A 57,671-nucleotide genomic window follows, 5' to 3' on the forward strand; every position below is an offset into this window, starting at 1 on the left:
GCGCTGACTTTTACACCTTTAAATAGATCTTTTTCGTAAAGCCTTTCTATAGCAGTTAACGCATAGTCTTCACCTTCGGTTACTGATTCGTAAGCCACTGTAAATGGGTTACTCCACGTTTCGCCTTGGTGGCGCATTAAAAACGTGGGCAATGGCTTTTTGTTGTATGGCGCAGACGCGCCATAAGCTTTTGGCGCGTTTACAGTTGTAAGCTCAATATCAAGCCCTGCAGGAATTAATGCACGCATGGCGATTGATTTATCGCCCAATTTAGATGCCGTAAACGTTGCCTCGAATTGCTGTGATGAAACTGACGCCGTTTTAACATCTTCAAAATAGTGCCAGCCTGGGTGCTGATAATCTTTATGTTTAACCCACGGGGTTTTAGCTGCCGCTTGGTAGCGCTGCGTATCTGCTTTTAATTTTACTTTTTTTGAGTTTGTCGTTATATCAACTTTGTCACCTATGTTGTGGTAAACATAATCGTGAAACTCTTGCTCATAATCACTTTTAGCTCTAAAGATATCTAGGTAGTAGCCTTTAGTATCAGAGAGTTTGATCAATGCTAATGTACGCTGATGATTAGCTGGGGTAACTTTATTAAATTCATCATAAAAAGATGAAATATTAAACGAGTATTTATCTGAGACACCAGTTTCACCGGCTGCAGGCTCCATAGCGATAGACTGCACGCGATTAATACCTAAGTTTATCCAATCACCGCTAGAGGCAGATGCTCCATTACTTATCACTGAGTTATGTGCGGCAAATAAACGATAATAATTTTCATGAATCGGTGTTCTGTAAGTGCCCTTACCTCCGTCAATGCCAAGAACATGGCCTTGACCATATAGTTCCATGTCCATACCAGAAGCATGACCATGAATATAAGAGCCCCCTGCCACAAATGCCATTAAACTGTTTTTAACGGGATCTTGTTTACTAACATTACGTTGAATATTCATTCCAGCATATTCTAAACGTTTGGTTCTAGGACGAGGTGGCGCTACGTCGACTTCTTGGCTGCTTTGTATTTCTTTTACAGACCATAGCAGTTGTAGAGGCGTATAATATGGGCTTGCGCCGTAAGAACGGTTATGAAGGTGTCCTCGATCATATACGCCAGCATTAATGCTTGAGGCTAAATAATTACTAAAGTCATTTATTTGTTTTTCGTTACTATTTAATTTAGCTAATAACAATGACATTTCTAAAGCCGAATACTCTGGCTTATAAGTACGATGGCCATCACCAATGTAAGGATATTCGTTGTTTGGGTATTGTAGGTCGTAGTACGAGGTAAATGCCGCAGGAATATTAGTATATTTTTTACCTAGTTTAAGCGTTGGATCGTAACGGTCGAGCAACGTCATTAGATAAACCGAAAAAGCGGCTACGTGCTTAGAGTACTGGAAAGACTCTGGCCAAATATCGCCTTCGTTTTCAAACTTTTCCGCTACCGTTTTTAATGAAGCCTGATGCTTAGTATCTAAGTGTGTATAATACGGTAAATACTTAGCGATTTCCTCTGGGTCATTTAGTGCTAAAATATTGTGTACAAGGCTTGATGACTCTAATACGGGCCAGTTTGAATCTAGTAAACCTTTATTAAGCGCTAACCAAATATAGGTTTTAAAAACCTGTTGCGCCTGGTCAAAATCAAACGCGACTAAGCTGTTTGATTGTAAGTCGTAAACCTTGCCGCCAGACTTTAAATATGGATAAACCAAATCATAGATAATCGGTAATTGAGCACCAATCACGCGAGCTTCATACAGGTGATCGCCTGGAAACATCCAGCTTGAATTCATGGCGCCTTCTTTATGCACCTTCATTTGTATTAATGCATTTGAATAGGTGTTAAGTATATCTGCACCACAAGCAGCGTATTTATCTTCTTGCGTTAAGAAGTACATTACACCGCAATCAACGCCGTCCTGCAGTGCTTTAACAACGCTTATTAACTGCTCTTTGCTTCCGCCACCTTTTACACGGAAATGCGGTAAAATAGGTGCTTGTGACTTATCTTCATTCCAAACTAATGGCAGCTCTTCAAGCAATTTTAAACGCTTTTCTTTATTAAGTGCAGCGATTGGTTCAACACGGTGTTTAAGCTCTTCAAATAATGACTTTGCCCAAGGCTCTGTTTTAATTTTATTTAAAATCTCTGGACGTTCAGATTTTTTTACCCAAATCGAAGGGCGCTCTACCTCTGTTGCTGAAGCTTTAAATGCGATGAGTGTTATTATAAAACCAAAACAAGTAGCGACTACGCTGGAGCGCAAGAATTTGTGTAGTGGTATTTCCCGTTTTATTTTACTGGTTATTACAGACATTGTCGGGTGTTCCTAAATTATTGTGTGTTGATTGTTGCAAATGTATTCATAGCTATATTGTGTTTTTACAGCGATTAAGCGCTTCTAAATAATAATAATCGCCATAATTAAGCGCCGCATTTAGCTCTTTACCTGCAGGATAGTTGCCCGTTGCTTGTTTAAGTAAAAAGTGACCATTTTCGCCTTTTTCAGCGAGGTATTCTGGTGAGCTTAAGCTTCTTAGCATCGTCATAGCAGCTTTGCGATAACGTGCAGCCTCTTCTTTTTCAACATAATCCGCGAGCTCTAATAACCCGCTTGCAAGTAAAGATGCAGCTGATGAATCTTTATAATCTTCAATCTGCGGATCATCTGGCGCGTTATAATCAAAATACGGAATTAGATCTTCAGGCATGTTTTTATGAGTTAGGATATAATTCACAATATTACGAGCATGGTTTAAAAACTTTTCATCTTTTGTGTATCGATAAACCATTGTATAGCCATAAGCCCCCCATGCTTGGCCTCGAGACCAAGATGAGTCATCAGTAATACCTTGAAAGGTTTGTTTTGATAGTGGCAGCCCGGTATCTCGACTGTAATTTACTAAGTGGTATGAGCTAAAATCATCCCTAAAGTGATGCTTCATCGTAACAGTGGCATGACTTACAGCAGCGTCATAATAAGTTTTGTCTCCGGTGGCAAGGTAAGCATTGAATAACAACTCTAAATTCATCATGTTATCGATAATGACCGGAAACTCCCATACACCCCAACTCCATGAAAATGTGGCACCAATTTTGGGATTGTAGCGCTCCATTAATGTTTGAGCCGTGCTAACTAAAATTGGGGTATAACTTTTATCGCCGGTAAGTCTTAGACCATTACCAAAGGAGTTATTCATAATAAAACCCACATCATGAGTTTTACGATTAAAACGCATGTCCTCTAATGCACTTGTCCACTCTACGGCGGTATTTAACCAGCTTTTATCTTGATTGTGCTCATACATATACCAAAAGCTGCCAGCGACAAAACCACTCGTCCACCCCATTGGGGTAATGAAATTGGTTTTACCGTCACTAAAAGAAGTCGGTATTTTATTTGGATTTGTATAAGCCTTTCTGAAATCGTCCAATTGTAATTGGGCTTTATCAAGTGTGGCACTACAAAACATAGCATCTTCATTTAAAAGAGTACCTTGCTTACTATTCGTTTCAACCGCATCACATGCCGGTAACACCAGTAATACAGCAACAGCCAAAGCACTTTTAGTTATTATTTTTCTCATTAAACCCTCTTTTAAAAATCAGCTAAGACATAATGATGAAAAGACACGTCTTATAACAACGCCTGTACACCAGTTAATTATCGACTAAACACAATATTTAATTTGACTGATATTGACTCATTGTGATTGGTAATGTCAAATAATAAATAGCTTAGCTACATTTTACTTACACGAATAAGAAAAGAGCTTTATTGAGTATCAGGAGTTGCTGGGTGGTTGAAGCTCTGTTTTAAGAATACCTAGCGCCATTAATAATGGCGCTAGGTGGTACTCATTAATTAAAGTTGCCTTTGATTTCATAGTTACCTGGTGGTAATAAGTCAGTACTTTGAACCTCAACAGAATTATTACGGATAATACTGATGCTTTTTATATTAGGCAGTACCAATGACGCCTCAGTGTTTTTTGGCACAGTTAAAGTCATACTAAGTTGCTGATTTTTTATTGACCAGCTAACAGCAATCTCACCTTGAGGTGTTGGGTGACTACCACTAACCTCTGACAGTTTAGTAGTAAATTGGGGTTCAATTTTAAAATGTTTGAAACCCGGTTGTGTTTGCTCAATTCCTAACATACCTCGATAGAACCAACTGGCAATAGCGCCGTAAGCATAGTGGTTTAGCGAGTTCATTTTCTCGCCGTTAAATCCCGTCTGTAATGAGTAAGAATCCCAGCGTTCCCACGTAGTAGTGGCACCATGTTTAATGGAGTAAAACCATGATGGGTAGCTTTCTTTAAATAAAATTTCATACATAAGGTCACTATGACCGAATTTTTGTAAAACTGGTGCCAATAAAGGTGTGCCTAAAAACCCAGTTCGTAAATGACGATCACTTTTTTCAATTAAGGTAACTAACTGATTAACTGCTTTATTTTGTTCTTTATCTTCAAATAGGTTAAAAGCTAAAGGCAACAAATAACTGGTTTGCGTCATTTTAGGTGAGATTGTTTTTAATGGTCCTGTTTTTTCACTGCCATTTTTGTATATCGGCGGTTTTATAATACTGGTGCGAAGTAATAAGTTGTCGTCAAAAAAGTAATCACGGAATTTACTTTTTATATTATTGAACAAAGCGTCATATTGATCTGCCTCGTTGTCATACCCTAAAATACGAGCGGTTTTAGCTACAATATTTGCTGAATGAGCATAATAGGCCGTTGCAATTAAATCCTTGTGCGTATCGCCACCATTCTTACCGTCATCAGTGAAAGGTTGTAGCCAATCTCCATGACTACTCATAGTAGAAATATGCTGATAGCTATTAAATATATGATAGCTCAGCCAACGTTTCATCATAATGTAGTTTTCTGCGAGAACCTTTTTGTCGCCAGTAAATTGATAAAGCTCCCAAGGCACAATCGTTGCGGCATCTCCCCATGCAGAACCTGTTAAGCTGGTTAAAAAATTACGAAAAGGTACAAAGTTTGGCACCATACCATCAATACTTTGCTCTTCACGAACGCTTTCAAGCCATGCTGCCCAAAACCCATAAACGTCTGCTTTATACATAGAAGTTTGAACAAATACTTGAGCATCCCCCGTCCAACCTAAACGCTCATCACGTTGTGGACAATCGGTTGGTATATCTAAGAAGTTACCACGTAGGCCCCAAGATACGTTATCTGAAAGCTGATTTAGGGTGGTATTAGCGCTGGTGAAATTATCGTACACTTCAAAATCAGAATGTAATACTTTGCCTTTAATCCAATCAAGAGATGGGGATTTAGTTTGGTCGTAACCAGATAGCTCGACAAATTGGTAACCATGAAAGGTAAAGGTTGGCTGATAACGTATCATCCCTGTTTTACTAGGCGTGTAGAGATCTGTTGCTTTCGCTGAGCGTAAATTAGTAACAGAGAATTCACCCTTATCAATTGCTTCTGCAAAACGTAATTTGACTTGCTGGTTTTTAATAACAGGAATGTTGACTTCTGGCACTCCCACCATATTTTGTCCCATGTCAAAAACAGTCACTCCATTTTTTTGGCTAACAATTTTTATTGCTGGAATGGTTAAAGTTTCACGTACAGCGGTGTGTCTCTTTGGCTTTAATAACACTTGCTCTTCAAGTGGTTCTGTTACGACTGGTTTCCATTTATCTGAATTTAGGTTTTTATTAAAATTAGCGCTGTGCCAGTTTGTTAATTCAAAATTGGCATCATAAATTTCACCATCATAATTACTAGCTTCGCGAATTGGACCTTGATTAGTTGATTGCCAATCTTTATTAGAAGTGATGATTTTTTGAGTGCCATCAGTGAATGTAATTTCTAATTGCGCCAATAAACGCATTGGCAACATATGTTGTTGTTTTGTAGGGTGAAAGATTCTTCCGCTGTACCAGCCTTCAGCAACAATCGCAGCTAATGCATTTTCTCCTTTATTTAAATGTGATGTAACGTCGTAGGTCAGTGTTTCTATACGTTTATGATATGGTGTCCATCCTGGCGTCATCACATCATTACTCACGGCTTTTCCATTTATAAAAGATTTAAATATGCCTTTTGCAGTGATGTATAGCCGTGCTTGCGAAATATCTTTATTTAAATTAAAACCTGTCCGTAAATATTGTGGGCGGATATACTTATTATTTGGAACAGGAAAACGGCCACCTTTCACTGAGCGATTAAAAACACTATCAATATCGAATTCATTGGTATCAGGATGACCAATCCATTGTGCTTTCCAATCATCGTTTTCTATTAAACCTAATTCCAGGTGGTTGACCTCACTCCACTTAGAAACTTCATCATTCTCATCCCATATTTTTACACGCCAAAAGACTTTTTGGCGTGACTGTAATTTTGCACCTTTTAAATCAATCCAAGCGTTAGCGGAAGACACCACTTTTTTACTGTCCCAAATAATTTCCTCTGTATAAAACGTTGGTGTACTTGCAACTTGTACTCGGTAGGCTGATTGCAACTGAGCACTACCTTCTTTGGGTAACTTCCAACTAAACCGAGGGCGTTGTTCGTAATATCCCAATGGATTTACAAAGCCCTCGCCTACTTTTAATTGGACTGGAGCCGCAAGCTGCCCAGATACATTTGCAAAACTTTGCTCATTGTCTGCTGAGCAAGCATTTAATATAAATACCGCCATAAAAATGCAAAAGTTGCTAATAAAGTGACTCTTGACACATTTTATCTTGTTCATAATCACGTCCCTCTGGAGCTAATATAATTAAATAGGCTTTGCCAAATAGTCTTATATCTATAACCGGGTCTTATTAATAACCAACATAAATTAACTGTTTAATCTCAACCTAAAACAGTAGCTACAAGCTTTTAATTTCAAAGGAGTAGGTACCTGCTCTGTAGAGCTTTTTGGGTTCATTTGGAATAGTTACATAAGCGCTACTGTTATTAGGTATCTCTATATTCCATTTAACAACACCACTTTTTTGTACCCAGCTACTTTTAATTTTTCCATAACCAGTTTGATAGCTAACATCTACCCACTCTAAACCTTTAGGAAAAACAGGCCTTAACTCAAAGGTTTGATATCCAGGTTCGTTATCTAAAGGACGAATACCGCCTAGTCCTTCATAAAACCACCCATCGTAGCCACTATGAAAAGGGTGATTTAATGAGCGTCCAGGGGCATTTCTGCGTTCAGGATCAAGATCTGGATCTAACACGCCCTTTCTCTCCCAAAGAGTTGTGGCATTAAGTTTTTCAAATTGAAAGGAATAACCCGGATAACCATCTGCAGTAAAAATATTAAATGCCGTATCGCCGTATCCATAATCGCTGAGCGCTAAATACAAGTAAGTTTGGCCAAGAGCACCTACAGAGCCATGCCCTTTCCAGTTCTCTAAAACATCTTTATTTAATGCATCGGCAATTGATTGGTGTAAATGCGCCGGAGCAATATTAAAGCGAAGCGCCATAGCATCAGCTGTTTGGCTACCATAATGGTTTGTTTTTAGGTTATAAAATTCTTTATTGAACTGCGCAGCGATCGATTTAAATAAAGCTGAATAGTATTGTGCTTTTTGAGGTTTATTAAGTAACTCTGCAATTTTGCTCATTAGATCTGAGCCATGAGCAAGCAATGCTGAGCTAGTAATAGTTGGTGAAGTATGTTGAGGATTACAGCGTTTCCTACCCATTCCTGGTTTTAATACGGGGTCGCACCAGTCACCATAACCAATACGTAATAAACCTTTGTCTATTTTACTTTCGGCAAGCTCCATGTACTCAACTAAGCTATTAAACTGCCTTTGTAAAACGCCTATATCACCATGATGGCGATAGTGCTCCCATGCAATGATTATTTCGGCTACTGCCCAGTCAAAGTTCCCCCCATGCGTGCGTTTACCCGGCACAACTGCCGGCGCTTCAAACGTTGCAGTTTTAAAATCACCTAAGTATTTTTGCCAAAAATTGTCCATATTGTAATTATAATTACCGGTGATCAATGCAGCATGGGCGTCACCCGTCCACCCTGCACGCTCACGAATAGGACAATCCATAGGAACGGCCATTAGGTTGCTCTCGTAGCTCCATAACGCCATATCGTGGATACGATTAATTAGCTCATTCGAGCTTTTAAACGTGCCTGCTATTTCTACATCGCTTCTGACTAAGTGAGCAGTGATTGCGTCAATACTCGGCGCTTGATCAAGGCCTGTTATTTCTAAATACCTAAAGCCATGCCAAGTAAATTCAGGTGTCCATGTTGATTCATTGTTATCAGCAGCGATATAACCATCTGCCTGTTTTAATAAAGGTGCTCCGCCACCTGTTTTTTGGCTTATGTTGCCATCAATGTCTGCCCATTCAGCATACCTAAAATACACTGCCTGCCCTTTACGTAACCCTAACTTATCCAGGTCAAATGTTGGCACCCCCGTAAAGTTCTGCCCGAAATCGAGTACCCATACGTTTGGTTTAGGCTGAAATATTTTTTCCACTGTCATTTTTTTAATAGGACGTATAGGCGGTAAAAGTTGCGGTTCAAGCTTTTCGGTAGGCCATTGTTTAAGTACGTGTACCGGCTTCCAGCCTGAAAGGTTTGCAGTATTTACATTCCAATCCTTAACGACTTTATTTGCATCATATAACTCACCTGAAAAAATCCCTTCTTTTATTACTGCTGAAGGATGACTAACCCAGTTTTCATTTGATGTTACTAGCTGTGTGGAGCCATCATCGTAGGAGAGTTCTAATTGCGCAATAAATTTAGGTTGGCCATATGACAGTGTTTTTGAGGGGCGACTTTTTGAAGCATCAGGATTTTTCCAGCGGCTAAAAGCAATACTTTCATCATACCAGCCACTGCCTAAGTGAACGGCAATCGTGTTATTACCCGGTAATAGGAAATTAGATACTTCATCGGTATTGTATAGAATACGCTTATCAAAATCTGTCTGCCCTGGGTCCATAATACGATCCGAAACTCTCTGACCATTAAGGTAAACCTCATAATAGCCAGCGGCGGTGCTGTGAAGCTTGGCTTTAACTACTTTTTTACTGCCTTGGGCTTTAAAAGTATGACGAAATAAACTCGCTGTTGGCTGTGCCTTAACTTGCTCAATAACCAACTCTTGCGTTTTCTTTTTGTGCTTGGTTAAGGTTGATGAATCTTCTGGGTGTAGACCTGTGGCGTAAAGTGCCCATTGGTTAACATGCTCAGTAACAGGAGTGATAGCTTGTTGTTTTACTTGCAGCCATTCAGCTTGCCAATCACTTTCATTAAGCAGCCCCATTTCCCAAACGCTCGGCTCACTCCATTGACCAGCTTGGTTATTGCCTGACTGCCAAACTCTCACACGCCAATAAACAGTATCATTAGTTCCTAATGCAGCCCCTAGATATTTAATGTTTAAAGAATGTTTAGCTTCAACCTTACCGCTATCCCATAATAATGAACGAGAGATAAATTTATCAGTTAAGCTGGCTTGAATTTGATAATGAGATTGGCTTTGTATATTTGAATGCCATGATAACTTTGGCCGCATATTGTGCACATTTAGAGAGCGCAGCTTAGATTCGACCAATAAGTTGGTTGGTTTGCCGATCGGATTATCGGAAACTTTTTGGGTATGACATGCTGACAAAAGCATTAATACTAAAAGAAAGGCAAATTTTTTCATAATGCTGCTCACTAGTTGGAGTCATATTATATGGTTAAAAAAAAATTCCTATTAATAGTTCTATTAATAGGAATTTAGTGCACTATTTTGCTGGGGAAAATAGTGCAATTTAAATTTTAACCGAACGTTAGTTTTCCCACTTAACCATTTCTGATGCGGCTAAAAGCACAGCGCCAACACCATATAGTTGTGAATCGGTCTTTTTAACCGGATCAGGAGATTTACCAACATGCTGAACCCAATTAACACGACCACTTGGGTCTACAGCATCTTCAATAGCATGCCAGCCTTTTTCTACTATTTCTTTTGATTTTTCATCAGTCAAAATACCATTATTAACGCCCCATGCTAGACCAAAAGTAATAAATCCCGTTGCACTTACCTCTGGTGTTTTAACTATATCAGGGTCCATGAGCGATGCTGGCCAATAACCGTTTTCACGTTGCAATTTCATTAAGCCTGCAGCATTCTTTTTATATAACTCAATATAGCGGTCTCTTGAAGGGTGCCCTTCAGGTAAATCATCTATAATCAATGGGATTGCAGCAAATACCCAGCCGTTTCCTCGACCCCAAAAGACTGGATTGCCATTTTTATTTTTCATATCAAAATAGCGGCTGTCTCGGAAAAACAATCCATATTTGTCAGAGAATAAGTAATCTGCACTTGCCCAGAACTCCTTATCTGCGTATTCAAAATACTTTGGATCACCCGTTACATTACTTAATTTTAGCCATGTTCTTGGTGCCATATATAGAGCATCAGCCCAGCACCAGCGATCTTGACAGTTGCCTTCAAAATGCGCGCCGTTTTGAGTAGTACTGGTTTCATCTAACATTTCTAAGCCAACTTTAGGTGGGTTAGCTAAGATTTTGTCGAATAATTCTTGGGTAGGCTTATAAGCGTCTTTATTACCTGTTTGCTCTGTTAACCATAAATAAGTTTGACCAATAGTATGGTCGTCTGCATGATATGGACGGTCTAGTAGCAATTCATAATTTTGCTCTTCTGCCATTTCTTGAATAAAGTTTAAATAGTCTTTGTTATTTGTCGTTTCAGCCCAACGAGTTAAACCAATATAAAAAGAAGCCTGAATCCAAAACTTAGGGTTTTCTGATTTAGCACGGTGAGACTCTGGAATGTAAGATAAGTCGTCAAGGTGAGATAGCTGCCAATCAGCAGCGCTATTAGCGATACTAGTTACAGAGTTTACCTCAAGGCTATTCTCAGCACCTGCAGATGATTGAACTTCAGCTTCTACTTTATCCATCGTCTTAGCCGTTGTATTTGATTCTGAGCACCCTGTAAGTAAAAGACTTACAGCAAAAGGTACCAGTGCTAGTTTAAATTTTTTGTTCATCAAAAAAATCCTAATTATTGTGTGTATTCTGAAGACTGTTAAACTTTTAGTTCACTTATATGTAGACAATATAAGTAAATTTGAAACAGAGAGTTATTATTAACTATCAGCTGCCGTATTAACCTTTTAAATAATATTTAATAAAAATTTTACTAATTTGAAATACAATAAATCAGCATGATAACAATTGCAATAATATGATTAAAAAAGATTGAATATGACTTTAATAGGTAAGATAGGCTAGTTGGAACTGAGTTTTCAAAAAAGATAAGTGATGGCATATCCATCACTTATCTAGATATGATTAATCTTTGTATTTCTCGAAAAGCTCAAAGAACTCTTTTGTCATCGTTTTATAATTTGATGCCAAGTTATTCTTCTCTCCTGGGTCTTTAATTATATTGTACAGCTCAACGTCTGAGTCTACCCCATAACGTACTGCTTTGAAGTCTCCTTTACGTGCAGCTTGAAAAGTATCTCCAATAACACCTGAGTTTGGATCACCTACTTGCTTAGCAAATTCCCAATATAGAACTCTTTCTGGTTGTGGTTCTGGTGAATCTTGCAATAACCCCTTTATAGAAACACCATTGGTTTTAACTCGCGGGACTAAGTTAAGGTCAACACCAGTAATGTCAGCTAAAGTTGGTAATACATCGGCAAATAGCCAAGGAGTATCATCTACACGTGGCTTTTTGATTTTATCAGGCCACTGTATAAGCATAGGAACGTGAATCCCTCCATCATAAAGATCTCGCTTTTGCCCTTTATAAGGTGTCGCAGCTTTAAGGTATTTAGGGTCTGCTCCACCTTCGTCGTGCGGACCATTGTCAGATGTGAATACAATAATTGTATTATCTAAAATACCTTTTTCATCTAGTGCTTTTGTAATCTGGCCAACATAATCGTCAAGCGCGCTTACCATACCAGCTAATGTAGCGTTAGGCTTTTTAACTGGCTCTGGATAATAAGCTGCGTATTTATCGCTTGGCGTACCAGTGGACATTCCTGAATAAGGTTTTTCATCAAAAGAATATTGCTTGCTGTATTTCTCCGGTACCGCTAGCTCAGCGTGTGGGGATGAGAATGTTAGCATTACAAAAAACGGGTTTTCTCGATCTTGCTGTATGTAGTCTATTGCTTCATTTGCAAATAGCTCCTGTGCGTAAGCTCCCTTTTTACCGCCTTCGTTTTCAGTAATACGTATTTTTTTTCCATCACGCCACAATATTTGAGGGTACTGTCTATGGCCCTCCAAAATAGAATACATACCGTACCAAGTGTCAAAACCCATCGCTAAAGGATCCGTTACTCCCATTTGAGAGCCAATCGAGTATTTCCCAAACAATGCAGTGTCATAACCTGCGTACTTTAGAACATGAGCAACGGTTATATCACTTTCAACTAATTGTACTGTATTGGAATTATTCGTCATGTAGCGACCATCGCGGCCTGTAAAAAGCGAAACTCGAGAAGGTGAACATACTGTATTGCCAGCATAAGCTTGATTAAATCTTATACCTTTATTAGCAATTTCATCTAAATTAGGCGTTTTAATTGGTGTGTTTCCATATGCACCTACCTGATTGAATCCAAGGTCATCAGTCAATATAAATATGACATTCGGCTTTTCTGATGCAATAACCGGTTTCGTTAAACTTAAGAGTAGAAAACCAAGGGCGCCGGCTAATTTGTGTGTGTGTTTTATCATTTTTCCCTCTACCTGCATTTGCAAAATAAGAATGTAAATAAAAGAAGATTTTTTTGCCTTCTTATTACATTTAAATATGTGCTTAAGAGCTATTAATTAAGTTAGCTTAACTCATTCTAAGCACCTCAACAGCTCTCTAATCACGAATTATTTATCCCTCGCTTTACAACCCCAGTTAGATAAAAGCAAAGCATTTGCATATCTCAAAGCTGCAACTGCGCTAGGATAGCGAAAGATTAATATTGAGCGATTCTGACGATTTTCACACAATAAACACAATAATGACAAGTAATATTAACTAAATAAGCACATTTAAATTAATGAAAACCCTAAACTCATATCTAAACTAAATAGCTAATATTGCCTAATCTCCCTAAAAGAACTACGCATAAAATACTTTTTCACATTTTACATCACTATAGAGGAGTTAAAGGATTTTTGAATTAAAAACACAAGCTATTGATATTTATTACAAAATAAAATCTTATTAAAAATTGATTTATATGTTATTTAACTTAAACACGATATTGAGTTAACCCATCGCTCACTATAGAGCTGTTGACTTAACAAACCATCAAATCTAATCTAATTAACTCATAATAAATCACATGACTATTTAAACATGAAACACAGACTACACAAACATACACTAATGGCTTTAAGCCTCTCTATTATTGCAGCCTTAACTGGTTGTAATGCTCAAATAAACGCTGGAGAAACTCCGTCAGATGAAAAGTTTTCAAAACCAGCCCAGACAGGAAGCTTTGGCGATCAGGGTGATGGTACATATATAAACCCTATTTTAAACGCTGATTATCCTGACTCTGATATAGAGCAAGTCGGTGACACTTATTACATGATTACTTCTAAGCAGCATATGTCACCGGGTATGCCAATTTTAAGCTCTAAAGATATGGTAAACTGGACCAACGTGGGTCATGCATTCCCTAAATTATCTTGGGCTCCAGAGTACAACTGGGACCGTATGAACGGTTATTCATTTGGTACTTGGGCTGGAGACATCGCATACCATGAGGGTAAGTGGTATGTGTATCAAATTGATTACCAACATGGATTAATGGTAACAATGGCTGATGATATAACTGGCCCGTGGAGTGAGCCAATTATGATGTTACCCAAAGCTGATGTGCTTGATGACCCTGCTGTTTTTTGGGATCAAGAAACTAAAAAAGCGTATGTAATCATTAATACGGGCTCAAAACAAAAGTCTTCTGATAATAAAATTGAGGGAAATGAAAATCGTATTTATGAAATGAGTTGGGATGGGACAAAAATACTTGATAAAGGAAAACTTGTTTATACTGGCATGGGGGCTGAAGCAGCCAAGATCTACAAAATAGATGGAACGTGGTACATATTTATGGCCCAGTGGACTATGGGTGATAAGTCTACAAAACCTGGGGTTAAAAACCCTAAAAATGATAGAAAGCAGCTTGTCCTTCGCTCAAAAGAAAGCATTTATGGGCCTTATGAAGTAAAAACGGTTTTAGAAAAAGGATCTGAGTTTAACCATCGCAGTGCGAGTCAAGGTGGCTTAATGCAAGCGCCTGATGGATCATGGTGGTACATGCATCAACTTATCCAAAATGACGATATTCCTTTCCAAGGCAGACCACAAGTACTAGAACCAGTTACATGGATTGACGGTTGGCCAATTATAGGTGTTGATGAAGATAATGACGGTATCGGCGAACCTGTTAAAAGATACAAAAAACCTATAAATGGTTATCCAATCACAGCGCCGAAAAGCGATGATGACTTTTCATCAGCAAAATTAGGCCCGCAATGGGAGTGGAACCATAACCCTAGAGATAGTCACTGGTCGTTGACTGAACGCCCGGGATGGTTACGCCTAAAAGCGAGCAAGGTGCTACCAAATAAAGAAGGACATGGTCCCAAAATTAATGAGTGGACCAACAACGATGGTTCAGATGGTGATTTTTGGAGAGCCAGCAATACCTTGAGTCAGAGAATGATGGGGGTAACCACCGGTACAGCAGTTGCAAAATTTGATGTATCGGGTATGAAACCAAACCAACTAGCAGGCTTTGTACGTTATGGGGGAGTGTTTAATCTTCTAGGGGTTGAAATGGATGAAAAGGGTAAAAAGCATTTATTTTATATGAATGGAATGAGCGAAAAGACCCTTGGTCCAGAGTTAAATGGTGACACACTATTTGTAAGAACTTCAAATGCTCGAAATAAAGCGACCTACGAATATAGCTTTGATGGGAAAAGCTTTAAAGCATTTGGCCCAACATTCACCATCGCTTTTGGTAAATGGACAGGCGATCGTTTAGGGTTTTTCTCGTGGAATGAAAAAGAGGATGCTGGCTACATCGATGTTGACTGGTTCACATACGATTATGATGGGCCTAAAGCGGCACGCTAATTATCTACATTAGTTAACGTTATAAAATTTATTTATACCTGCCTATTATAAACTTATTTTTCTGTATTAAATTATAATAGGCAGTGTGTTAACCAATGCATCCCCTTTGCTCTACTTTTAAGTTTTTAGCTGTAAGTGCAATTGAAAGTTGTATCACTAAGTCACCCAAAGTGCTTGATATATATAATAAAACCCCTCTATACTTGAGGAAAATTCCACAATGTGGAACACATTGCATTTAAGATTTTAGTTGTTCATTAATATAAAATGAAATTTAGTAAAGCTACGCTGACAAGCTCTTTTCAATAGCTGTATTAAACCGTTAGTTTTCCTCTTTTTTATACCTCCCAACCTACTTTAAGAGACCTAATAGCACCATAAGACCGTTGTAATACTTAAGTCATATAACTCATTTAATATCTCTGTAAACGGAATAATCGACAGAGTAATGAAAACTTTTAAAAGCCCTTTAGACTTGCAGCCTTCCTCTGAAGAAAGTGAAGTTAAAAATATTATTCTTCATATACGGAAATATATAACCCGTCGAACTTCTAATGCAGATAATGTAGATGATCTAGTGCAAGAAGCTTTAATAAGAACAATAAACAGGAATAAATCCACTAAAATTGATAACTTTCCAGCCTATATCAATCAGGTAGCAAAATCTGTCATTTATCATGATTGGCAAAAAAATAAGAATCAACTCAATAATGATGACGAAATGGAGCTGATAGCACCAGAAAGTAACGACCCCGAGTCTAAAATAATCACAGAACAAAAACTAATACTCGTTAAACAAGCACTTGATAAACTTCCCCCATTGCGGAGAAAAGTTTTTGAACTTAGACGTTTAGAAGGTTTAAGCCGAGAAGAAATTGGCTTAAAACTAGGTATGAGCCAAGAGTCTGTAAAAAAACATATCACTCGAGCTATGACCCAAATAACATTGCATATAGAAAAACATCAGTAGAGATGTCCCCTTTTCTGTTTTATTACACTCTATAATATTAATACATGCTGGTAAGAATTTTTGAATGAATGAACAAACACTAGAGCAAGCAGCTGACTGGGTAGATCGGCTAAACGATTTAAACGAAAATGAATCAGCAGAACTTTCCCTGTGGCTAAAACAGCCGGAAAATAAAGCTGCATTTGATAGAGTTGCTAAAATATTTGGCGACCCTTCGATTGATAAAGCTCTACATAATTTGCATATCCACCATAATGATACGTCTATTACTCCATTAAAGAAAAATGCAAACAAGCAAAAGAGTTTTCATAAAATAGCCATTGCAGCTAGCTTTAGTGCTATTGCCTTTATGGCGTACTGGTTTTCTTTGCCACAACAAGAAGCATCAATTACACCGACCATTGCTTCTAATGATAAGCTTGAGTCTGTTAAAACTATTAACGCGCCTATAGGTAAGCGTGTTTCAAAGTTACTAACTGACGGTACCTATCTGCACTTAAATGCAGGGAGTGAGCTAACAGCGAAATTACAGCCCAATGTAAGAAAAGTAGTACTAAATAAAGGGCAAGTTTTTTTTGATGTAGCAAAAGACAAAAAACGCCCATTTATTATCGACTCTGGAGAAACTAACATTACCGTGTTGGGGACCTCCTTTGATGTACAGCATAATGAAAGTAAAGTAGTAGTGACTGTTTATGAAGGGAAGGTAAAAGTTAATGCAAAAGACACAGTAACATTAATTCCTCCTCAAAAAGCAGTCGTGGTGGATGGTCGCATTACTGTAACTACTGATAAATCATTAGAGCAACTTCCCCTTTGGAGAACCGGCTGGATTGAAGCAGAAAAAGAAACTTTAGACAGCATAGTTGAACAACTACAACGATATAGTAACGATATAATCAAACTAGATAGTGAGCTTAGCAATACGATTATTAGTGGTCGATTCAACCTAGAAGCACCAAAACAGAGCTTGATGTTAATAGCTGATGCTTATAATTTAAAACTTGAAGAAAGACAAAATATACTGCTCATTTCGAGAATTTAAGTGTTCCATTTATTTACATTCATTGCTATGAGCAAGCTACATTGTTTAAGACATAAAATTTTATACCTTACGAATGCTCTAATTTGTTTAAGCATATTAATTCCTAGCTCTATTGAAGCAGCACAAACAAAAAGTAAATTTGTTCAGGTGCCAGCGAGTTCACTTAGCGACAGTTTACGCCAGATTGCAATTGCATATCAGGTTTCCTATAGCAGCGATCCTACACTACTCAATAATAAAAAAAGCCCAACTATTAGTGGTTCTTACACCTTATCTCAAGCGCTTAAATTACTTTTAGATGATACTACTTTGTCTTTTAAAATAAAAAATAATGGATTTGTAATTTATAAAAGCCCAAGCCAAAACAATATTAAACTAATAGAAGAGATTACAGTTAAAGGTATTCGTTATTCTCAAGCCCGCTCGCGTAATTTAAAGCACAACACAAAGGCAATTAGTGAAGCAATTTCAGCACAAGATATCACAGATATTCCAAATACAAATTTAGCAGAGGCGCTACAATATATACCCGGGGTAGCTATAACTCGCGAGGCAGGTGAAGGCCGACAAGTATCTATTCGTGGCAGTTACCCTGATTTTAGCTTGGTTACACTTAATGGTATGCCAGTATTGGCAAATAATGATTCACCTATGGATAGTAGAGTGCAAAAGCAGCGCGATCGCTCTTTTGATTTTAACATTTTACCAGCTGAACTATTTAAGCAAATACAAGTATTCAAAAGTTATTCTTCTGACCAGATCGCCGGCGGAATATCAGGTACGATGGCCTTAAAAACAATAAGTCCACTAGATAAGAAAGGGTTTAACTTTGTTATTACCCCCGAAATTGGCTATAACGATTATGTTGGCTCGGGGTCTAAACGTTACTCTACCCTTTTGTCAAATACGTGGGGGAACTGGGGGGCTCTTGCAAGTGTAGCCTATACGAGCAGAGAATCATTAGAACAAGGTGCTAATACATTTAGATGGCGTAACATAGCCATTAATAATGCTGACTTATCCTCATTAAGTAAATTACAATCAGAAAATTTAGCACAAGGGAATTACATCATCCCTCGGGGAAATAGGTATTCTGTTTGGCAAGGAACTCAGCAACGCTTTGGGACAAACTTGTCTTTAGAATATAAAAACTCTACCTCCCAAATAGATGTAGATGTGCTCTCAGGTTTTTTAAAAGGAAATCGATCAGAGTCTCATTTATATCCCCGGGGTGACCAATCTACACCTGTTATAAACGAGCAAACAGCAATAACAAGTATCAAAACAAATAAAGACAATGAGTTAGTTTATGCTCACTATGTTGATGCCAGAGTAGCAACAGAAAGTAGAGTTCAAAAAATAAATACGTCCTACCACCAAGGCCAGTTCTCAATTGTAAAAAAGCTCAATAAACGGTGGGATGTAAATGCCAGATTAGGTATCCAGCTATCAAAGTACGAAATACCGTATAGTAATAAAATTTATACCCAAGGGGTCAGTGATGTAACTATTGATTATACACAAGACCCATTTTACGCCGATATTGACTATAGCCAAAACCTACAAGATATTAGTATGTGGGAGTTATACCACGGAGATTTAGAATACTATCAATCAGATAATAAATATCTATTTGCAAAGATAGACCTACAGCATCGTTTTAATGGCACTTTCTCTATAAAATTTGGTGGGGACTGGATCTCATTTACAAATAAAATGAATAACCTTCAACAAAACGATATTTTTTTCAATGAAATAAGTAACTCCCCACAACAATTAATTGAGTTACCCGAAACACTCATAGCCCCCCAAAATAAACATAAAAACCAACGCTGGTTGAGCATAAACACTAATGATGCACTTGCACTTTATAAAATAGCGCCATTTAACATAAAACAAAATGACGCGTCTTATATAAGTAAGTATGAGCATATAAAAGAAAACAGCCAAGGTGTTTATACATTATTAGCGCTTGAGAGGGATAAGTGGGAAGTCGATTTTGGATTACGTTACCAGCTTGATTCTATAACAACTTCTACTCAGGACTTATCAACCTTAAGCTATGATTTATGGCTACCTAGCCTAAATAGTACACTATTCATTAATGAGAATTGGCGCTTTCGCTTTGGGGCTTCTAAAAATTATTCTAAACCGTTATTAAATTCTCTAAATTTTGCCGACTCTGACAATACTCCAGATAATATTGAATATTTTTTTAACCCAAATCTTAAGCCTTACATATCCTATAATACTGATGTATCTCTGGAGGGTGACTTTAGTGGTCATAGTTCATTTGATTTATCCTTGTATTATAAAAATTTAAACGATTACATTGTTACTACTCAAGCTCCATTACCCCACCCTATTAAAGCTGACAACGATAAAATAGCTGTATGGCAAAGTAATGCAGAAACAGCTTATCAATGGGGCATTGAATTAAATTTAAATTACTTAATACCCAATTCTTACTGGGGTATTAACCTACAAAGTACGTATAACGAAGGCAAGGTAACTTATTACAACTCCAATGATGGCTTAGCATTATTTAAAAAGAATTTGCCGTTTTTATCTAAAATCACAGCATCGAGTATGATTTTTTACGATCGTCCTAACCTGAACTTTAAACTAGGTGCTAATTTTAGAGGTAGATATTTGGTACGTGCTGGAGGGTTAATAAATGATGAAAATGAAACCGGCTTTATGCCAACAACGTATTGGGACGCAAGCTTAAACTACAACTTTACTAAAAACTGGAAGTTAAAATTAAGTGCTTTTAACCTTAGTAATGAACAAGAACGCCAGTATAGTGACTCATCGCTGAGAGCTTATAACTCTACAACAAGTGGCCGCACTTTTTATCTGGGCCTGAGTTATCAATATTAAAAAACCTTACCTGTTTTTAAATCAACGCTAAAATTTTCTCCCTGGGTATTTTTACTAAACTTTGCCATTACTTGTGTAAGTGAAGCTAAATATTGCTGTATCTGTGTTTGAGTTTTGCAATTTGATTGTTCTAATAAGGAGCTTAACTGTTGGTAAAAGATACGCCTTTTATCGGATATATCAGCTGTTACATCACCATTTCTTAATAAATAGAAGTCTTGCAGCCAAGATTTTGTTGATATCAATTTCAATTGAACTAACATTTCAGGGCTAGCACTATCAATACATTGCATTGCCGTAAACCAGTTCTCTAAATAAAGGTTTTTATCTAGCCACGATACTAACTCGTTAGGCCAATCACGCTTTAAAAATCGTTGCTCAATCAACCCAATAAGGTGACGCTTAGTAAACTCTGCATAACTTTTAGAATTTAAAATAGTGCGATCAAAATTATCTTGTTTATTATCATTTCTGTATAGCCACTCTCTATCATAAAAACTAAAGAGCCTATTAAAATCTGCCACATCGTTAAGTGTATAGGTATTTATATGGGCGGTTTGCTTTTGTAGATTTAATTCAGCAACTTTATAAGCAGCCTTATAGGCAGCAAGGCTTGGCACTTGAACATTAACTAATTGAGAGCTCTTGTTATTAGTAATTAATGCAGTATCGTTTAAATGCATATGGCCGGCAAAATGTAATGTTAGGCCTGTCTGTGCAAGTGTTTTTGCGGTTTGTGCAGTGGGGACTCGTGGTAATGAAAAGTCTCCGTTATTAAATACCTTATGTAATTCCTTATTAGCATTATCGTAAAAATCTCCCATCGGAAAATGGCTAAATGCGACAAGTGTTTTATCCTGCTCCTTAGCCCTTTTAACCACAGATTTTATCCACTGGATTAGTAAAGGCTTAGCTTTTATTAAAGCATTGTAGCCAGCTCCTGATGAACCTTTAAACGTAATAGGTGTATTTTTCCATTGAGGTGCATATACATTGGCATCAATTGCTAAGAGCCAAACCCCTTGCTTTGGCTCAACCAAGTAGCTGGCATCAGGCATCATAATACAGCGAGTCGCATTATTCGGATCACACCATGAAAACTCTCTATTGTTATATGGTGTTTCATATAGTAAGTCGGATTCGTGTTTACTAAAGCCAAAGTCATTAAGTGTACTTAGAATTTCTGAGTAACCCCAATGCTTAACTCCATCATCGCAAAGGGAGAGATTATGTGCACATTTTGTATGCCCGTGGCTATAAAGGCCAAATTCATTACCGTCAGAAGTTAAAAAGTCCGCTTTTCCCGCAGGAGATGAAAATGGTTTTACGGGGTCATGATTACCAGGAATTGCAAAAAATCTCATACCGTATTTTTTTTGATACCTGCTTAATATTTTAGCTAAAGCCCTAACGTTAATTGGCTGCCCATCATCTGTAAAGTCACCTGGTAATGCTATTAGCTTAATGTTTTCTTGAGCTAGCTCATCCAACACATGAATAAAAGCAAAGTAGTTCTCATTAAATAAGCGAGTCGAATGGAGTTGAGCATACATACTACGGATCAGAAGAGGTTGTCGTGTTTTAGGGTCTTTAGGTAACGCAGTGTTCACAGCCTCAGCTGTGGTTGCAAAGATATCATGCAGATGAATATCTGCTAGAAAAGCCACTTTTACAGTACCAGGCTGATCCTCACTTTTTATATCAAAATATTCAATACCTGCAGCATTCAATGAATTAAAAGCGCTAAATATTACAAATAACCACGTTAACCTTTGCCTCACCGCCATTACACACCTTAGTAAATGCTTGCATTATTGATATAGAGTTAAGTTATGAGAAATAGGGGACAAATTTTTTAAAAACACGACTTTAATTATGAAGCTTTTATTAAATCAAAACTTTTGTGTCCCCTAATTTAAAAATGAGCGCTCTTAGGTAGCAAACTCACAATTGAGATGCGCTATGCGTTTTATTATTTTTATTGCTGCTATAACGTGGCTAACAGGTGCTTTAGCAACCCCTTTGAATCAATTCCAAGTTATTGGCTCACATAATAGTTATAAAAAAGTACTTAACCTTGGAGTTAAAAAAGAGTTAAGCAAGCTTAACCCCAAGCTTGCTGCACAAATTGATTATGGCCATATTAATATTGTTGAACAGCTCAATAGTGGTATCAGGCATTTAGAAATCGATGTGTTAAAAGATCCAAATGGTGGTTTATACCTCAGGCCGTGGGCTGAGCATTTCTCAAGTGAAGCATTGTTTAGTGAACATGAAATAGAGCAGCTATCAATTCCTGGTTTTAAAGTCATGCATATACCTGGTGTTGACGTACAAAGTCACTGCTTATTATTTAGTGACTGTTTAAACAATCTCAAAACATGGTCACAGGCAAATCCGCTCCATTATCCTATCGTTGTCATGATTAATGTTAAGGAAACGGGTACATCTATAGACCCTCAACCCCCTACATTAAAATTTAAAGCCAGTGATTACCATTCTCTTGATGCCGTAATAAAGCAAACCTTATCAGACTCGTTATTTACACCCGATAATTTACGTAAAAGCACCCTATCGTTAAATGAAACAGTGACCCAATTTGGCTGGCCAAATGTAGATCTGCTTAGGCAAAAATTTATCTTTTTGTTTGATGGGAAGAAATCACAAACCTCCTTGTATAAAAAAAACCGTCCTTCGCTGAGAGGAGCCAGTATGTTTGCACACTATGAAGCAGACCAACCAGAAGCTGCTTTTATGATAGTGAATAACCCCATAAAGCATTTCGAAAAAATTCAAAAATTAATAGCTTCAGGCTACATGGTACGCACGCGCGCAGATGCAGTGTTAGACGCTAAAAACTCAAACAAAATAAAACAGTTTAACGCTGCAAAGAATAGCGGCGCACAAATTATTTCAACAGATTTTATACCCGGCTCGCCACAGCAGGCGCGCTTTAACTATGTGGTGCAATTTGACGAAGGTCATTTAGTGCGCACAAACCCTTTTATTAATAATCAACTTTAAATTAAAAACCAAGGAAGCATTATGTTGAACAAACCATCTCGTACGCTTTTAGCAACGGCTATAATGAGTTCGTTAGGCGCGTCTAATTATGTGTATGCAGAACAATCTGCACAAACAGAAGTAGAAGAAATCGTTGTACAGGGTTATCGCAACAGTTTGTTAAAAGCAAAAGATTTAAAACGAAATGCTGTGGGCGCACAAGATTCTATTGTGGCTGAAGATATTGCAGATTTTCCCGATCTAAATCTAGCAGACTCATTACAACGTGTTCCCGGCATTGCTATTACACGTGAAGGTGGTGAAGGCCGACAAATTTCGTTACGAGGCTTGGGTCCTAACTTTACACAAGTACAACTGAACGGTATGGAAGCGTTAGGTACATCGTCTTCAGCAATGGATAGCCGAGGTTCAGTAAGTCGCTCTCGCGCTTTTGATTTTAATATATTTGCGTCTGAGTTATTTCAACGCGTTGATGTGAAAAAATCATTTTCTGCCGAAATGGATGAAGGCGGTATAGGCGGCACTGTTGGGCTTCATACAGCTAAACCATTTGATTTTGATGGCTTTAATACTGCTCTATCAGGTCAACTTGGTGATAACTCACAAACCGATGATGTTAGCCCACGAGTTGCAGCACTTATCTCAAATACATGGGATGATAAATTTGGTGCATTATTTTCAATTGCATACAGCAAACGTGATGTAAATGAGCAAGGTTACAATACTTATCGCTGGCGCAAAAAAAATGCATCAGGTTCCGATATATCTGAACTATCAGATGAATTACAAGATAAAATTAACAACGGAGAAGTGAGCTTTTCACGTGGTAGCCGCTATTCATTATTTGAAAATGAACAGGAACGTTTAGGGACGACCCTTGCTCTGCAATATCGCCCAAATAATAACCTTGAATTTAGTTTTGATGCTTTATATGGTGAACTGAATAATGATCGCAGTGAATTCCACTTGCAAAACCGAGGCTCAAGCTCAACAGCTCTTGGCTGTACAGGGCCTGCTTATAACAACGAACAGGTATGCTCAAAGCTCACAGCACTTGAAATAAATGAAAATAACGACGCTATTTACTCAGTATACGAAGATGCCGCAATACACTCAGAAAGCCGCAGCCAATATGCAGACACTAAAATAAGCCAATTTGTATTAAAAAGTGACTGGCAAATTACAAACGATTTAAATATGACCGCTCTCGTGGGGCGCTCAGAAACCAAATTTAATACCGGGAGTGTTAAAGTTTATCTAGAAACATTTGGCGATGAAACAATTGATTACCGCCAAGATGCTTATTATGGGGAGAACACATACGGGTTTGAGCCTACAGACAGTAGTTTATTTCGTTATCACGAAATTGATTTATCAGAAGAGGAAATAACTAATACATTCGACTCTGTAAAATTAGATTTTAATTACACACTAAACAATGCTTCAAATATAAAGTTTGGTGTATCTAATAAAAAGTTTGAAAGTGAAAACGGTGAAAGTAAATCTAATAATATTAATCGCAGTGATTGGGAAGATGGCGTACTGGATGACACGGTAGATTCAAGCCTTACATTTACCAATACCGCGCACAATAAACAACAATGGGTAAGTGTTGATGTACTAGGCACTCTAGCGAGTATGAATATCGACCCTAATTTAGATAACCCTGATTTTACCGATAACGTACAAGAAAAAACCTTTGGCGCTTATTTGCAGTACGAAGCTGAATGGGAACTAGGCTCAGGTTACTTAATGGGTAATGCGGGCGTGCGTCATTACGATACGACTACCAATGCCATAGGGTTAATAAATGGAGAAGTTGTTGACGTTGAAAATACCTATTCAGGGTTACTACCCGCTATAAATTTAGTGTGGGATAGTAATAACAGTTTAGTGCTACGTGCAAGTTATGGCGAAAACCTCACCCGCCCTTCACTCGCTGCATTAGTACCAACAGGTGTAGTACAAAATGATGCCACATCAACCAATGGCCTAAGTATCAGTTCAGGAAACCCAAACCTTAAACCATACGAGTCAGTTAATTTCGACTTTTCAGTTGAATATTACTTTGAAAATATAGGGTATGCAGCCGTAAGTTACTTTCATAAATCTATCGATAATTTCATTATTACCGAAACATATGATATTCCATACAGCCAGACTGGCTACCCTGTTAGTTTACTAGGCGACGTAGACGAAAACGGCAACCCACAAACAGCAAATACTGTTTTTACCGTTATTCAGCCACAAAACTTAGATGAAAGTGATATTAGTGGCTGGGAACTGGCTTTTCAACGAGATCTCGACTTTTTACCTGCTCCTTTTAATAACCTAGGTATTATTGCGAATTATACATTTGCTGATGGTGAAGCGCTGTACCGTAATGTGGGTAACTCAGGTGTTGATCAATATAAATCGTTCCCAGGGCTTTCAGAACACTCTGGTAACTTTACAGTATATTACGATTCTGACTCATGGGGCGCACGTGTTGCAGCCGCTTATAGAAGTGACTATATTGCAGCGGTACAAGCGGGTAACGGCGATGAAGACGAAAACGGTTTTCATGCCAGCACATACATAGATGCATCCGCTTTTTATCAAGTAAATGAAAAGCTAAAGCTCACTATAGAAGCCAGTAATTTAACTAATGAACGAGAAGAGCAATATTCAGACTCTAATAATCGTTTATACAACACAACGGTTAATGGCCGTACTGTCTATTTAGGTGCGAGTTACCGCTTTTAAGATATTTCTAATCGGATAAATCTATTATAGAGCCATACTGCAGTGTGGCTCTATGTAACTCACTACCATATGTAATACACTTCTTAATGCCGCTAAATTAGTACTTACTGAAAGATTTACAGTTATTAACGGGTATAAAATAACCGCCACAGTTTACTGTGAGTGAGTATCACGATAAAAAAGCTTACTTTTAAGACTCAGTAAAATTTGCTTGGAGCTCTTGCTCATCTAGTATCTTGGCTTTTTCCGTTATTTTTTTATTGTGCTTATTCAAGGATAAGATTTCAGCACAGAATGAATCTGAGGGGCAAAGCTCGTATTTATAGTCAACAATATTACCTTCATCATCCTTTATATTATCGATTTCATAGCTATCTAAAATATCGGCCTCAATCAGGTCCTTCATCGTATTAGCCATATCTCGACGAATAGCTGTAAGTCGTGATTTATTTATATCTTCATTGTCGATGGAGCCAAACTTTATCATGGTTTTTTTTAGTAAAAAGTGATGCGTTTTGCCAACACTTGCATAGCGAAACATATGATAAAGCCTCAAGGTTAGCCATCTGGATAAAGTTCTTTTAAACGATTGAGCACGATTAAAATAAAATCCTCTATAACCAATAGACTCTATCTGCTGCGACATAAACTCATTTAAAACAGCAAGACATTTAACCGTTGATTTCCCTTGCTGACCACTAAAATGAATAGAGCTTAAATAGTTCATTTTAGACTCACTATAATGCTGCTCTCCCGCTTGATTGGTCACTTGGTATTTAAAGTTGAGTTCACTGCCCTTGAGTATTTGAAGTGCTTGCTTTATTTCTGCAAAAGATAAGGTTTGATTAACAGACTTGAGCTCGTTAGCTATTTCTTTAATAGAAAAGTATACCGCATATCTATCGCCCATTTTTCCGGAGATTTTTGCTATTTTACCTTGGCTAGCTAAACGAATAAGTGCCCTTTCCACTTTTTCTTCTCTATCAGAGGGCCAAGCAAAATAATCTTCGTCTTTTCCCACAATCAGCGCAGGGGCTATTTCCAGTTTGCCTTCATACGTAACCCCTTCTAACTTATCAGAAATACTTCGTGATACAACAACGCGATTAGGCGCTTCACTAATTTTTACCAGTTTACGCTGATTACGTATAAAACGAGACCACAAGTCATACGCATTAAAAGTGTTTGAAATAGAGTTTTCAAAGCCCGACAACGTACTTTGATTATCAATGAAAAGTGACAATTGCTCGACTTGATTTGCATTTTGAATTGTCTTAATTTCGTTTTTAATAGTATCAGGAAGATTACTCAACGAAATGTACTTTGTGGCCATTAAGCAAAACCCTGCTTATTATTATATTTATCCCCTAGGTTCTCATAACCCATAGATTACGGCAACTATGAAACATAGAGGAAAATTGATCTGAGTGTAATAAAAATCTAAATACAATTTAACAAAATGAGTTTATAAGTTATCAATATATGTTTTTATATTTGTAAGCTACTTTTTAATTCCTAGTTTCAGAGGTTTACTTTTTAAATTCAGCAAGCATCTATAGCACTAACATAGAGGAAAACTGATCTATACTGCATAATAGAAACTTGAAGCTTCTTCTGTTACTGGTTTTTACACAATAAACAATGATGTGTTTAATTTAAGACATCTACTTCATATGTAATTAAAGAACATAGAGGAAATCTGAACCTCTTTACTCAAGCACATCCCTATACCAAGCGTTCAGAATTAACTTGCTTAACCTTCCCTCTTTCGCAATCAGTTTTATACATAGAGGAATATTGATCTGTAACTCTTTTAAAAAATAATATTAGGAAACTTAAGCTAATAAAATAATATCCATAATGCGCTACAACTACTTCTATGGGAGTATCAAACATAGAGGAAAATCGATCTGGATTAATTATCATCGAACACCTAACATAGAGGAAAAGTGATCTAAGCTGATTTTGTAACCCTCAAATTTACACCTATCTTAACCGTTTAAATATAAATCGATGATTTTTGCTAACTAGACCTAAATTTAAGCATAGAGGAAAATTGATCTGTGATAATTTGGCTGATAACAAATTACATAGAGGTAAAGTGATCTGAGGCTAATTTATTTAAGCAAAATAACTTCACTCCATAATGCTGTATTGACTATCTACGGTAATGAAATAGCTATAAATAGTTGATGAAAGCCTACCTTCGTAATAAATTTATATGATTATGGAAAAACTCAATAAAAACATTGATAACGGGTAAATTAAAAAATTCTTGTGGGTAAGCGTTATTTTACCTAGTTAAATAATGATCTCAGCATAATGGAGATCAGATCTACATCATGTTTTTAGGTCAAAAGAAGTTGGCTTATGGGGATAACATCGAATACAAACATAATGGAAATCTGATCTAAAACACATATTTGGGGGTAAGTGTGTTTATAACTTGTGAGTAACTATATAGTTTTAAAGAATACATAGAGGAAACCGGATCTAAAACATAGTGTAAACATGATCCATACATAGAGGTTTGTTGATCTGAAAATATAAACAAACTTTTTTATATTCAATAAGTTATCGATATAACTTGCCCTTTAACCTTATACCTATTACTTAACCATATTAACCTTAATATTATCCTTAAGAGCAAGCAAGTTATAATCAAACACTATTTTCAAACAACTCTATTAATAATGAGAAAATTAACAAGTGTATATAATGACAAACTTTACCTAGAGAAAGCGCTCTGCAAATACCTTATCTGTAGGTATACTCGTAAAATGAAAAATATCTCGATAACGCCCTAACCCACTAACTTTATTAGCTCACACTAATAAAGATTTTTAATATAATGTAATTTACTATCTGAGTCAGATAAATTGCTTAATTTATTTTTCTAAAAAACGTATTCATATTAATCTTCTATAATACATATATCATATGTAAAACCATCTGGTTGCACATTGCTAAAAGCGAAGTATCTCTCTTATAATAAAATACTACTACAAGCCCCCCTGAACGCTTAGAACGCATTAAAGGCAATGATGCAAGGTCTAGTAGTATAATACCTAAGGGAAGCTCCTAGACCCAAATAGAGGCGCTTAAGTGTTGATGAATAGTCAGTTAAATAAACAAACTCTTTCAGTTATCTAAGGACTATTTATTATTTAGGCAGCTTTGTAAGTTCAACGATGAAGTATTAGAAGCACTCAAATAAATAGTTTCCACATTGTGGAAACTAACTCCATCAAATTTTATGTCTTATACATATATTAATAAATTTGTTTATTTGACTCAGACTTCCTATAGTTTACAGAACTTCGAATAGTTCATCTTGTTGATTTTTATTAAAGTTGTTTAATGTGCAAAGGTAAACAAGTACTAATTTACAATTATGTACTGTTCAACATGGATATCTAATTATCAGAACAATCTAAATGTGCTAAATAATCCGAAGAAAAATGAAAACTTCTGATATTAGAAGCTTAGTTAAATCATATTAAAGAAGTAATAGATATTTTAAATATGATCACATCACTTTGCCGGAAAGTTGAGTAAAGTACGGCTTCATTTATAGTTACCAGAAAAAAAATATCCAGAACCATGATGCCTCCGTTATTATAAATAACAAAAGTATCATGGTTTAGTGTGAATATACGGGCATGTCGATTCAACCAATAAGAACTAAATTAAACAGTAGTCAGATCTCATCAGGTGAAAGTACTTATCAATAACGTGTTGCTGACTAACTATGAATGGGCAAAGTTTTAATAAATGAATACTTTTATAGTACATACACTATTTGGGCATCCTTTAATTTCATTGCAACAGCAATTTCTAATTTACCTGTTTATAAAACGTATTTAGAGAAGTTTCTAATGTTTCTGGTGTATGCTGAACTAGGTTAAAACAAGGCTCTCCATTTTAAAGCTTCATATTTGTATCTACCCAATATAAACCTACGTTTGCTGTAAATTGGTATAAAAATCCTCCGTCCTGTTTAAAAATATTGATACTTATTTAAGATTCTTCGAAAGAAAAACTCCCCAGCAGAATGTGTATACTCTAAGTGTCGTTAGCGAGTTATAGAGCACTTACTGTGATCAATATAAAAGGGGTGGTCATCAAATGATTTCGTTTATTATCCATAGCCCATAAACAGATATCCTAAACCACTTTTAAGTATACTTATTAGGTGTGAATAGCGTTCTTTTGGATTGTGTAAAATTAAAGATCCCAGCTTTCGCATCTTCTCGTATCGAGTATATCTTAAGCTTAACTATTCACTTTTTAAGCTTTGTAAAAACTTTCAGCAACCGCATTATTATGGCAATTTCCCACTCGGCTAACCGGTAGCACAAATTTATACCTCTTCATTAATGCAAGCTAAATAGTGTTACCACATTAACTACCACGATCACGCACCAATACCTCAGCTTTAGGTTAATGTTGATATACAGTCATTAAGAGTACATTTATAAAAATAGTTATCCATATTATATTCAGTGACTAACTTACAATCCGCCGAGAGAATAAATTCATGACGGTTACCACATATAAAAACTTTCGTAAGTGCTTAGGTAATGTCGATCAGCCATGATTGGTTTGGCGCAGGCGGGTTAAATTGACGCACTAATAATTTATCTTCAATCCGTAATGCTTCAACGCCTTTAATCTGGCGAAACTTATACCCAATTTGCGCTTTAAGCTTATGTTGTCGCATGATTTTAGCAACACTATTTTACGGTGCATTACTCACTGGCTTCACGCATGTCTACATGTATCCAAGGGCTACTATACGGGTGGCCACTGGCTACATAAAATTTCAACAAGCGTTCTATCGCTTAAAGGCATTTTTAACCACGCATAAAAACTATTACGATGGCTCAAAAATATGGCACGTCGTTGTGATAGAAAACTAATCATGGTGATACACAGTTTTTCATTGGATGATAGAAAGAGTTTAGGTTATCTGATAATTGGCTTCGCCAACAATATAGAGTTTTAGTGCAAATACTAAATCATTCAGCGATCTCTACAACTTGATACCCATACTCGGTAATTTTTTACAGCTTAAATCTATAGGTATCTAGCGTATTGTGGGAAGTCTAATCAGGTTTGAAAACTAGTGTAAATTAAATATATCTCTACAACTATAAACTAAGAGTAATTAAAATTATGAGTAGGAAGGTTGTGATAGGTATGCGTTTAAAAAATTATTGATAATAAGTAGTTTGTTTGTAATTAAAATGCCTTTTCCACAATGTGGAAAAGGCATTTTAAATAAAGGTTATATTGGTAAAACTAAGATTTAAAGCTGGTTAAAAGCATTTCTAAAATATCGGGACTCACTTTGGACTCATCTATAGAAATATTTACACCATTTTTTGTCGTCGTAAATTTTACACCACTTACGTTGCTTTTTATAAGCTCTTTAAATTTACCGTTATAAACAGTTTCACCTTCAGTTTTATCATTTTTAATTTTATTTAAAATATCGCGTTGTAACTTTTTAGATTCCTTTTCTAAAAATTCGTCTATCTCTAATAATTCTTCTTTGGACTCTTTACCCGTGAGGGATGATGTTTCGATTGCTTTAAAATGCGAAGCTAAATGATCTAAATAACCGTCCTTATTGTATTTTACTAATTCTCGTAGAAATGGAGTAGATATAAACTTTAGGGCAGGGAACAGTTTTATAATGTCGTTAGGTATATTTGAAAAGCTTAACGCGTAGTACACGTTGCTTTTTTTCATGCCCAAAATTTCGCAAAGTTTTGTCCCTGTTAGCTCCATACCATTTCTTTTTTCCAGTTTATCCTTTAACTCACTAATGGACCGAGCTTTATCCATATAGCTAGGCTCTGAGTATTCATCCATTACTAAGGCGAAATGAGCGCGTTCTTCTTCCGTTAAATTTTTGGCAACAATTAGGGTTAATTTTGTATCTGGTAAAAGAGAAACAGTGTAAGCACGACGCAGACCGCCTAGGATTTCATACTTTCCATCAACAATTTCAGCTCTAACGGCTTCGGTATTACCACCTGTAGATTTTATCGAATGATAAATATCGAGCACAGATGCTAAAGACAAATCTTTAAAAGATCGCTTATTATAAATCGACTTTGTACATTTATTTAAAACATCCTGGCTTTCAATTTCGACGCGTTCCCATTCGATGTCTCGCTCCGAAATAGGTGAACGTTCAACTATATTATTTCCACTATTTTTTGTAATAAGCTCATCTAGATTAGTAGTTGTAACCTTACGCCCGATCACGGCTCTTTTTCTTGTGTTCATAGTGGTCTAGCCTTTGTTTTTTCTATTAAACGTAATTGTGTCAAATACTGAACGTGTAAATTCTTCTGCCTTTAAACGCGCTTTTTTCAACGCATCTCTATCACCTGGATAAAATTTTGGATTAGTTGAAAAAACAGTACCAAAACTCTCACCACAACGTTCAAATGCTGTTGATAACGGCAAAGACGTATCTAGCATATCTGCACCGCAAACCTCACGAAGCAGGCTTTGAGCATCAGCGTGATCAGATTTCCTCGCAATCTTAGCCATATATCCGAATATTGAACTAAGCTTAATTTCGCTGCCTGCCGTTTCGGTCATATCGAAAAGCTCAGGGAGTCTTTGCATAAATTTCAATGTCGAGTGAAAATCAACCTGAGCAGGGGGGACTGGTATTAAAAATGTATCGGCTGCAACAAATGAGTTTAATAAAAATGCATCCAAGTGAGGCCCTGAATCAATAAAAATAAAATCATAATCGTGCTTTAGTTTGTTAATTATATTCTCTTGCAGAACATCATATATATTTTGCCCAGGTAAATGCTCATTTGCTAACTTTTCGAATTGAGAGGCTATAAATGCGTCCTCAATAGAGGCAGGTATAATATCTACGCCAGATACGTTAGTTGGTTTAACAAATTCTTCCAATAACTCTTCACGGCTTACATTTTGTAGCATTGCTTGGGCAACAGTTTCATCTACAACGCCAATAGAAAGGTCGTGTTTCATAAACATTGTTGCACTGGCCTGTGGATCTAGGTCGAGCACTAATATTCTTAAATCATGGTGAAGTAGGGCAGGGGTGCACCTCAAGCCGTGAGCGAGAGTCACGCTGGAGACCGTTTTTGCAACGCCTCCTTTAAGGTTTGTAAGAAAAATTGTATGGGCTTCTTTAAATTTATCACGGTATTTAGGAACACCTCTGTGTTCATAAATCGCAGTAATATCTTTATGGCCCATACTATAAACATTATTTAAACCGGCCTGCTTTTTTTGGAACTGATATCCTTTTTGCTCCATCTCAGCTACAGCCTTATCAACTTTTGCCTTAGCTAGCTCTGGTAAATTTGCGACTGCAGACTTTGAGTATGTAGGTTCATACTTTTCAGCATTAAATTCTATCTGAGAATTAGTAATTTTCTCTGACAATGCCTCCAGGGTTAGTTTCGCCCTAGTGGCTATTTTTAGTATTCTGTCATCCATCAGCTTACCTTGAAATATGCAGCATTTTATAAAGTTGACATATAATGCTGCATATTAATTAGTTTGTAAACATCAAATGGAATATTTAGTTTCTTTTCTAATTGCTATGTATTTCAACGTTATGCACTTATACACAGACACTATAAATTATATTATTTCTATTAAAGAATATAGAGACTATTAATATATAGACTCCTTATCTAATTGAAAAATAATGGTTTTTAAGTTATTTTAGATCAGTTTAATGGTGTTTAAGATCACTTTAATGGTATTGATGATCATATTGATGGTATTAGTGATCACAAAAATGGTGTTATTGATCACATTACTGGTGTTGTGATTACACGTTTATGGTGTGCTTAGTAGTCGATATCCTTTGTTAACTCTATTAAAGAATTAACTTCATCCCTTAGCTGCTTCTCTTTTTCATTTACTGTATTTTTATTTAGAGCCATGCTTCTATTTAGAGCTTTTTCAACTTTATCCGCCTCATCATCTTGCCCAAGGTAACGATAAGCAAACATTAGCTGCGTTAGTTCTGCAGGAGATAGCTTTTCCTTTTGAATTAATTGCTTAGAAATTAGTTCTTTCACTGTATTTAGCGCATCATGAGTATTTAATTCTTCAGTAGTACCTTTATTTAGCCATCTAATAAGAAATTTTATTTCAGAAATTTTCTTACCTTGTGTTTTTAATTCATAACCAATATCGTTATTTTCGCTTTCTAGAAATAAAAATTCTTTACGAGCAATAGGGTGTCCACGTAAGATTTCTATGCTATCTCTAACGCACCGTTTCATGAATACGCCGTTGTTTTTAAAGGAACTTTTATTTTTTTTCAGCCGCCCACTTTCATCGAGTAAACCAAAGAGCCCTTTCAGCTCATCAATTGCAATGTAATGCATTTCATAACCGTCTTTTTTAAATCGGCTTAAAATTTCGTACAATCTTTTTGCGTATTCTTGTTTTATATCTAAATATGTTCTTGTTGTTATTAATGCAAACCCTTGTTTATATTCAATATATTCACTTTCAAGCATGTCGTTAGGCACCATTGTTAACACGCCTCGTTTATACTTAATATTTTTAAATAGAGGTTTGTAATCAAATTCAAAGTCGCCAGAGGTCCCCTCTACTTTTATACCTATTTTGTAGCTTGCCAGTCGTTCAGCAGCAGGAGATAAAATACTGCCAACATGCTTAGAGCTGATATTCAGCCATTCTGATAGCTGGCTTGCTGTATATGTATACTGTGGTGTGCTTTTTTCCCAATCGGAATCTTTCATCTGAGCCATCATCAGTGCAAATAAATCCGCTTCTCTTTGCGACAAGTCCTTGCGGCTGAATACAAGTTTATGCCCTTGTTTTATATGTTTAGGTAAATTTGAACGAGAAATTGGGTTTGGGTTTAGTTTTTTTTCCACTTGCACACCAGAAAGCTGTAATCAATAAACTTAAAATACACAATACTGGTCAACAACACCAGTTTTGTGTATTCGAATCGATTGTTTTACATAAAACTGGTATTTTTTACCAGCTTTATGTAATCAATAAAATTAATTGTTTATTAAAGTGCTTATATTTAAATGGCTTGTCATTTTTTTGTTTTTATAAATAACATAATAATGGTGTTTTTATACCACTATTATGTTATCTAAGATTATTGAACACCATTTGTTAGTAGCTAATATTAGTCATTTCATGAAAAACACCATAATTATGTTATCTCAATATGGTTGTTAAGCCTTTGAACTAAGTCTTGTATGAATATAGAGTACAAAATAATGGTGTTTTTAGTTTTAGTACCATAATTATGTAAAGTTCATAGCTTTAAATTACATATTTATGGTGTATTAATCGGAGGATTCATCAATGAATACATATTTCTGGTGTATTTAGCCAGAATTATGTATTGATAACCCTGTTTCCACAATGTGGAACGCATTTCCATATCTACTATTTATATGGGAGGCGGCTTAGAGCGTATTACGGACCTTCGCCACCGCGGCTTCAGACAATACGCGGATACTCGCTTGGACTAAATTTACTTTTTCGTTTATTGGGTTGGCGACCAAATAGTTTACAAATATTGGTAATCGCGTATTATTTTGATGAGACAAAAAGAGAGTAACAGGGAATGTTTATGAAAAAATTAGTAATGTCGTTAACGATATTCTTTTTTGCTTTTGTCTGCGCATTTGCAATACTGCTCTCCATACAATATTCACCAACGTATGTTTTTCGCTTAGTAACAATGAATGTTGCAGATATTAACGATTATCAATTCTTTCCTAAGCGTTCGATTGAAGAGAGTAATTCACCGTCAAAATTTCAATCGAAATCCCGAGAGCAATATATTGAGTCGCTATTTGACAGACGACTAGAAGTATCTGGTTTTGATTCTTTCGACGACTGGGCTTTGAAGTCTCAAACTACGTCTCTTATCGTTATTCGTAACGACGAAATTCTCTACGAGAAATATTTTAATGGTTTTTCAAGGAAATCCTTTTTTCACTCTCAATCAATGGCTAAGTCATTTATATCGTTTTTAATAGGGGTAGCGATTGATGACGGCGTTATCGAAAGTGTTGATGACTCAATTGTAAAATACATACCGACTTTAGCTGAACGAGACATTAGGTTTAATAGCATCACTATTCGTCATTTATTGGAGATGAGATCTGGATTGAAATATACGACTCATCATATACCTTTTACCAATATTCATTCACCTTGGCACGACGAGGCTATTGGGTATTATCACAATAATATGCGAGATAGGCTGCTCAATGATATCGAAGTTGAAAATGATCCCGGAGAGCGTTTCGAATACAACAATTACAATACAAGTTTTCTGGGAATGATTATTGAAAATGCTACGGGTAAAACCGTATCCAATTACCTTGAAGAAAAATTATGGCAACAAATTATGGAATACGATGCATTTTTCTCACTAGACAGCAGGGAGTCTGGTTTTGAATACGTGCCCAGCCGATTGATAGCTAGAGCTATTGATTACGCGAGGTTTGGTATGTTGTATCTTAATAACGGCGAGTGGCAGGGAAAGCAGTTAGTATCAGCGTCGTGGGTAAAGCAAAGCCTTTCTGAAATTTATAACTCTTCGCCGGACATTTATCCAGACTGGTTCAATAAAAATAATTGTGAAAGAACATATTACAGTTTTCATTGGTGGGGTCATGCTAATTGCGATGGCACAAAGCAGTTTTTTGCAACAGGTAATCTTGGTCAAAATATCTACATCATACCAGACATGCAAATAGTAATAGTTCATACGGGAAATTCGTTAAAATATTACGGTGATCAGGATATGTGGCACATTGCTAAACTGTTAAGAAAAGATCTAAATAATTGAAAAAAAGATGACTGGAATGTCTAAGCGTTCCTTTTCAGCGGCAGCTTTATATACTTGCTGCCGTTTAAATACAAATGATTGAACGGCAGCTTATGGCACAGAGCAGACCGCCGATAATTATTGGGTGCAGAAATCCACGGCAATAAATGGCCATTAATACAAGTTCTTTATGTAATGAAAAATAAAGATGCGATGTAGATACTCTGGAAAGCGTCGGCTTAAATAAACTCTACCTCGAAGTAAACCTGATTAGGTTTCGTATAATAGATAGCCAAATTATCACTTCAAAGCACTTACTTTAATAGACGCTTTTAAGTAACTTCCCGCTGTTAAAGAAATTTACCTAATAAAAACATAATTATTTTTAGAGTGTAATTAAGTTAATAAATCTCAATTTAAGTGCCATATTTCACTATAAATCAAACACTTCTCAACGTGCCGTGTTTTCTCGACTTAAGTGGCACTGATCTCTTACAAAAATAAATGATGTTTTATCCCTCCATAAAAACAAAGTTTTATTCAAAAAACCAAGGTGGGTTCTGACTCTTATTGATAATTATGTGATTGAAAATGATTTAAAATGCTTGACTGTGTTTGTTGTGGCTGTAGTATTACGCGCAATGTATTTAAAAGTTATTAAAAAATAATTAACAGCTGGAGTAAACAGAAGATGCCACGCAAACTAGACGAATATAAACATGTAAATTATAGCTGGGATGACTCTGTTGCAGATGAATTGTCACCGATTGAAAACTTGGTTTATCGTTCAAACATTTTGGGCGCAGATCAGCGTATTACAAATACGGGTGGCGGTAACACTTCTGCAAAACTAATTGAAACTGATCCTCTAACAGGTGAGCAGGTAGAAGTGCTTTGGGTTAAAGGGTCGGGTGGTGATTTAAGAACATCTAAAAAAGAAAACTTCTCTTCGTTGTATCAAGGTAAGCTTCAAGCGCTGGACGATACATACCAAGCACGCGACGATAAAGGTTACAAGTCTGCGGGCGAAGATGCCATGATTGGTATGTATAAGCATTGTAATTTCTGTTTAAACCCACGTGCTTCTTCAATTGATACACCCTTACACTCAATGATTAACGAAAAACACGTTGATCACCTACACCCTAATGCGGTTATTGCCGTTGCATCTTGTAAAGATCAAAAGGAACTAACTGAGGTTATTTGGGGTGGGAAAATGGCTTACGTACCTTGGATGCGTCCTGGTTGGGAAGCCGCTAAAGTGTGTGAAGAAGCGTACGCCGAAAAACCAGATAGTGTGGGTATCCTATTAGGCCAACATGGCCATACCAACTGGGATAGTGAGAGTAAGAGTTGTTACGAAACATCTTTATGGGTTATTGAAACTGCTGCTCGTTATATAGAAGAGCATGACAAAGGTGAACAAACTTTTGGAGGGGCTAAAGTAGAAAGTCTTTCGCATGAGGCTCGTACTGAGCTACTAGCTAAATTTTTACCTGTTGCCCGTGGCTTGCTTTCTAATAAAGTTAAATTTATTGCAACGGTTCAAACAGACGAAACAGCGCTCCGTTTTGTTAATAGCGTAGATGCACCTCGTTTGGCAAAATTAGGTACTTCGTGCCCAGATCACTTTTTACGCACAAAAATTCAACCCTTATATGTTGATTTTAACCCGCAAACAGATGATTTTGATACATTAGTAGAGAAGTTAAATGCAGGTATTGAGCAATATCGCGTTGATTATACTGAGTACTACAACAACTGTAAGCGAGATGATTCGCCTGCAATGCGCGATCCTAGCCCGACAGTTATTTTAATACCGGGTGTAGGTATTATTGGCTGGGGTAAAAATAAATCTGAGTCGCGTGTTACTACAGAGTTTTATAATTGTGCAATTGAAGTTATGCGCGGCGCTGAAGCTATCAGTGAGTACACAGCACTTCCGCAACAGGAAGCGTTCGATATTGAGTATTGGGCACTGGAAGAGGCTAAATTACAACGCATGCCAAAAGAAGCACCGCTTGCGCGTGATATTGTAGTAGTAGTTGGCGCTGGTGACGGTATTGGTAAAGAGACAGCATTCAGAGTTGCTAAAGAGGGGGCTCATGTTGTTTGTGCTGACCTACGCGTTGAGGCCGCACAAAAAACAGCGGATGAATTAACAGCTATTTATGGCCAAGGTATTGGTGTTGCTGGTTCGGGTATCTCAAGTTGTGGCCCAGCTATTGCTCAAGGTGTTGATATAACGAAACGAGAAAGCGTTCAAGAGATGCTTAAAAACGTCACATTGGCTTATGGCGGTATCGATAAAGTAATAGTAACAGCTGGTGTGTTTTTAGCGCCTGGTCAGGCTGGTATGAATAACGATCAACAATTTGATGTAAGTTTTGCTGTTAACGTTAAGGGTGGTTACATAGTAGGCACTGAGGCGAATGAAATTTGGAAAGCTCAAGGTTTAAAAGGTGCATTGGTATTAACTACAAGTGTTAATGCGGCAGTGTCTAAAAAAGGCTCAATTGCATATGACACATCAAAAGCGGCAGCAAACCATTTAGTTCGTGAGTTAGCAGTTGAATTATCTCCACTCGTTAACGTGAATGGGTTAGCCCCTGCGACGGTAGTTAAGGGTAGTACTATGTTCCCACGCGACCGTGTAATAGCATCCTTAACTAAATATAGCGTTGAGTTCACTGAGCAAGATTCTGATGATGTTTTGCGTGACAAGCTGGCTAATTTTTATGCGCAAAGAACGCTCACTAAACAACCTATTACGCCAGAAGATCAAGCTGAAGCTGCTTATCTTTTAGTTTCTGGCCAATTAAGTAAAACAACGGGTCAAATTATTAGCGTTGATGGCGGTCTTCACGAAGCTTTCTTACGCTAGGGTTGCACTTTTTAGAGTGCTTTTTAAAAGCGTTCATTTATAGACTGATAAAATACACAAGATAAGTATTAGGAAAAATTATGACACAACGTATTGATAAAGCGTTAATAGCTGATGAAAACGCTCAGTTATTGAGTGATTTAAACGAAGATTACCAAGCATTAGGTAACAAGCTTGCTCGCAATGATATAAACATTGAAGAGATAACAGAGAAAGCACAAGCTTTCCAAATTGCAGTGCCATCATGGGGTACTGGTACCGGTGGTACTCGATTTGCGCGTTTTCCTGGTGAAGGCGAACCTCGTAATATCTGGGAAAAATTAGAAGACAGCGCGGTTATTAATGATTTATCTCAGTGTACAGAGCGTGTCTCGCCTCATTTTCCTTGGGATAAAGTGGATGATTTTACAGAGTTAAAGCAATTTTCAGACGAGTTAGGCTTAAGCTGGGATTCAATCAACTCAAATACGTTCCAAGACCAGCCTGGTCAAGAGCATAGCTTTAAATACGGTTCTTTAAGTAATACAAGTGCTGAATCACGCGACCTTGCAATTGCACACAACCTTGATTGTATTGAATGGGGTAAAGCGCTGGGTTCTAAAACATTAACAGTTTGGGTTGGCGATGGCTCTAACCATCCAGGTCAACAACATTTCCAAAGTGCTTTTGAGCGTTATTTAGAAAGTATGAAAACAATTTATGCGGGTCTTCCGAGTGATTGGGAACTACATATTGAGCACAAAATGTTCGAACCTGCATTTTACTCAACCATAATTCAAGACTGGGGCAGTAATATCCTTGCGGCTATGGAGCTTGGTCCTCAAGCTAAGTCACTAGTTGATTTAGGGCACCATGCACCAAACGTGAATATTGAAATGATTGTATCTCGCCTAATTCAATTTAAAAAACTGGGCGGTTTCCATTTCAATGATAGTAAATATGGTGATGATGACCTTGATAGTGGTAGCTTACACCCTTATCAGCAGTTCTTAATTTTTAATGAGCTAGTTGATGCGCAATACCGTAATCAAGAAGGTTTTAACCCTAACTACATGTTAGATCAATCACATAACGTAACCGATCCGATTGAAAGTCTAATGAACTCTGCAGCAAGTGTTCAGCGCTCTTTTGTATCAGCTTTGTTAGTTGATCGTGAAAAGTTATCGCAATACCAGCAAGATAATGATGCATTGATGGCTAGCAATACACTAAAAAATGCATTTAATACAGATGTTAGCCCTATCTTAGCGATGGCTCGTTTACGTAAGGGTGGCGCAATTGACCCAATTGCTACATATCGTAAAGCTAACTATCGTTCAGCAGTCGCTGTTAAGCGTCCATCAAGCGGCGGAAACGGTTCAGGTATCGTTTAAAGCGGTACTTTAATCGGAAAAAATAAACATGCAGAGGTATTTAATCGCCTCTGCATGATTATTGGTTAATACACACATACACACATAAGAATAAAAAACGTCGATTCATTTGTCATAATAAGAACAAAAATTGGCGCAATGGAGGCAGCATGTCGACAGCAGAAGAATTTGAAACACAACCCGTTTCCCCCAATAAATTACAATCAGCCAATACGTTTGCAGGCAGTTATGCTGGTGAGCACGTAGCTGGAACTGAATTTGTAATAGGTGCGTTATTTGTATCATGGGGAGTAGGGGCCAGTGATATTTTATTAGGTCTGTTACTTGGTAATCTATTAGCAGTCTTAACTTGGGGTTTAGTAACAGCGCCAATAGCCACAGATACGCGATTAACTCTTTACGCCTACCTTGAAAAAATAGCAGGACCGGGCACTATAAAATTATACAGCGTAATAAATGGCATATTATTTTGTGTGCTTGCTGGTGCAATGATTACCGTATCAGCATCAGCGGTTAGAGTTCTTTTTGATATACCTCCTCAGGTTGACTGGTACCCAACTGACTTTAGATTTGTATTAGTTGCTTTAGGTGTTGGTGCTGTTGTTGTGTTTATGGCTGTTAAGGGGTTTAAAAAACTAGCGGCATTTGCTGAAATTTGTGCACCGTGGATGATATTAATGTTTGTAGTGGGGGCATTTGTGTTACTGCCAACAATAGTTACTGCAACACAAGGTGTTAACTCTATAAGCAGCTTTAGTGATTTTTTACATATAGCTAGTGAATCAATTTGGGTTGATACAGATAGTGGGATAGGTTTTTGGCATGTAGCCGCTTTTGCTTGGGTTGCAAATTTAGCAATGCATGGTGGGATGGGAGATATGACGCTACTGCGTTTTGCTCGTTACTCTCGCTATGGCTACTTTTCGGCATTAGGTATGTTTATTGGTCACTATTTAGCGTGGGTTTGTGCAGGTATTATGGGTGCCGGTGCAGCTATTTTGCTAAATACCACTATTGTGGCGCTTGACCCAGGTTCAGTTGCGTATCAGGCACTGGGAACTTGCGGGATTATTGCTGTTATTATTGCCGGTTGGACGACATCAAATCCAACAATATACCGTGCCGGTTTAGCATTTAGTTCGGTTAACCATAAGTGGGGCCGTACCAAGGTAACGGTTGTTGTTGGTATTGTTACTACAATTATTGCGTGTTTCCCGTTTGTATTTTCTCAATTGTTAGGCTTTGTTGGGATCATGGGCCTAATGATGGCGCCTGTAGGTGCGGTTATTGTAGCTGAACACTGGCTTTTCCCACGTATTGGTTTCACTCGTTATTGGTCAAAATACAAGGGTAATACTACAAATTACGCTGCCATTATCACGTGGTTAAGTTCTTTAGCGGTGAGTTACTTACTTGAAACATCTGGTACCTTACACCTTTTCTTCATCTTAATTCCGATTTGGATTTTTGCGACGTTGCTGTATTGCGGATTAGCTTATGCAATGGGGGCTAAGAAAATATATCCAGAACAGCAAGTGGCAGAAAAAGCAGAAGCTCAACGTAAAGCGATTGAATCTGCCTACTTGGAGGATTTTGAAAGTAATAAAGGGTCACAACAAAAAGAATCTTTACCTTTTATTATTCGTACAGCGTCTATGGTGTCTTATTTGTCGCTAGTTGTGTGTGCTAGCTTAGGCTTGGTTTCTTATCTTACACAAGATATTGAGCTTGTAAGAACGTGGCTGTTATTCCCTACGCTTGTTTACTTTGTAACTGCAACCTATGCATATTTACAAAAAGCAAAAATAAGTGAATCGCTAGAATCGGCAGACCATATATAGCAAGAGCTGGCTGCTTCAAAATATTAAACTAGCCAATTCTTAGCATGAAAATCTAATAAGCTACTCAGATCAAATTGATAATGCTCCGTGTAGCTTTTTTAATACTTAAAATTAATTGTTTATAGTTATCTAATAGGAGTTTTAATGACTGATTTACGTGACCTTGTACCACCTGGTGTTGTTAACGCAAGCCAAATGAAGGTCTTATTCGATTATGCGAGAGAGAATAACTTTGCTTATCCTGCGGTCAATGTTGTTAGCACTAACTCAATTAATGCTGCACTAGAATCAGCAAAAGAATGCAATTCTCCTATTATTATTCAGCTTTCATACAGTGGTTCGGCTTTTTTCGTCGGTAAAGGTGTAGGACTGTCAGGGCATGAAGCATCTATTGCTGGAGCAATCGCTGCCGCGCATTATGTACATGGTGTCGCTAAGTTTTACGGGATTCCTGTCATTTTGCATACAGATCATGCTGCTAAAAAGCTCCTTCCGTGGATTGATGGCTTATTAGATGAAGGCGAGTTGTATTATAACGCCACAGGAAAGCCGTTGTTTAGCTCACATATGCTCGATTTATCAGAAGAGAGCCTGGAAGAAAATACGGCAACGTGTAAAGAGTACTTATCCAAAATGATTAAGCTGGATATGGGTATTGAAATAGAGCTTGGTTGCACTGGTGGTGAAGAAGATGGCGTTGATAACTCTGGCATTGATAGCTCGCTACTATATACACAACCTGAAGATGTTGCTTATGCTTATGAACATCTAATTGAAGTGAGTGATGCCTTCACGATTGCTGCGTCGTTTGGTAATGTGCACGGGGTATATAAGCCAGGAAATGTTAAACTAACGCCTCTCATCCTTAAAAACTCACAGGCATATGTTCAAGATAAGTATGAACTTGCACATAATAGCTTAAACTTTGTTTTTCATGGTGGCTCAGGGTCTTCAGCAGCAGAAATTAAAGAAGCCATCAGTTACGGCGTCATAAAAATGAATATAGATACCGATACTCAATGGGCATGCTGGCAAGGTGTACATAAGTACTATGAAAACAACAGTGACTATTTGCAAACTCAGATTGGCTCGCCGAATGATCCTGATTCACCAAATAAAAAATATTATGACCCTCGGGTATGGTTGCGCCAAATAGAGCTATCAATGACTAAAAGGCTACGTATAACTTTCGAAGAGCTTAATTGTATTAATAGATACTGATCACGAGCTTCGATCAATGGAATAAATACTAAGATAACTACAAGTGAGCTGTTTCGATATTTTTTGTACACTAAGTTTTGAGACCGTCAATTTAGTGTCGGTCTCATACTGCATGGCGCAAAAATGTTGACTTAAGCTTTGATCACAGAGGCACTTGCAATAGGGACTGATGGGAATACATGTGCTAGTTGTTGAGGGGTTAATTTCCAGTGTTCATTGAGTGTTCGAGCAATCCACGAAAACGTATTTGAAGTAGGCATTAAATCGCGTTTTTCAAAAAGTTGTTCGTCTGCAAGACCGGGCCATTGGCCAGCAATTTGTCCGCCTTTTACTTTCTCACCAGCGATAAACATGGCACTGGCTGTACCATGATCTGTGCCTAAGGTACCATTTTCTTTAACTGTACGACCAAACTCAGTGGCTACTATTATAACCGTGTTTTGCCATTGTGTTCCAAGCCCTTGTTTAAGAGCGTGCAAGCCGTTATCAAGTTCTTCAAGTTGCTTTGCTAAGCGGTTGTTTTGATTGCTATGAGTGTCCCACCCGCCAAGCTCTAGCATGGCGCAGTCAACATTACTTTTTGGGTCAATCATTAACTTGGCACATGTTTTACTTAAATCAACAAATTTACCGTTGCTTTTGTTTGATTCTTGTTGCGTGAGCCCTTGTAAGGCGAGACCTTGATTTAAACGATCAAGTAACAATTTATCATCAGCATACATAGATGATAATGCTTGATACACATCACTGTCAGCATCTTTCAGTCTACTCGGATACCAAGTATTTGCTTGTGGTGTTTTACGTAAGCTAATAGGGGTTGAGCGTGCAAGGGCAATGGCATTAACATTCTTTTGAGATATAGCTCTTGCTAGCCAGCCAGAGTTATGATCGATATTAGCTAAACCACTTTCCAAATAATCTTGGCCATCAAAATGAGAGCGTTCTGTATAGCCAGATGAAACAGCAACAATTGGTAAAAGCTGTTTATCTTTATACCACTGATGCAGGTTCGCTAGTGCTGGGTGAAAACCATAACCATTATCCAGTGGTAATAGCTGTTCTTTGATACCCTTTGCGAGTTTTGGCCGTTGTTTTAACAGGTTTGTATCAAATGTAGGAACTACAGTGCCCAGTGAGTCCATAGCTCCTCGCAATACAACCCACACAAGTTTTGCTGGTTGTGTACTAGTTAACTGATTCGCTTCCAAGCTCATTGCTAATAAAGGGGTTTGAAACAACACTAAACTTGCGCCTAACGTTTTAATAAAGTTTCGACGTTCCATCATTATCTCCTTAAAAACTCTGGGCTCATTAAAAACAATGTCAGCGCTTGCTTACGACTTTCTGCTCTAGATATGGTTTGATAGCTCAATTGGCTAATATACTCTGAAAAACTATTTTTGATGATGTCTTCAATCTGTACTTTTTTAGTTCTAGCTGCAATTGTGGATGCCCAGTTAACTCTTGACATTAAAGCATTGGCGCCATTCCAGTCTTCTTCTCTATCACTGTAACCTGCTGGAGATCCTGCTTTAAATGGTTGCTGACCAAGTGTTACCAGCGATGAATATAATTGTCGATTATTGGTCTCTAAATCCAGCGCTCTCAGCGATGAAATTAAAAATTCGCGAGGGGTTTTAAATTTTAGCTTCTCTACATGCCATGCTTCATCAGCGTTGATCATTGTGGTCATGACTTCTTTGAGATCACCATTTGTAGCCAGCCAACGATCAGTCATTTTATTTACAAGGCTTGCTGGAGGATTATCACTAATAAAGTGATGGGCTAGTTTATAGCTAATATGCTTAGCTGTTGCTGGGTGTACAGCTAAATCGCGGAGCATACTTTTGCCTTGCTCACTCTCTTTTTGTGAATACGTTTTATTTAATAGAGTTCGTACGCCAGGTTCATGCCCTGATCGACGATATTTAAAGCCCTGCTCTTTATCTTTAAGTGGGTTAGCTACGCTCCAACCAGTAATTCCTTTAGCTAATTCAATTACATCTTTTTGGTCGTAACCACTGTCGACACCTAATGTATGCAGCTCTAAAATTTCACGGGCTAAGTTTTCGTTTAAACCTCGGCCATTTTTCTTCGCAATCTTTGAATTAGGCCCAAATGATTTCTCGTTATTCAAATAAATTAACATGGCAGGGTGTTGTATAACACTGATAAGCAAATCATCAAATCGGCCCAATAAGCAAGGAGCAATGGCTTCGCGCTCTAGCGTTGGCGCTAATGCGGTCATCACAGTACTGGCACTACTGACACTAAAATGGTTAGAGAAGAAGTCTAACAGTCGCCAATTTAGACTATATTCTGAGTTAATTGCATGCTTGAGCGTATCAATACTTAGTTGTAGGTAAGTTTGTCGGTGATAACTTACTTTAGGTGTTTTGGTTTGCGGTGCCTCAGAGGATTTGTCGCTTTTGAGATTATTTTGATCTGATTTCTTTTGCTTCCGTAGCTCAGCCAACGTCTGCATGATTTCATTAGAGTGGGCTACATCGGAGTTAAAGTGAATAGCAGGTTTAAGTTGCAACTGACTGATGAGCCATTGCTTAGGATCTTTATGAGCGGCTATGAACTCAGAGGGTTTTGCTCCCAAACCAAATCGATTTATCGCAATAGTAGCTTGAACTGACATAATGACCTCAAACGGTTGTACTTAATTATTGAAAATATACCTTCCAGCTTTTATAGCTATTTAATTTACATATCTTTACTGAGCATCATAATATTCAGGCTTAGGCTTTATATAGACTGGATAATCTGGAAATGACTGTACGCAACGCGTGTTAAAGTATGGAAGTTACATAAGAGACGAGCAAGCGAAACAGGAGTTGGGATAACATTATTGCGTAATTATTGGTTTGATATTAGAAACAGTCTTTTTTATTATTGCTAATATACAGCCAATATTAAGTGGCGTATATTTATCCAACACACAATAACTATATGTTCTATTGGAAGTAAAATGATTATTTCAGCCTCTACAGATTACCGCAAAGCTGCTAAAGCTAAACTACCTCCTTTTCTATTTCATTATATTGATGGAGGCTCATACAAAGAACATACTCTAAGTAGAAATGTACAAGATTTATCTGATGTAGCCTTAAGGCAGCGTGTTTTAAAAGATATGTCTGACCTAGATTTAAGTGCGGAGCTATTTGGGGAGAAGTTAGACCTACCTTTAATTTTGGCGCCTGTAGGCTTAACTGGCATGTATGCACGACGTGGGGAAGTACAAGCTGCTAAGGCTGCAGAAAATAAAGGGATCCCTTTTACAATGTCTACAGTGTCAGTATGTCCAATAGAAGAAGTTACTCCTAACATTGACCGCGCAATGTGGTTTCAGTTGTATGTTTTGAAAGACCGAGGCTTTATGAAAAATGCGCTAGAAAGAGCAAAGGCTTCTGGCGTGAAAACCCTTGTATTCACAGTAGATATGCCTGTACCAGGTGCGCGATACCGGGATATGCACTCTGGCATGAGTGGCCCATTCGCAGCGTCAAAACGAATATTACAAGCCATGACACATCCTCGCTGGGCTGTGGATGTGGGCTTGATGGGTAAACCTCACGATCTTGGAAATATCTCTGCATATCGCAACGAAAAAACGTCTTTAGTCGATTATATTGGTTGGCTTGGTAACAACTTTGACCCATCGATTAGCTGGAAAGATCTTGAATGGATAAGAGATTTTTGGGATGGTCCAATGATAATTAAGGGTATTTTAGATGAAGAAGACGCTAAAGATGCCGTTCGCTTCGGCGCAGATGGGATTGTTGTATCCAATCATGGTGGTCGACAACTTGATGGCGTTTTGTCGTCGGCTAGAGCTTTACCTAAGATAGCCGACGCAGTGAAGGGTGATATAAAAATTCTCGTAGACTCAGGTATTCGAAACGGGCTTGATGTCGTCAGAATGTTGGCCTTAGGTGCCGATTCCGCGATGTTAGGGCGCTCCTATATATACGCCTTAGCAACGAATGGCCAAAAAGGCGTTGAGCATTTACTAGACCTTTATGAAAAAGAGATGAGAGTAGCGATGACGTTGACTGGTGCAAAATCAATTAATGAATTAGGTCCACATTCTTTGGTTGCATATTAATAGTTGTTCTGAACTACAGGAAAACCTATTTATTAGGAGTCCTAGCAGTTATGTGGAAACAAAACGCTTTAATTACACCATATTTTTATTAAATATGGTGTATTAGACCAAGCATAGATAAGACATATTATTTTTTGTAACTGAAGCTTATTAAATCAATAAATGTTCACCTATGTGAAAACCCTACAATGAATACATTATTCACTATATCAAATTGCTTTTTACAATATATGCTTTCTTAAAGTCTTTTATTGGAAAGCGAAAAACTCCAGCTAATACATTTTTATATCTATATTTTACTGTAAACACCACTTTTCACATTGACCCCATTTTGGGAATTATTTTTCTTGTTAAATATTTGTTAGTTTTGTAATATTCAAAAACAGTCCAATATAGTCAATATCATTAACTATTGATCATATTTAGTCAGTTAATATAAGGTATAAAATGAAAAAAATAAAACTATTGGGGTTCCTTAGTATTGCTTTATCGCTGTCAGCGACATCAGGTTTAGCCCAAGCAGTGCAAAATAGTTGTACCAAAAAGCCATTTAATCCTGCCAGCGGAAATTATTCACAACTTGTTGAGGCGCTGCAAAGAGCTACTAATACCGGTATTCCAGTTACAATCACTGGTGATTTTACTATATCTAAGCCTATTACTATCGTTGTTAGAAAAGATTTAACGGTAAATGCATCAGGAGCTAGCTTCACTTCGGCAGCAGGGCTTGATGGCGACATGTTTAGTATTGATGCGGTGAAAAGCGCTTCTGATCAATGCCGTTATTCTAATAAGCGAAACGCAAATGTGAATTGGAAAGGTGGTTATTTTGAGTTTTCAAAATCTGATAATTCAACCGTTGTTCCAATTCAAAGCCTTGTACCATCTTCTAGGCAAGGAGTTCAGAAAACAGGTGATGCATTATCTATAAGGGGGGCGTGGACAAATGGACCTCAGCGAATAGATAACGCACTTGTTGATGATGTGCTCATGCGCGGAACGTTAGGCTCAGGAAAGGTTTTTTCGGATGCGGGCGGTGACAGTGGTGTATTTATGAGTTCAGTAAAGCGTGGTGAAGTAAGAAATAGTGAGTTTTACGGTATTCGCGATGCGGGTATTTATGTATCTGCTAATGGCCAAAATGCGAATATGCGAAGTGAGTACCACTTAATCAATAATGTTATTAAGCGCGCATATGACGGTATATCCTCTAAGCGTGGTGCTGATGGTATAGTGATGCGCGGTAACGAGATTGTAGACACTGCAGTTGGGCTCAGCATTAAGCAAAACTTGCCAGGGCGTGTAGCGTCAAATATCACAATTGAAAATAACGAAATCAATCGCTCTGTAAGAGGGATATTATTAGAAAATACGCGTAATTCAAAAGTAAATGGTAACGCCATTATTAACTTAGGCGGTAAAGTTGCTGGTTCAGAAAGTGCGTTAGGCGGTGGCGGTAAATATAGAGGTGTAACTTTTGAGAACCTTGGTGGTACTTTAAATCAAATGAGAAATAATAATTTCAGTGCTGATGGCTCAACTTCGCAAAGACGTAATAAAACAGTGATTGCATTGTCTAAGCAAGGTAATGCACCTATTAGTATCACCGGAAATACCTATAATAGTTATATTGATATTCGTTCTGTAAACGAATAATGGTGACTTGTTGGTGTTAATAATGACATTACGTAAAGTTACACTTTTGATCGGTGTAACTTTATTTGTATTACTCTTCGTGCAGCAAATACTGCAATCAGAAAATGATACACTAGATGATTTGAAGAGATTGAGTGTTGATGACCTAGAAGATACCTTTTTAAAAAAGGAGGTCTTGGTAGAAAAAGACGTAATTATTTCGCCATCTTTTTTACATAAACAAAATTCCAGTAGTGTTAGTTTTACTAGAGATATAAATAGTTGGATAGAAAAGTTAGGTAAACCCATGTCAAATGACGATATTATTTCATCGTCAGAAGTAATGCTAAACAAAGTCGCTCAACTGGCACAATCTCAACCTGATATCTATTATCAGTTACTTAATACATTAGTTGATTTGCCGCATGGTGAGCATCGTATTTATTTGCAAAGAATTTTAGCGCAAGGTACTACAGAACAAATTAAAGCAGTAATTGACGAATTTCTATACCACCATATTGAGGAAAATCGCACTTTTGCAATTCAATTATTATTTTCATTAGATGATAAAGCTGCGCAAGCACAACTGTTAAATACAGTATTTAATTTATATTTAAGTGAAATTGAACAACTCCAATTATTAAGATTTTTAGCTGATGCTGAACACGCTAAATTAGCAAATTTACACCAAGCCTCAATTGAAACCCTTTACCAGTATTCGCAAAGTCTCAATATAAAAAATACAGCATTAGAGGTGTTGCTGAACAATACTAGTTATACTGATTTATCGGTGTATGAATTATTAGTGAAGTCGGGTCCTGTAAGTGAAAACCATATACTTCGTATTATCAGAAGCTTAGCCATATCAGAACAATCTAAGTTAGGCGATATAGATACATTATTAAATCATTTATATTATATGAAAAGTGATTCGTCACAGAGTATTGAAAATAAGGCGATTATTGCCGACATTCTAACTTTACTGAATGCTTAATAAACTTCCTAGCACAATATTTAGGCTTACTATTGTGCAAGTGAATATAATTTTTCCCCCTTGGTTTCATGATAAGGTTTTAATTGTATTAAATTATTAATCTATCTTAATAATGCGTACAGGGCCTAATAATCCGGAGCTCTGAAGCGTTCTATTTTTCTCTTTTGTAAAAAAGTTATAACCTGTGAAAGTCACACGCTCACTCTTTGGTGGTGGCTCGTTTGCGTTGAGCCAAGGCACCGTTTTACCTGTCATTTTATAGCCACTGGTATCTGGAAGTGCCTCGTCACCAATTAATCGGTTCACCCATGTATTGGTTATTTTTACTTCGAGTTCATTGCGACCAACCTTGATCGTTTTACTGATGTTTAGAGCGAATGGTGGTTTCCACAATGTTCCTAACTTTTTATCATTAAGAGAGACTTCTGCTATTTGCTGTACTTCACCTAAATCAAGGTAAATCACTTTATCAGAACTGATTTGCTCCTCAGTGATAGAAAATGTTTTGGAATAATTCGCGGTGCCAGAATAGTGTCTTATTCCTTCATTTGGGTGGGTACTCCAATCCTGTAATTTATCAAATGTTACTGATCCGGGACCTGCCAAATTTTGGTCAAACTCAATATTCCACGGGCCGCTTAGCTCTTCGATTATCCTGTTTTCCTTGGCTTTTAGGTACATATCTGTAACAAGTTGAGAGTGTGCACCGTTATATTGTGGCGTGTTTTTATCACGACGGATCAAAATAAATCGGCTCGCATAAGGCTCAAGCGCTAAGTCAAATATGATTCGATTACCGTCTTTGCGGTAATTTTGGACTTGTTCAATCGTGCCATCCGTATTGTTCCAAATCTCCGGTGAGCCGTCGCCATCACGAATTTCGATGCTGATTTGTTGAAACTCTGGCTTTTCACTGTGAAAAAAGTATAAGTCATTACCGTCAATGCGGCGTTTTGCAAAAACCTTTACGGGTTCGTCGTTTATTAAAAGATCAGGTTGTAATTTAAGTTCCTTAATTGTTTCAGCAAGGCTTAAATTGCTTACAAGACCTTTTTGATAAGCTTTAATGGTGCTTGCAGTATTTGGCCAAAGCTCATTAGCAATTTGCTTAAATTTGTCTCTATTTGGCCACTCGCTGAACCCGATCACATCTTTCGGTTTGTGACCAATAACGGTTGCACCAGCAGCTACTAACGACTGTATCCGTTTTAACGTTTTTAAGTGGAGATAATCAGTTTTGGTTAAGTATAATGCTTTATATCGAGTACCTTCAGGTAAGACAAGCCAGCCATCTTTTACACTTATACGGTTAAGCAATACATCGGTATTAGTGAAGTCGTGACCAAAACCTGCTGGTATTTCAACACCACTATTTCCTCGTACTGGTGCAACATCGCCTACATGTACTAAAAAATCAGCGTCCGGCACACCTTGTTGTAATAGGTACGATCCGCGGGCTAAATATTTAAACCAATGTGTCCCCCCGTTATTCCACCATGTTTGAGTGCGATCGATATGAGACCCAATTGAGTCCATAGTCATCCCTGGTTTAATGTGATTATTTGGTTGATGAGCAAAGCGGTGGAACATGGTCTCGTTAATGCCTCGAGCCCACATATGATCACCATGATGTTTGTAATAGAATGGGTGGCCTTTCCAGTTAACGGTTGTAGAGGTAAATGACTCCGCGGAGATGATTTTTTTACCGTAGATATGACCTGATGAAATAGCAGCACTGGTTCGCCCATGATAAACCTTGTCTGTGCCTGGGAATGACTTCACCCAAAACTCGCCCATTAAGCGGTCTGCTTTACCGCCTGAGGCTAATTCATCAAAAGGGCCCCAGCCATAAGGTTCAATGTATGACTCTAAGCCATATTGGTGTGATAAACGAGTAAACTCACCAAAGTAGTTTTCAACCATTAAATCTGATTGATGCTGGCGGAGCTCTTGTAAAATAGCTCCTGTATGTTCTGGTGATTCAATTACGCGGCCAGTTAGTAAAGGTAACCACTTAATTAAGTCGTAACCGAACTTTTCTTGGAAGGTTTTTTCTATCCCAGCGGTCCAGTTTTGTCCACCCACTTCATAGCTATCAATTTCAGTGGTTTTAAGTGACTTAATGCCTTTTGCTTGCACTTTTTTTACTAATTTTCCTACAAAAGCATCAAAGTGGAACCGTAAGGCTTTTGCATCAAACTTATCAACCTCTAACCCTTCACCTTCAATGGTTGCCGGTACGTTAAAAGCGCCGGTGCTTGTGTAACCAAAACGTAAGATGCGCCAGTTACCTTTAGGCAGCTTTATCCCATCTTTTGGTAATTCGCCGCGACTTAGCACTAATACATCTTTTTCTTTAGTTATTGCTAACGGATTAATTTTTGGTGCTAAACTTACTCGGCCTCGTTCCATCGAATTCATCGAAAACCAATCATCAATTCGCGGCACTGACCATAAGTCAAAGCGTTTTAGTGTTATAGGTTTGTCAAACACCAAACGAAAGAATTTGGCTTTATAGCCATCCGTTTCTTCACTAACAAGCTGCGGGCTAAAAGCCCATAGTCTTGCTCCGGGTCGAGGCCGCCTTAGCTTTTTAACGACGGTAGTGAAGTTAATACCATCAGCTGATATTTGTAATGCTGCATCACCATGACGGTTTGGGGTTTCAATGTGTAAACTACGCAATGTGGTTGGCTTATCAACTTCTACTTGTACCCAGTAGTTATTGGCTTTATTTTCTTTGAAAGTTAATGTGCTATCCCAGTCATTGTCGGTGAGCAGGTCTGCATTTAATGTAGGATCTGAAACAGTCACTTTCGCATTAGCAAACGCGTTACTTTGGTTATATTTATTTGCAGGTAACGCAATAACTGCAACATCACGATAAAATTGCTCATAAAAGCCAGGTTGAGGGGGTAAAAATAGTTGATTATCTTGGCTTATTTTCACAGCTTTCTCTGACCAAGAGATCCTTTTCATCGATATTTCAGGTGTAACCCAAGGACCACCACTTGAAGTCCAACCATCGGCGTTATGAATGCCAAACTCAATGTTATTTTTATCGGCCTGTGCGGCTGCATGGACAAGATGGTCATAAAATTCTTCAGTGCCAAATCGAATTGGACCATCTGATGAATAGGGCCTATTACGGCGATGTACATGAAAAAATATAGCCCCTCCAATGCCCGCTTCTTTCATGGCTTTAAAGTCTTGAGTAAACCCCGGTTTACTCAAGTTACCGTTCATTGCATGCATCCACGTTTTAGGTAAATAACTTTGTTGGGGATCATTAAACGAGTCAGGGGATAATTGTTCTGCTAAGGCATTTAGAGAAAATACAGCTATAGCTAATGGCAGAATAGTATGAATCTTGAATTTCATATTGTTCTCTTTAAAAATTTACGGTACTAATTTAGCGTTTGGCTTAACCCACTTTAGAACGCTCTATTAGTTAGCTTTAGGTGCAACGTCCTGATAGCTAATATTTTCCCCTTCGGCTTGACGAACTTCGTCAAGATACATAACCATGTCTTGATCACGGTTGATGTATTTACCCCAAAGATACCAACCAAATGAAGGATAAACTCCCATGTCATCGTTATAGCCAATTTTAATATGTGTACGGTTAACCATTTGCTTACCATCTACCCAAATAGAAATTGCACCGTTATTTTCAAAGGGGTCTGTTTTTACCTTGATAACAAAATCGACCCAGCGGTCTTGGTATTCGGTTAGCTTAGCTGGAACATCAAAGGTTTCATTACCTTCACCTTGACTACTTGTACTGGTCTTTTTACTGTCCCATGAATAGCCAATATTAAAGCCATTCTCCACTAAGTTTATTGAAAGTGGTGGGATACGATTTGGTTCTTTATTTTTGTCTCTAGCTCCATGAATTTGAAAAAATAGAGCCCCTTGGCCATCCTCTAGTTGTGTTTGTTCGCTAGGAAAATAAGCGCTAAAGCCGTACCAAACAGTCGCTAATGTCGTGCTGGCTTTATGCCCATGAAACATCGCTTTACGGTCTGTATTATCGAGCACTTGAGGGTCACCATTGTATTTTTGAGGTTCATCATGCTGCCAATGTAACTTTGCTGAAAAACTGCCGAAACGTGCAATTGAACTTTCTACCGAAAAGGAATGCGGTCCTTGAAATTGAGTGAACAAAAAATTTTTCGGTAGTGCTCGATTGAGTCCCGGCTGGTGTGTACTTATACTAAGGCTGGTATTTTCCGCATTCCATCCTCTTTGTTCAAATGATTCATAGATCACCGAATCAAGACGCTTAACCTCAGAATCACTATTAGTTTTATCGTTAACAGGGTAACTCGGTGTACTGAGTGATTCATGAGTATCTGCAGTGTAATCATTGCTATTACAACCTGATAAAAGCACTGCCAATGCTGCGAGCTGAAAGTATTTATTTTGCATTAATCAAATTCCTACTTAGTCTTATTTTTAGGGCTCTATTACCACTGGATCTGATATTTTTGCACCGCGAAAGAGGGCAGTGTGTTGTCTATTTCTACTAATGAGGTAGAAGCACCCTTACTTTCCTTGGTCACAGATGTGCGCCATTCACTCCAATTGAGCGTGTTGATTTTTCCATATTTGGGTAGGCTTTCTTTATAGACTTTAAGTCCGGCTTCGTTTAATGCGTTAGTCGCTGATGCAGTTGGGTGAGCATCGTCTTTGCGCCAGCCTCCTTGGCTTTGCGGTATCATGGCATTAGGGTGATCTGCAAAAAATAATTGATCAATATTGCTTGCGTTATCAATTTGCGCAACTCTGTATTTAAACTTGGTACCAACTGGCTTACCGACATTTAATGAAAGTGAGATTGGCTCGGGTGCTTGATATTCCATGTTTTCTTTATTAAAGCTAAACATAAGAATATCAATGTTTTGGTTGTTTGAGTTTTGAGAAAATATACCATCAATATAATTTCCACTGATTGATTGAGTATCACCTCGTAAATTACGGTAAAAAGTATTGCCAACCATATCGTTGAGTGCAAGTTGCGTCATTGCTTCCGGACTATAGGAGCCATCTCTTGCATTACCCCATTGGTAAACATCTTTTATGTTTTTCTCGAGCATCATTTTTGACAACATGGCAAAAAAAGCAGAGTTGTGCGACGTTGCCACACTGACGAAACCAGCACGTTTCATTTTTACGATAAATTTATACTCATGAATCTCAAAACGGGCATCATCGTTATAATCAGGGTGCTCGAGAATTGGTGCTATTTGCGTTTGATATACTTCATGCATATCCATTTCATGGGGGTGAGTAATATGGGGGTAATAGGAAATGGCTAAAAAGTCATAGGGTACGTTATTTTGTTTTGCCCAGCTGACAAAGTTTGGGGCATAAGCATCCTCAGTGTTGCCTGTATAGTCAATATACTTACTTTTATGGGTCGCTTCTCTAAAGTGAGTACCAACTATGGCATTAGGTAGCACAGACTTTATTGCTAAAACGGTGTTCTGATAATGTTTAAAAAACTCTTCTTGAGTGGCGGCCCAATGCTGTGGCCGAGTATCTATTTCTGAGCCAATTCTGAATCGCCAATTATTTACTTTTTCTTCGCCATAGGTTGAAACTAAGTGCTTTATGAATTCTGAAATATAGTTATGCCAGGCTTTTGCGTCTTTTGGCGGTAAACCGTTACCATAAACGCCGACTCGGTCTTTGGCTAAATAATGTATGCCATCAGGCTCGTTGACAAAGTTATAACCACGCTGGAATGCCCAAGGAGGGTTATCTAACACTATTTGAAATATATCCCAATCACTTTCAAGCCAACTATCAATGCGATCAGTCGCGGCTTTAAAATTGTAGACGTATTTCTCTCCATCCCAAATATAGGTATCACCAGTTAGATCTTGGTTGTACCAACCACCTAGCATACGGACAGTATTAACTTTGGCTTTTCGACCAAAGGTAGCTGGTTTAGATTTAGGGTTACCGCGCTCGGTCCTTACTGCGACATCAAAAAAATCATAAATCTCACCTAGCTTTTCTTTATCTGAGGTGAAGTCAGCAGTGAAAGTATGTGTCATTTCATTTTGCTGTGTGGTTGTATTATCTTTAAGTGATGTAGCATCTGGCGATTGGCAGCCAGAAATACAAATACAGAGTGTAATTAGTGTGTGCTGAAGTAGTTTCATTGTTTTTTCTTAATTGTTTTTTATGTGACGTTTTTCATAAAACGATGGAGCGTCTTGTGGAAATTTTTCATGCAGAAGGGTTTTTAACCCTTGCTCAAGCGTTTGATATTGCCTCTGGCCAGACACATTAGCGGTTGCTACAACGCTGGTAGTGTGATTGTAGAGCTCAGTACTCTTAATCCGTTGCGTTTTAGCATCTCGCCATTCTGTATAGCGCCAAAGGCCGTCCGTCACTGTCACTCCCATGATTTTTCCACGATTAAATAAGCTATAAGCAGCTTTCTTAAATGGCATGTCAGGGTTATCTGCTAAGGCTAATAAGCTTTTACCATCTATGTTAGGGGTGGGGAGTCCGGCTGCTTGAGCTACAGAAGGGAAAATATCAACGTTTTCGACAAGTGCGCTTGATGTTACACCTGCTTGTCGGTTTTCATGTGATAACTCACGGCTGATAATAAGGGGAACCTTTGTATCTAATTCCATATTGGTGTGTTTATTCCACGCACCATACTCACCTAATTTATATCCGTGATCGCTCATAAACACGACCATTGTATTGTCACGTAATCCCATTTCATCGACTGCTTTCATGACTCGGCCAACTTGTGCATCCATGTAACTTACTGATGCGTAGTAAGCATGAATAAGCGTTTTAGTGAGCTCATCATCAACATCCCCTTTTTTCGGAATGCCGCCATACATGCGAAGTTCCCCCCACTT

At 37.6% G+C, this 57,671-nt stretch carries 32 protein-coding genes (2 of these 32 cut by a window edge); 14 read left to right on the forward strand and 18 right to left on the reverse strand.

The genetic code is table 11. The features are described from left to right. The 6 genes from ACFI34_RS14765 to ACFI34_RS14790 form a co-directional block, all read right to left on the reverse strand. Positions 1–2,336 carry the 5' portion of a heparinase II/III domain-containing protein gene (locus ACFI34_RS14765; RefSeq protein ID WP_462674041.1) on the reverse strand. Its footprint begins 229 nt before the window's first position, so the window shows 2,336 of its 2,565 coding nt (coding positions 1–2,336); its start codon is at positions 2,334–2,336; the stop codon falls past the left edge of the window. A 52-nt stretch (positions 2,337–2,388) separates the two neighbouring features. Further along, entirely contained in the window at positions 2,389–3,606 is a 1,218-nt protein-coding gene (locus ACFI34_RS14770) for a glycoside hydrolase family 88 protein (RefSeq protein WP_462674042.1), read from the reverse strand. 274 nt (positions 3,607–3,880) lie between these two features. Continuing rightward, positions 3,881–6,766 (reverse strand): family 78 glycoside hydrolase catalytic domain, encoded by a 2,886-nt coding sequence (locus tag ACFI34_RS14775; protein WP_462674043.1) that lies wholly within the window; start codon positions 6,764–6,766, stop codon positions 3,881–3,883. Positions 6,767–6,887: 121 nt separating this feature from the next. Further along, positions 6,888–9,710 (reverse strand): family 78 glycoside hydrolase catalytic domain, encoded by a 2,823-nt coding sequence (locus tag ACFI34_RS14780; RefSeq protein WP_462674044.1) that lies wholly within the window; start codon positions 9,708–9,710, stop codon positions 6,888–6,890. A 127-nt stretch (positions 9,711–9,837) separates the two neighbouring features. Continuing rightward, positions 9,838–11,070, reverse strand: a complete 1,233-nt coding sequence (locus ACFI34_RS14785; RefSeq protein WP_462674045.1) for a glycoside hydrolase family 88/105 protein — start codon at positions 11,068–11,070, stop codon at positions 9,838–9,840. Positions 11,071–11,374: 304 nt separating this feature from the next. Beyond that, entirely contained in the window at positions 11,375–12,781 is a 1,407-nt protein-coding gene (locus ACFI34_RS14790; protein WP_462674046.1) for a sulfatase-like hydrolase/transferase, read from the reverse strand. Positions 12,782–13,403: 622 nt separating this feature from the next. Here ACFI34_RS14790 and ACFI34_RS14795 point away from each other — a divergent pair. From ACFI34_RS14795 to ACFI34_RS14810, 4 genes are all read left to right on the forward strand, one after another. Continuing rightward, on the forward strand, positions 13,404–15,194 hold the full coding sequence (locus ACFI34_RS14795) for a glycoside hydrolase family 43 protein (protein WP_462674047.1): 1,791 nt from the start codon (positions 13,404–13,406) through the stop codon (positions 15,192–15,194). Between the two features lie 475 nt (positions 15,195–15,669). Next, positions 15,670–16,164 (forward strand): RNA polymerase sigma factor, encoded by a 495-nt coding sequence (locus tag ACFI34_RS14800; RefSeq protein ID WP_462674048.1) that lies wholly within the window; start codon positions 15,670–15,672, stop codon positions 16,162–16,164. Positions 16,165–16,228: 64 nt separating this feature from the next. Then, positions 16,229–17,209: a FecR family protein gene (locus ACFI34_RS14805; protein WP_462674049.1), complete on the forward strand. Its 981-nt coding sequence runs from the start codon at positions 16,229–16,231 to the stop codon at positions 17,207–17,209. Next, a complete protein-coding gene (locus ACFI34_RS14810) occupies positions 17,210–20,092 on the forward strand; it encodes a TonB-dependent receptor (RefSeq protein WP_462674050.1) in 2,883 nt (960 codons plus the stop codon). It begins immediately after the preceding gene. On the opposite strand, the gene ACFI34_RS14815 is transcribed toward ACFI34_RS14810, so the two are convergent. Then, positions 20,089–21,822 carry a metallophosphoesterase family protein gene (locus ACFI34_RS14815; RefSeq protein WP_462674051.1) on the reverse strand — a complete coding sequence of 578 codons (1,734 nt, stop codon included), beginning with the start codon at positions 21,820–21,822 and terminating at the stop codon, positions 20,089–20,091. The genes ACFI34_RS14810 and ACFI34_RS14815 overlap by 4 nt on opposite strands. Positions 21,823–22,054: 232 nt before the next feature. Here ACFI34_RS14815 and ACFI34_RS14820 point away from each other — a divergent pair, with 232 nt between their 5' ends. Both ACFI34_RS14820 and ACFI34_RS14825 read left to right on the forward strand, forming a co-directional pair. Further along, the gene (locus ACFI34_RS14820) at positions 22,055–23,116 is read left to right on the forward strand and encodes a Ca2+-dependent phosphoinositide-specific phospholipase C (protein ID WP_462674052.1); all 1,062 of its coding nucleotides are present in this window, start codon (positions 22,055–22,057) and stop codon (positions 23,114–23,116) included. A 21-nt stretch (positions 23,117–23,137) separates the two neighbouring features. After that, positions 23,138–25,861, forward strand: coding sequence for a TonB-dependent receptor (locus ACFI34_RS14825; RefSeq protein WP_462674053.1), 2,724 nt, complete (start codon positions 23,138–23,140; stop codon positions 25,859–25,861). Positions 25,862–26,051: 190 nt separating this feature from the next. Here ACFI34_RS14825 and ACFI34_RS14830 read toward each other — a convergent pair whose 3' ends face one another. The 5 genes from ACFI34_RS14830 to ACFI34_RS14850 all read right to left on the reverse strand — a co-directional run bounded on the left by ACFI34_RS14830 (position 26,052) and on the right by ACFI34_RS14850 (position 34,788). Next, a complete protein-coding gene (locus tag ACFI34_RS14830) occupies positions 26,052–27,194 on the reverse strand; it encodes a replication protein A (RefSeq protein WP_462674054.1) in 1,143 nt (380 codons plus the stop codon). Between the two features lie 3,243 nt (positions 27,195–30,437). Beyond that, positions 30,438–30,584 (reverse strand): hypothetical protein, encoded by a 147-nt coding sequence (locus ACFI34_RS14835; protein WP_462674055.1) that lies wholly within the window; start codon positions 30,582–30,584, stop codon positions 30,438–30,440. A gap of 581 nt (positions 30,585–31,165) precedes the next feature. Then, complete coding sequence (locus tag ACFI34_RS14840; RefSeq protein WP_410899948.1) at positions 31,166–32,161, reverse strand: hypothetical protein; 996 nt, start codon at positions 32,159–32,161, stop codon at positions 31,166–31,168. Positions 32,162–32,167: 6 nt separating this feature from the next. After that, complete coding sequence (locus tag ACFI34_RS14845; RefSeq protein ID WP_377110322.1) at positions 32,168–33,364, reverse strand: AAA family ATPase; 1,197 nt, start codon at positions 33,362–33,364, stop codon at positions 32,168–32,170. Positions 33,365–33,723: 359 nt separating this feature from the next. Beyond that, the gene (locus tag ACFI34_RS14850) at positions 33,724–34,788 is read right to left on the reverse strand and encodes a replication initiation protein (RefSeq protein WP_273606471.1); all 1,065 of its coding nucleotides are present in this window, start codon (positions 34,786–34,788) and stop codon (positions 33,724–33,726) included. Between the two features lie 719 nt (positions 34,789–35,507). Here ACFI34_RS14850 and ACFI34_RS14855 point away from each other — a divergent pair. The 5 genes from ACFI34_RS14855 (at position 35,508) to fbaA (ending at position 44,035) form a co-directional block, all read left to right on the forward strand. Continuing rightward, entirely contained in the window at positions 35,508–36,737 is a 1,230-nt protein-coding gene (locus ACFI34_RS14855; RefSeq protein WP_462674056.1) for a serine hydrolase domain-containing protein, read from the forward strand. Positions 36,738–37,407: 670 nt separating this feature from the next. After that, the gene (locus ACFI34_RS14860) at positions 37,408–39,600 is read left to right on the forward strand and encodes a bifunctional rhamnulose-1-phosphate aldolase/short-chain dehydrogenase (RefSeq protein ID WP_462674057.1); all 2,193 of its coding nucleotides are present in this window, start codon (positions 37,408–37,410) and stop codon (positions 39,598–39,600) included. 80 nt (positions 39,601–39,680) lie between these two features. Beyond that, positions 39,681–40,973: an L-rhamnose catabolism isomerase gene (rhaI, locus tag ACFI34_RS14865; protein WP_462674058.1), complete on the forward strand. Its 1,293-nt coding sequence runs from the start codon at positions 39,681–39,683 to the stop codon at positions 40,971–40,973. 149 nt (positions 40,974–41,122) lie between these two features. Further along, positions 41,123–42,814: a purine-cytosine permease family protein gene (locus ACFI34_RS14870; RefSeq protein WP_462674059.1), complete on the forward strand. Its 1,692-nt coding sequence runs from the start codon at positions 41,123–41,125 to the stop codon at positions 42,812–42,814. 144 nt (positions 42,815–42,958) lie between these two features. Then, entirely contained in the window at positions 42,959–44,035 is a 1,077-nt protein-coding gene (gene fbaA / locus ACFI34_RS14875) for a class II fructose-bisphosphate aldolase (protein WP_462674060.1), read from the forward strand. Between the two features lie 131 nt (positions 44,036–44,166). On the opposite strand, the gene ACFI34_RS14880 is transcribed toward fbaA, so the two are convergent. Together ACFI34_RS14880 and ACFI34_RS14885 are read right to left on the reverse strand one after the other, a co-directional pair. Continuing rightward, positions 44,167–45,321: a DUF1501 domain-containing protein gene (locus tag ACFI34_RS14880; RefSeq protein ID WP_462674061.1), complete on the reverse strand. Its 1,155-nt coding sequence runs from the start codon at positions 45,319–45,321 to the stop codon at positions 44,167–44,169. Then, the gene (locus tag ACFI34_RS14885) at positions 45,321–46,682 is read right to left on the reverse strand and encodes a DUF1800 domain-containing protein (RefSeq protein WP_462674062.1); all 1,362 of its coding nucleotides are present in this window, start codon (positions 46,680–46,682) and stop codon (positions 45,321–45,323) included. Before ACFI34_RS14885 ends, ACFI34_RS14880 begins: the two co-directional genes overlap by 1 nt. Before the next feature lie 330 nt (positions 46,683–47,012). Between ACFI34_RS14885 and lldD the strand changes: the two genes are divergently transcribed. The 3 genes from lldD to ACFI34_RS14900 all read left to right on the forward strand — a co-directional run bounded on the left by lldD (position 47,013) and on the right by ACFI34_RS14900 (position 50,778). Further along, positions 47,013–48,149, forward strand: a complete 1,137-nt coding sequence (lldD, locus tag ACFI34_RS14890; protein WP_462674063.1) for an FMN-dependent L-lactate dehydrogenase LldD — start codon at positions 47,013–47,015, stop codon at positions 48,147–48,149. A 447-nt stretch (positions 48,150–48,596) separates the two neighbouring features. Further along, a complete protein-coding gene (locus tag ACFI34_RS14895) occupies positions 48,597–49,805 on the forward strand; it encodes a right-handed parallel beta-helix repeat-containing protein (RefSeq protein WP_462674064.1) in 1,209 nt (402 codons plus the stop codon). A 46-nt stretch (positions 49,806–49,851) separates the two neighbouring features. After that, positions 49,852–50,778, forward strand: coding sequence for a hypothetical protein (locus ACFI34_RS14900; protein ID WP_462674065.1), 927 nt, complete (start codon positions 49,852–49,854; stop codon positions 50,776–50,778). A gap of 96 nt (positions 50,779–50,874) precedes the next feature. Here ACFI34_RS14900 and ACFI34_RS14905 read toward each other — a convergent pair whose 3' ends face one another. From ACFI34_RS14905 to ACFI34_RS14920, 4 genes are all read right to left on the reverse strand, one after another. Continuing rightward, the gene (locus tag ACFI34_RS14905) at positions 50,875–54,159 is read right to left on the reverse strand and encodes a glycosyl hydrolase (RefSeq protein WP_462674066.1); all 3,285 of its coding nucleotides are present in this window, start codon (positions 54,157–54,159) and stop codon (positions 50,875–50,877) included. A gap of 66 nt (positions 54,160–54,225) precedes the next feature. Next, positions 54,226–55,209 (reverse strand): heparin lyase I family protein, encoded by a 984-nt coding sequence (locus ACFI34_RS14910; RefSeq protein ID WP_462674067.1) that lies wholly within the window; start codon positions 55,207–55,209, stop codon positions 54,226–54,228. 38 nt (positions 55,210–55,247) lie between these two features. Beyond that, on the reverse strand, positions 55,248–56,951 hold the full coding sequence (locus ACFI34_RS14915) for a GH39 family glycosyl hydrolase (protein WP_462674068.1): 1,704 nt from the start codon (positions 56,949–56,951) through the stop codon (positions 55,248–55,250). A 9-nt stretch (positions 56,952–56,960) separates the two neighbouring features. Next, positions 56,961–57,671 carry the final stretch of a sulfatase gene (locus tag ACFI34_RS14920; RefSeq protein WP_462674069.1) on the reverse strand. Its footprint extends 741 nt past the window's final position, so only the last 711 of its 1,452 coding nucleotides appear in the window; its start codon lies off the right edge, out of view; it ends in the stop codon at positions 56,961–56,963.

Source organism: Pseudoalteromonas sp. PSi26 (assembly GCF_054960575.1).

What these genes read in the sequence shown, in the direction of transcription:
- ACFI34_RS14790 (WP_462674046.1), bottom strand. Translation starts at nt 12,781, where the DNA reads ATGATAAAACACACACACAAATTAGCCGGCGCCCTTGGTTTTCTACTC.
- ACFI34_RS14835 (WP_462674055.1), bottom strand. Translation starts at nt 30,584, where the DNA reads ATGCGACAACATAAGCTTAAAGCGCAAATTGGGTATAAGTTTCGCCAG.
- fbaA (WP_462674060.1), top strand. Translation starts at nt 42,959, where the DNA reads ATGACTGATTTACGTGACCTTGTACCACCTGGTGTTGTTAACGCAAGC.
- ACFI34_RS14895 (WP_462674064.1), top strand. Translation starts at nt 48,597, where the DNA reads ATGAAAAAAATAAAACTATTGGGGTTCCTTAGTATTGCTTTATCGCTG.
- ACFI34_RS14830 (WP_462674054.1), bottom strand. Translation starts at nt 27,194, where the DNA reads ATGGCCACAAAGTACATTTCGTTGAGTAATCTTCCTGATACTATTAAA.
- ACFI34_RS14910 (WP_462674067.1), bottom strand. Translation starts at nt 55,209, where the DNA reads ATGCAAAATAAATACTTTCAGCTCGCAGCATTGGCAGTGCTTTTATCA.
- ACFI34_RS14870 (WP_462674059.1), top strand. Translation starts at nt 41,123, where the DNA reads ATGTCGACAGCAGAAGAATTTGAAACACAACCCGTTTCCCCCAATAAA.
- ACFI34_RS14915 (WP_462674068.1), bottom strand. Translation starts at nt 56,951, where the DNA reads ATGAAACTACTTCAGCACACACTAATTACACTCTGTATTTGTATTTCT.
- rhaI (WP_462674058.1), top strand. Translation starts at nt 39,681, where the DNA reads ATGACACAACGTATTGATAAAGCGTTAATAGCTGATGAAAACGCTCAG.
- ACFI34_RS14775 (WP_462674043.1), bottom strand. Translation starts at nt 6,766, where the DNA reads ATGAACAAGATAAAATGTGTCAAGAGTCACTTTATTAGCAACTTTTGC.
- ACFI34_RS14820 (WP_462674052.1), top strand. Translation starts at nt 22,055, where the DNA reads ATGCGTTTTATTATTTTTATTGCTGCTATAACGTGGCTAACAGGTGCT.
- ACFI34_RS14855 (WP_462674056.1), top strand. Translation starts at nt 35,508, where the DNA reads ATGAAAAAATTAGTAATGTCGTTAACGATATTCTTTTTTGCTTTTGTC.
- ACFI34_RS14845 (WP_377110322.1), bottom strand. Translation starts at nt 33,364, where the DNA reads ATGGATGACAGAATACTAAAAATAGCCACTAGGGCGAAACTAACCCTG.
- ACFI34_RS14825 (WP_462674053.1), top strand. Translation starts at nt 23,138, where the DNA reads ATGTTGAACAAACCATCTCGTACGCTTTTAGCAACGGCTATAATGAGT.
- ACFI34_RS14860 (WP_462674057.1), top strand. Translation starts at nt 37,408, where the DNA reads ATGCCACGCAAACTAGACGAATATAAACATGTAAATTATAGCTGGGAT.
- ACFI34_RS14770 (WP_462674042.1), bottom strand. Translation starts at nt 3,606, where the DNA reads ATGAGAAAAATAATAACTAAAAGTGCTTTGGCTGTTGCTGTATTACTG.
- ACFI34_RS14880 (WP_462674061.1), bottom strand. Translation starts at nt 45,321, where the DNA reads ATGATGGAACGTCGAAACTTTATTAAAACGTTAGGCGCAAGTTTAGTG.
- ACFI34_RS14805 (WP_462674049.1), top strand. Translation starts at nt 16,229, where the DNA reads ATGAATGAACAAACACTAGAGCAAGCAGCTGACTGGGTAGATCGGCTA.
- ACFI34_RS14905 (WP_462674066.1), bottom strand. Translation starts at nt 54,159, where the DNA reads ATGAAATTCAAGATTCATACTATTCTGCCATTAGCTATAGCTGTATTT.
- ACFI34_RS14780 (WP_462674044.1), bottom strand. Translation starts at nt 9,710, where the DNA reads ATGAAAAAATTTGCCTTTCTTTTAGTATTAATGCTTTTGTCAGCATGT.
- lldD (WP_462674063.1), top strand. Translation starts at nt 47,013, where the DNA reads ATGATTATTTCAGCCTCTACAGATTACCGCAAAGCTGCTAAAGCTAAA.
- ACFI34_RS14795 (WP_462674047.1), top strand. Translation starts at nt 13,404, where the DNA reads ATGAAACACAGACTACACAAACATACACTAATGGCTTTAAGCCTCTCT.
- ACFI34_RS14840 (WP_410899948.1), bottom strand. Translation starts at nt 32,161, where the DNA reads ATGAACACAAGAAAAAGAGCCGTGATCGGGCGTAAGGTTACAACTACT.
- ACFI34_RS14885 (WP_462674062.1), bottom strand. Translation starts at nt 46,682, where the DNA reads ATGTCAGTTCAAGCTACTATTGCGATAAATCGATTTGGTTTGGGAGCA.
- ACFI34_RS14785 (WP_462674045.1), bottom strand. Translation starts at nt 11,070, where the DNA reads ATGAACAAAAAATTTAAACTAGCACTGGTACCTTTTGCTGTAAGTCTT.